Raw genomic sequence first — 57,671 nt, forward strand, 5'->3', positions numbered from 1 at the left:
GGCGGAACTGGAGAAGCGCCTGTGAGGGAAACCGTCAAGGAAACGCCCTTTGCCGCAGGTGCTTTCCGAGAGCGCGCGCTCAGCCAGCGCGGGCGGCCGCCGGAGCATGCCATACGCGATCACGGCGATCACAAGCTCAATCCCGACCTGTTCGCTTACTACGAGGACCTCGACATGCGCGCCGCCGCGGTGCTGGTGCCGGTGGTCGATTATGGCGATGAGGCGCGGGTGATCTTCACCCGGCGCACCACCAAGCTGCGCAAGCATTCCGGCCAGATCGCCTTTCCGGGCGGCTCGATCGATCCGGATGATCGCTCGCCGGAGGATGCAGCCTTGCGCGAAAGCGAGGAGGAAATCGGGCTCGCCCGCCATTTCGTCCAGCCGGTCGCGCGGCTGCCGGACTATCTTGCCGGCAGCGGTTTCCGGATCACGCCGGTGCTTTCGGTGGTGCGACCCGGTTTTTCGCTGAAGATCAATCCGGACGAAGTCGACGCGGTATTCGAGGTTCCGCTCGGCTTCATCATGGATCCCGCCAATCATGCTCGCGGCTCCGCCATGCTGGGCGGCAAGGTGCGGCAATATTACGAAATCAAGTTCGGCGATCACCGGATATGGGGCATCACCGCCGGCATCGTCAGGACAATTTACGAAAGGCTTTACGCTTGACCAAGCTCTGCGATCAGGACTGGTTCGAAGACGATCGACTGAAGAGAGTTCTTGAAATCCTGAACGGCGAGGGCGGCGAAACCCGCATCGTCGGCGGCGCGGTGCGCAATGCGCTGATGGGCCAGCCGGTCGGCGATATCGACCTTGCGACGACGCTTTTGCCCGACGCCGTCATGGCCCGGGCGAAGGGCGCCGGCATGAAGGCGATCCCGACCGGGATCGATCATGGCACTGTCACCGTGGTCTGCGATGGCAAGCCCTTCGAGACGACCACGCTGCGCGCCGATGTCGAGACCTTCGGTCGCCATGCGACCGTGCGCTTCGGCACCGACTGGGCCGAGGACGCCGCGCGGCGCGACTTCACCATCAACGCGCTTTATGCCGATGCCGATGGCACGATAGTCGACCCGGTCGGCGGGCTTGCCGATATCGAGACGAAGACGGTGCGGTTCATCGGCGAGGCGGAAACGCGGATACGTGAGGACTATCTCCGGATCTTGCGGTTCTTCCGGTTCTTCGCCTGGTATGGCGGGGGCAGGCCGGATGCGGAAGGGCTGCGCGCCTCTGTCCGCGCGCGCGACGGTCTCGCCTCGCTTTCGGCCGAGCGGGTCTGGGCGGAAACCAAGAAACTGCTTGCCGCCCGCGATCCCTCGCGCGCACTGTTGTGGATGCGCCAGACCGGCATTTTGACCGCCATCGTGCCGGAAAGCGAGAAATGGGGGATCGACGCCGTTCCCGCGCTGATCGATTGCGAAGCCGCGCTCGGCTGGCAGCCGGACCCTTATCTGCGCCTCGCCGCGATCATTCCGCCCTATGACGTCCGCGTCACGGAGCTTGCCGACCGGCTGAAGTTCTCCAATGCCGAGCGCGCGCTCTTCCTCGCCTTCGCGACCGCGCCCGCCATCAGCGGCGCGACCACCGCGCCGGCATTGCGCAAGCTGCTTTACCGCAATGGCAGGGGTGGCATTTTCATCAGGCTGAAACTGGCGCTGGCGGTCGCGCGCGGCAAGGCCGGCGCGGGTGATCTCGAGGCCGCAGGCGAGGCCGGCAAGCTCGGGCAGCTGGTTGATCTGGCGGAGAGATGGGAAAAGCCGCAAATGCCGTTTTCAGGCGGCGATATCGTGGCGGCCGGGGTGTCGGCGGGGCCGGCGGTCGGCGACTTCATGAAAAAGCTGGAAGACTGGTGGATCGAGGGCGACTTCAAGGCTGACCGGGCAGCGCTGGCCGCCCGGCTCGATGCGCTTCGAACAGGCAAGGCCTAGGCCTTTTCCTCGTCCTTGATGCGCGCCTTTATGTTTTCGACCATATTCTCGCGAATAAAGGTCTCGCCATGGGTCGTCCTCATATGCTCGACGGCGCGACGAACGACTTCCGCCTCCTCGTCCGCACTGGCATGAAAGGTGCAGCCGGGTACGAGTGAACCGCAATCAAAGCGTTTCATGGTTTCCTCCTTGTGGTTGGCCTCCCAGCCGGCAAGGACCGGGAGGTCTTTGCTGCGTGCCGCACGATCGCGACTGGCCCGATCGGAGCCGTCATTGACGGCTCCTCATGTCAATGCTGGGCCCAGGTTTCGAACACGGCCGAACCCTCGCAGGGCCGGCGATGCCCGTGGGCCACATGGCCCGGACGTGCATTCTCCTCAGGCGCCGTAACCTTGCGCGGTTTCGGCCTCTGGTCGTGCTGTTTATGCCTGTATTCCTTGATGTCGACTTTCTTCGTCATTGTTCAGCTCCTCCCGAACAAGCTTACAATCAAGTCTTATAGAAACGTGGTGCAACAGCCCCATGAATGCAAGGTGAACAAGGCGATTGTTTGATGAAAAATTAACTGTAACGATTTAGAACTAAGGCCATCTCGTGACGGGCGGCAGCGAGGACAGGATTGCCTCGATATTGCCGCCGGTTTTCAGCCCGAAAACCGTCCCGCGATCGTAGAGCAGGTTGAACTCCACATAGCGCCCGCGGCGGATCAACTGCTCGTCGCGATCCTGCGATGTCCATTCGTGATTGAAGTTGGAGCGCACGATCCGCGGATAGACCAGGTTGAATGCCCGGCCGATATCCTGAACGAAGGCGAAATCGGCCTCGAGCCCGCCCTTTTCATCCGCCGAATGCTGCCAGTCGAAGAAAACACCGCCGATGCCGCGCGCCTCCTTGCGGTGGGGCAGGTAGAAATACTCGTCGCACCATGTCTTCAGCTTCTTGTAGTCGATGACGGCCTGATGACGGTTGCAGGCGATCTCCATGGCCCGGTGAAACAGCATGCTGTCGGGGTCTTCCTGCTTGCGCCGGCGGGCAAGCACGGGCGTCAGGTCCGCGCCGCCGCCGAACCACCAGCTTTTGGTGACGATCATGCGGGTGTTCATGTGCACGGCCGGCACATGCGGGTTGACGGGATGGGCGATCAGCGAAATGCCGCTTGCCCAGTAGCGCGTCTCCTCATCGACGCCCGGCATATTGGCGGCCATCTCCGGCGAAAACGTGCCCTCGACGGTGGAGGTGTGGACCGCAGCCTTCTCGAACACGCGGCCATGCATGGTCGACATCCGGCCGCCGCCCTCACCGTTTTCGCGGGTCCAGTCCTTGACCTCGAAACGGCCGGGCTCGAGATCGCTCATCGGGCCGGTCAGTTCCCGCTCCAGCGCCTCGAAGCCGGCGCAGATCGTGTCCCGGAGGCTTTCGAACCAGGCTTTCGAGGCGGCTTTTTTCTCTTCGATGTCGTCCGGCAGACCCACGGGCAATTGCGGCCGTTCCATAGATGCACTCCACTCAAGACTGAAACGCCCGTTGGACCGGGCTTTTGATTTGACTCGCAAACTTCAGATGAAAACCTTATCTTCTTTGAAGAATGAAGGATAGCGTGATGGCCAATGTTCCAAAGCCGCCTTCAATGGCGGGGCTGAAAAAGCGCATCCGGGAGCACCGGGCGCAGGAAAAGAGCGACGGGTTCGTGCGCGAGCGCTATTGCCTTGCCCGCGAGGATGCCCGCGCCAAGGCGCGCGAGTGGTTCCAGAGCTATCCCAAGGCCGCCTACTGGACCGAGGTCGAAAGCTGGCGCGTGACGGGCGACGACCGGATCGAGTTCACCATGCGGCGGCTGTCTTCCGCCGATTGAGCGCGATCAGGAAAGCCTTGCAAACCCGCCGGTCTGGCGCATCGCCTCGGCCGTTACGATCCCTGCCGAGACCGCGAGATTGATCGAGCGCTGCCCGTCCGCCATCAGAATCCGTATCCGATGGTCGGCGGCCTCATGGACATGGTCCGGCACGCCGGCGCTCTCGCGGCCGAAGAGCAGGATGTCGTCCGGCCGATAGGCAAACTCGGTATGGCCAACGCTCGCCTTGGTCGAGGCCAGAACGAGCCGCCGGCCACTGTCGCGCCGGAAGGCCTCGAAAGCCTCCCAGTCGATATGCCGGGTCAGCACGGCGGCGGCGATGTAATCAAGGCCCGCCCGCTTCAGGTTCCTGTCGGACAGCGCGAACCCCGCCGGCTCGATGATATCGACGGCAAGGCCGAGGCAGGCGGCAAGCCTGAGGATCGTGCCGGTATTGCCGGCGATATCCGGCTGGTAAAGGGCAATGCGGAGGGTCATCAGCGTTGTCTACGTCGGAATGCCGGGTGTCTCAAGGCTCATATGACCCCGAGAAGTCTCCACCACAGGAAGTCGAGGGGAACCAGGATCAGCGCGGTGATCGCCGCCAGCGGTACGAGGATCTTCATCAGCTTGGCCACCGGCTGCTCGGTCACCTGCATGCCAACCATCAACGGCGCTGACTGGTAGGGAAACAGAATGGTCGAGAAGCCGATGACCTGCGTCATCAAAACCGCCATCACGCTGAAGCCGGTCAGTTCTGAGAGCTCGCCCGCCATCGGGGTCAGAACGGCCGGCACGCCGGGCAGGATCGAGATCACGCCGACCACGAAGGCGATCAGCGACAGCGACATGAAGTTCAGGAAATCGTGGCCAGGCTCGAGCGGCAGGACGCGCTCCATCCCATGGGCGATCACGATGCCGAGACCTGTGTAGTTGACGACCGCGCCCAGCGCCAGAAACCCGCCCATGAACAGCAGCACGCTGAAATTCACATGCTTGTCGAATTCGGCCGGCCCGACAGGCCCCACGCCCGGCCACAGCAAGGCGATCGAGGCGGCAATGCCGACCCAGGCCGGATTGATGCCGTGGAACGTATCGGTCATCCAGAAGGCAAGCGTGGTGACGAGAATGACGACGACATACCATTGCCGCCAGCCGAGCGGGCGCGATGCGGCCTTCGCATTGCCGCCGGCGCTTTTCTGCCGCGGCGTATCGGGAAAGATGCGCACGATCAGCACGACCATGATCAGGCTTTTCAAAAGCCCCAGGATCGGGAAATGCAGAGCCATGTAATAGGCATAGGTCAGGTCGATGCCATAGATCGTCTGCGCGGCGCCGGCCAGAACGAGATTGGGCACGTTGGACGGCAACAGCGCGAAGCCGGGAATATGGCAGGCGAAGGTAACCGCGATGGCAATCGCTGTTCGGCCGGTCGTTCCCTTCTCAAAGCCCAGGCCATCGGCAAGGGCGGCGGCAATCGGCCAGAGCAGGAAGAACCGTCCGAGCGATGAAGGCATCACGAAGGACAGCACGATCGCGATCGCGAATATGCCGGAGATCAGAAACGCGTAGCTACCTGAAAAGCGTCCGAGCAGGGCGGAGCCGATCCTTTCACTGAGGCCGGAGCTCTTGATCGCCGCAGCAATCAGAAGCCCTGAGAAGATCAGCCACATAGCTGCCGAATGGAACCCGGAAAACACCATTTCCGGCGGCGCGAGCTTCAGCACCAGCGCGATGACAAAGAACAGGAGGCTCGCCAGATAGGGCGGCACAAGGCCGGTTGCCCAGAGGCTGAGCGTCACCAGCACGAGACCCAGCGTGCGGCTCTGATTGGCGGTCATGAAGGAGACTGGAAACAAGGCGAGGATGATCGCCAGCGTCGCAATGCCCGCGACGAGAAGTTTCTTGTAGGACGGCATCGGTAAGCCTTTGGATTGTTCTTTCGGTCAGTGTATGAGATCGGAAAGAACTGCGGAACTGCTACATGATGCCAAACGATATCGCGTTTCCGACAATTTTCTTCGAGGACGACTTCTTCGAGGACGAGGCGCCGGGATCGGTTCTCGACCCCGAGCGTCCCGTCATGGCGCGGGTGCGGCGCTGGAAGGCGGGCGAGGTCGGCCGCGAACTGCATTCCCACCCGCGCGGCCAGCTTTTGTGGGCGGAGGAGGGGATATTGCGGGTGCGCTCCGGCGGCACGCACTGGCTCGCGCCCTCCAGCCACTGCGTCTGGATACCGGGCGGCGTCGTGCATGCGGTGGCGATGGAAACCGATGTTTCGGCCTGTTTCATCTATATCGATCCCTCCGTGACGCGCGTCGACAAGAGCGCCTGCGAGGTACTGCACATGACCGCGCTGCTGCGGCATCTGATTCTCAGGTTTCGCGCGCTTGCGCTGGAGGAAGCGGCCGACAGGAGCGAACGGCTTTCGCGGCTGTCGGAAGTCATCATCGATGAACTGGCGACCCTGCCGTCCGCGCCCCTCAGTCTTCCCGCCGGCAGCGATCCGCGTCTCAAGCGCGTCACCGGCCGCCTGCTTGAAAGCCCGGACGATCACGCCAGCCTCGAAGAGTTGGCGCGCTCCTCGGGCGCGGGCGTGCGCACGTTGGAGCGTCTGTTTCGCCGCGAGACCGGGTTCAGCTTTTCCGAATGGCGCAGCCGGCTCAGGCTGATGGAGGCGGTCAACGATCTCGGTCACGGAAGGAGCAGTACGGAGATTGCAGGACGACTTGGCTATCAGAGCGTAAGCGCCTTCGTTGCCGCCTTTCGCCGCCACTTCGGGGTTCCGCCGCAATCCTATATGAAGGATGGTCCGCTCTGAACGGCGAAACGATCAGGCTGAGGGAAGGTTGCGCAGATAGTCGGCAAGCCAGTCGATTTCGGCTTCCACGGCGGCGAAGCGGTCGGTTTTCTCGATGCGCGTTGGTTGCGGCACATGGGCTCTCAGGTCGGCCATTGCCTGTTCGGCGCACGTGATCCGTTCCGGATCCGGCGGCGGCTCGCCGCTTTTGCATCCGTCGGCATAGGCGGAAATCGCATCGCACAGCCGTTCCGCGCCAACGACGGCGGGAAACCACGAAGCAGCCTCGCGGCCCGCCGGCGGCGGTTCGGCGCTCAGTTTCTGAAGCTGGGTGCGCAGGTCGGAAAGCTTGCGATAAGCGGCAAACTCCTCTTCTCCGAGGTTTTTGCCAACGCTTTCCGCGCCACTGCCGGAGGCTGCGGCGAGAAAATCCGCGACGGCTTGGTTTGATGCCGCAAAGGAGCTCGCGATCCTGATGCCCTGGGAGCGAGGCCAGATCAGGTAGCCGAAAACGAGCACGATCGCCGCGCCGACCAAGGTGTCGTCAAGCCGCTGCAGGCCGTAATGAAACGGCGCGGCGGGAACCGCGATCTCGATCATGAGCAGCACCACCGGGGTAAGCAGCACGACCTTCGCAGCATAGCTGCGCAGTGCCGCAAATGGCTGGAGAGCGGCAAGCACGGCGATGGCGGTGACCAGCCCGAGCCGGTCGGGGATCAGCTTGATCAGCGCCATCCCGATCAACACGCCGATGACCGTGCCGATGCTGCGGTGGACGGCGCGCACGAACACCGATCCAAAATCGGGCTTCATGATGATGGCGACGGTGATCGGCACCCAATAGGCATGATCGCCGGGGATGTAGCCCCCGGCGATTTCCGCAATGCCGATGCAAAGCGCCAGCCGCAGCGCAGCGTCGACAACCTCGCGCCCGACCACCAGCTTGCGAAGACCGGTCTGCAACGCGGCGCGCGAGAGACGCAGCGCGTGGCGGCGGGTCACATCGCCAGGCCCGTATTCGGCGGTGTTCGTTCGCCAGAGCGTATCGGAAAGCTGGCGGCAAAGCCGCGCAAGTTCGCCATCGCCCTCCAGCGACGGTTGGCGCGCCTTAGCCTCGTGCGCGTCTGCCACGGCATCGAGCATGTTGGCTGCGGTCTGCCGATCCTCGCGGTCGCGGTGCGCGCCGATGATCGCCATGGTCAGCTGGTGGGCGAGCGACAGCATGTTGGCGCTCCGTTCCATGTCCCGCGTGCGGCCGGCGTCGTGGCTGCGCTTTTCGATCAGCATGTCATACGCGGCCTTGGTCTGGTCGGTCACGGCGCGGCGGGCGGTCTCGGCAGCGGCACGGTCCCTGGCGCGTGCCAGATCCGCCAGCGCGCGGATGAGGTTTGCGCGCAATATGCGTTCGGGTCTGTCGTGGTCGGCCAGCGCATCGATGGCGAGCATGGCCGTGACCAGGGCGGCGCCCGCGGCAAAACAGGCGCCGACCGCCCATGCGGGCATCGCGCCCGGCGTGCTGGCGTGAACGATGGCGAGCACCAGCATGTAAAGCGCGCCGGTGGAAAACGCGGCGCCATAGCTGCTGATGATGCCGGAGGCGAAGCCGACAAGCACAAGGACAATCAAGGTCACCAAGCCGTGACCGGCTATTGCCGGTCCGATCAGGCACCCGGTCGCGCCGATCGCGGTGGAGATCGCGATCATTCGGAACCGTTCGCGATAGGGGCCGAGCCGGGTCGTGACCTCGGTCAGGAACGCGCCGAGGGCGGCATAGAGAAACGGCGCGATGTTGCCGGAAAGAACGCCGGCAAGAAGCGGCAGGCCGGTGCCGAGAGAAATGCGCAGGCAATGATGCCACGGTTTGTAGGGCGCATAGGCCAAAAGCCCGAGCTTGTGGTGCCAATCGGTTTTCAAACCCTGCATGCAAGTCTTTCTTCGCAACGTGACGGTTCGGCGATTATTGCCGGGGTTCCGCTTATTTGGAACCGTAACTTTCAAGCGCCTGCCATTCACAACCAGAGCTGATAGGTGCGATCACCTGCGTTGCCCGGCGGCAACACTAGCGTGTAAACGATCTCTCGAACGCCGTTTGAGGCTGGTCAAATTCCTGTCGCGGGCGTATAAGCGGCTCCGTTTTCAACGCCGGCAGAGGAGCGACCGCATGATGAATATCTGCAGCACTGTGTTGCTCCGCGTTCCACCACGCCGGCTCGCGTGACCTTTTACACGCCTCTTATACTTCCTAGATAATCAATCCCAACTGTTGCGGCCGTTTCGTTTTGGCCGCTGTTCCAGTCTCTGTCTCGTCCCGTGTCTGTGCGCCCCTGTGCCGCCGTTTTGGGTTTGAGGAGACCTATTGGAGTCCGATCATGTTTCGCTGGTTTGAAACCCGCCTGAATCCGTATCCTGCGGAATTGCCCGATACGCCGCCCAAGGGACTGTTCCCGTTTCTGTGGCATTATTCCAAGCCGGCAGCGCCCTGGCTTATCCTGATGTCCGTGGTTGCGGCCACGATCGCCTTTGCCGAAGTCTATCTGTTCCAGTTCCTCGGCGATATCGTCAACTGGCTGTCGACGGCCGACCGCTCGACCTTTCTGGCGGATGAGGGGTGGCACCTGTTCTTCATGGGCGCTCTGGTGCTCGTGGGATTGCCCCTGCTCACGGCATTCGGTTCGCTGCTGATCCATCAGGCGCTGATGCCCAACCTGCCGATGATCGGCCGCTGGCAGATGCACCGTTACGTTCTGCGCCACTCGATGAACTTCTACGCCAACGAGTTTGCCGGGCGGGTTTCGCAGAAGGTGATGCAGACCTCGCTGGCCGTTCGCGAAACGGTGATGAAGACGCTCGACATGTTCGTCTATGTGGTGAGCTATTTTGGGTCGATGATTTTCGTCGTCGCGGCGGCCGACGGGCGTCTGGTGATCCCGCTTCTGGTCTGGCTGGTGATCTACGGCATATTGCTGTGGTACTTCATCCCCCGGCTGAGAAGGATCTCGGCCGAGCAGGCCGATGCCCGTTCGCTGATGACCGGCCGTGTGGTCGACAGCTACACCAATATCGCCACGGTAAAGCTGTTTTCCCATGCGGGCCGCGAGGAGCAGTTCTCGAAGGAAGGCATGGACGGGTTTCTGGATACCGTCTACCGGCAGATGCGCCGGGTGACCCAGTTCCAGATCCTCGTCTATATCAACAACGCGATCGCTCTGTTCTCCGTTGGCGCGCTTGCGATCCACTTCTGGATGCAGGACACGATCACCGTTGGCGCCATTGCCCTGACGCTCGGTCTGGTCATGCGCATCGGCGGCATGTCGCAGTGGATCATGTGGGAAGTGACCGGGCTTTTTGAAAATATCGGCACCGTCTATGACGGCATGCAAATGATGACCAAGAAGCACGAGCTGACCGATGTCGAGAACGCGCCGGCCCTGACCGTTACCAAAGGCGAGATCGTCTATGACGATATCTCCTTCCATTACGGCAAGAAGGGCGGGGTGATCGAAGGTCTGTCGCTGACCATCAAACCGGGCGAAAAGGTCGGTCTCGTCGGCCGCTCCGGCGCGGGCAAAACCACGATGATGAACCTGCTGCTGCGCTTCTTCGATCTGGAGAGCGGGCGGATTACCATCGATGGCCAGGATGTGTCGAAGGTGGCGCAGGACAGCCTCAGGGAGAATATCGGCGTCGTGACGCAGGATACCTCGCTGTTGCACCGCTCGATCCGCGACAACATCGCCTATAGCCGCCCCGGCGCGAGCGACGAGGCGGTGATTGCGGCGGCCAAGCGCGCCAATGCCTGGGACTTCATCCAGGGCTTGAGCGACATGCACGGCCGGATCGGTCTCGACGCCCATGTCGGCGAACGCGGCGTCAAGCTCTCCGGCGGCCAGCGTCAGCGCATCGCGATCGCGCGCGTGTTCCTGAAGGACGCGCCGATCCTGGTGCTCGACGAGGCGACCTCGGCGCTCGATTCGGAAGTCGAGGCCGCCATCCAGGAAAGCCTGTTCGGGCTGATGGAAGGCAAGACGGTGATCGCGATCGCCCACCGGCTGTCGACGCTCACCGAGATGGACCGTCTGGTCGTGCTCGACAAGGGCGAAATCGTCGAGATGGGCACTCACGAGGAACTCGCCAACGGCCACGGCATCTACGCCGATCTGTGGCGCCGCCAGTCCGGCGGCTTCCTCGGCGGTGACGAAGATCTCATTGCCGATACCGCCGCTGAGTAAGTTGCGCCGGGCCCGCTGAAAGGCGGGCCCGGTTTTTTGATGAGCCCGTGCCTGTCGCCTGGAAGAAAACGGTTATGCAGGCTGACAGCCACACATGTTTGATAAACGCACGTTTCCGCGCCGGCCCGAATCCGTGTATGGCTGCATCATGATTTTCCGTCGCATCGCCCGCATCTTCGAAAACTGGATCGATCCGCTCGCCGACCGGCCGGTGGAGCAGCCGCCGGGCACGCTGCTCGGCTTCATCTGGTTCTATCTGCGGCAGGCGAAATGGCCGTTCTTCGTCATGCTGGTGCTTGGCGGCGGCACCGCGCTGATGGAGACGGCGTCGTTCTGGTTCATGGGCGTGCTGATCAACATTCTCGACGAAACCTCGCGCGAGGCCGGCTGGTCGGGCCTGATGGCGGCTCATGGCTGGGCGCTGATCGGCATGGCGTTTACCATGGTCGTGGTACGCGTGACGTTGCTCTCGGCCTCCATGCTGGTGGAGGAACAGACGATCACGCCCGGCTTCCAGAACATGGTGCGCTGGCAGTCCTATCGCTATGTCGCGCGCCAGTCGCTGACCTTCTTCCAGAACGATTTCGCAGGCCGGATCGTCACCAAGGTCTCGGCCGCCGGCCAGTCGATCGGCGATTTGATGTCGTCGCTCCTCCAGGTGGTCTGGTTCATGGCGATCTACACGATCTCGACCATGGCGCTGGTGGCCTCGCTCGACTGGCGGCTGGCGGCGCTGATCGCGCTCTGGATCGCGATCTTTGCAGTGCTTGCCCGCTATTTCGTGCCGCGCATCCGTCACAACGCGAAGGAACTGGCCGAGGTCAACTCGATGATGTCCGGCCGGCTTGTCGATTCGTTTTCCAATATCCTGACGCTGAAACTGTTCGGCAGCGACGAGGGCAATGACACCTATATCCGCCAGGGTTTCCAGCGGTTGATCGCGCAGATCCAGAAGTTTACCCGACTGATCACCGGCGTGCGGGCCGCGCTCAACTTGTTGTCCGGCGTGATGATCACCGCGATTGCGGCGCTTTCGGTGCAGCTCTGGTTCACCAGCGACATTTCCTCCGGCGCGGTCGCCTTCACGCTCGGTCTCGCGCTCAGGCTCTCCATGCTGCTCGGACGGCTGATGATGCAGTTGAACGGCATCATGCGTGCTATCGGAACGGTGCAGAATTCGGCCGAGATGATCGCCCAGCCGATCGGGTTGACGGACAAGCCGGATGCAAAAGCGCTGACCGTCAGCCATCCCGAAATCCGCTTCGAGAATGTGGCCTTCGGTTATGATGGCGCCGGGCCTGTGATCCGCAATCTTTCGCTCGCGATCGGGGCGGGGGAGAAGGTCGGGATTGTCGGGCGCTCCGGGGCCGGCAAGTCGACGCTGGTGAACCTGTTGCTGCGGTTCTACGATGTCGATGGCGGCCGCATCCTTATCGATGGCCAGAACATTGCCGATGTCACCCAGGAAAGCCTGCGCGCCCAGATCGGCATGGTGACGCAGGATACCGGCCTTTTGCACCGCGCCATCCGTGACAATATCCGCTTCGGCCGCGAGGAGGCCGATGACGACAGGCTGTGGGAAGCGGCGGAGCGGGCCGAGGCGGACAGCTTCATCGCCGACCTTTCCGACCTGCGCGGCCGCAAGGGGCTGGACGCTCATGTCGGCGAGCGCGGGGTCAAGCTCTCCGGCGGCCAGCGCCAGCGGATCGCGATTTCGCGCGTGATGCTGAAGAACGCGCCGATCCTGGTGCTCGACGAGGCGACATCGGCGCTTGATTCGGAGGTGGAGGCGGCGATCCAGTCCAATCTGATGAAGCTGATGGAGGGTAAGACCGTGCTGGCGATCGCCCACCGGCTGTCGACGATCGCAGCGCTCGACCGGCTGATCGTGATGGACAAGGGGCGGATCGTGGAACAGGGTACGCATGGCGAACTGATCGAGAAGAAAGGGCTTTACGCCTCGCTGTGGGACCGGCAGTCCGGCGGCTTTCTGCCCTCGTTCGAAGCGGAAGAGTGACGCGCCGGGACGCGTATAACCCCTCTTCGCCGTTCGCATTTCAGGCCCTTGCACGGGCTTGTCCTTTTGCTTGTGATTGAAATCTGTCAAACACTGGACATCGTTGGTGAACATGCATAAAACTTGGCGGATCAAATGGACGCTGCCACGCGCCTTCGCTGGTAGACATGCGGAGGAAGGACGGTCCTCGGTGGCAGCGGCATCAGCTATGGAGGGACAGCGGTGCAAGACGAGATTGTTTCGACGGATCATTCCGGCGAACCGACCCGGCGCGATTTTCTTTATCTGACTACCGGAATGGCCGCAGCCGTCGGGGCCGCGGCGGTCGCCTGGCCGTTTATCGACCAGATGCGACCCGACGCGTCGACCCTTGCGCTATCGACCGTGGAAGTGGATGTTTCGAGCCTCGAACCCGGCATGTCGCTGACGGTTAAGTGGCGCGGCAAGCCGGTTTTCATCCGCAATCGCACGGAACAGGAAATCGAGGAGGCCAAGGCCGTCCCGCTTTCCGACCTGAAGGATCCGGAAGCGCGCAACGAGAACCTGCCCTCAGGCTCGCCCGCGACCGATGTCGATCGCTCGGCTGGAGAATCCAAGGAAAACTGGATCGTGATGATCGGTTCCTGCACCCATCTCGGCTGCATACCGCTCGGTCAGGCCGGTGATTTCGGCGGGTGGTTCTGTCCCTGTCATGGCTCGCATTACGATACGGCGGGCCGTATCCGTAAGGGGCCTGCGCCGCAGAACCTCGCCATTCCGCTATACGAATTTACGGCCGATACCGTGATCAGGATCGGTTGAGGGGGAGAGACTGTTTCATGAGTGGACACTCAAGCTATGTGCCGTCGAACGGCGTGTCGAAATGGGTGGATTCGCGTCTGCCGCTGCCCCGCATGCTTTACGACAGCTTCGTTTCCTATCCGGTACCGCGTAATCTGAACTACGCTTACACATTCGGCGCCATGCTGTCGGTGATGCTGATCGTTCAGATCGCCACCGGCGTCGTGCTGGCCATGCATTATACCGCCTCCACCGGCGCCGCCTTCCTCTCGGTCGAGAAGATCATGCGCGACGTCAATTATGGCTGGCTGCTGCGCTACATGCACGCCAATGGCGCGTCGTTCTTCTTCATCGCCGTCTACCTGCACATTGCGCGCGGGCTTTACTACGGCTCCTACAAGGCGCCGCGTGAAATCCTCTGGATGCTCGGCGTGGTGATCTATCTGCTGATGATGGCCACCGGCTTCATGGGTTACGTTCTACCCTGGGGGCAGATGTCGTTCTGGGGCGCCACCGTCATCACCGGCTTCTTCACCGCCTTCCCGTTGATCGGCGACTGGGTGCAGCAGCTCCTCCTCGGCGGCTTTGCCGTTGGCGAGCCGACGTTGCAGCGTTTCTTCGCGCTGCACTACCTGCTGCCGTTCATGATCGCCGGCGTCGTGATCCTGCATATCTGGGCGCTGCACGTGACCGGGCAGACCAACCCGACCGGGATCGAGGTCAAGCAGAAGAGCGACACCGTCGCCTTCACGCCCTATGCGACCGTCAAGGATGCGCTCGGCGTGACCGTGTTCCTGATCGTCTACGCCTGGTTCATCTTCTACATGCCGAACTTCCTCGGTCATCCGGACAACTACATTCCGGCCGATTCGATGAAGACCCCGTCGCATATCGTTCCGGAATGGTATTACCTGCCGTTCTACGCGATGCTGCGCGCGATCACCTTCAATATCGGCCCGATCGACTCCAAGCTCGGCGGCGTGCTGGTGATGTTCGGCTCGATCCTGATCCTGTTCTTCCTGCCCTGGCTGGATACGTCCAAGGTGCGTTCGGCCGCCTACCGCCCCTGGTACAAGCTGTTCTTCTGGGTGTTCGTCGCCAATGCGATCATGCTTGGCTGGCTCGGCTCGCAGGCTGCCGAAGGCATTTTCGTGGTGCTTTCGCAGCTCGGCACGCTCTACTATTTCGGGTTCTTCCTCGTCATCATGCCGGTTCTGGGGCTTATCGAGAAGCCGACAAGGATACCGAATTCCATCACCGAGGCGGTGCTTGAAAAGGAAGCCGCCCGGAAAAAGCCAGCCGGTTCCGGCGTGTGAAGGGCGGGGGAAATATCATGAAGAAACTTGTTACCCGCATCCTGTTCGTCGCGCTGATGTCGCCCGTCTGTCTGACGGGCGCCATGGCGGCCGAGGAAGAGGGACACGAAGGCGGCACGCCGCATTATCCGCTGAAGCATCCGCACAACATGGAGTGGAGCTTCTCCGGCCCGCTTGGCAATTATGATCGCGCCCAGCTTCAGCGCGGCCTGAAGGTCTACAAGGAAGTCTGTTCGGCCTGCCACTCGCTGGATCTCGTGGCCTTCCGCACGCTGACCGATCTCGGCTATTCCGAGGATCAGGTAAAGACCTTCGCCGCCGATTACGAGATCGAGGCCGGTCCGGACAATGACGGCAACATGTATATGCGGCCGGGCATCCCGTCGGATTATTTCCCGGCGCCGTTTGAGAATGCCGAACAGGCTGCCGCCTCCAACAATGGTGCTGCCCCGCCCGATCTTTCGCTGATGGCGAAGGCGCGCGGCATCACCCGCGGCTTCCCGACCTTCGTGTTCGACATGTTCACGCAGTATCAGGAAGGCGGACCGGATTACATCTATTCGCTCCTGACTGGCTACGAGGAACCGCCGGAAGGCATGGAAATTCCGGCGGGCGGCCATTACAACCCGTACTTCGCAAATGCTGCGGCGCTTGCGATGGCCCCGCCGCTGTCCGACGGGATCGTCACCTATGATGACGGCGCGCCGGAAACGCTCGATCAGTACGCCAAGGATATATCGGCATTCCTGATGTGGACGGCGGAGCCGAAACTTGAGGCGCGCAAGCAGACCGGCCTGACTGTCATGGTCTTTCTTGTGATCCTGACGGTTCTGGTCTACCTGACGAAGAAATCGATCTACGCGCGCAAGCCGCATTGATTTCTTGATGGTTTGCATAAGCAGGAAAAGGCGGCGGCAGCCGCCTTTTTAATGTGTTCGGTCTGGCACGACGAAAGGACCCCTGAAAATGAAATCGAATCCCGAACTGGCCGCCGCCATCCGTTCGATCCCGGACTATCCCAAGCCCGGCATCATCTTCCGCGATATCACGACGTTGCTGGGCGATGCCCGCGCCTTTCGCCGTGCCGTGGATGAACTGGTGCAGCCCTATGTCGGGATGAAGATCGACAAGATCGCCGGCATCGAGGCCCGCGGCTTCATTCTCGGCGGCGCGCTGGCGCACCAGCTTTCAGCCGGTTTCGTGCCGATCCGCAAGAAGGGCAAGCTGCCCGACAAGACCGTCTCCATGGCCTACCAGCTCGAATATGGCGAGGACACGATGGAGATGCATGTCGACGCCATCAAGCCCGGCGAGAAGGTGATCCTGTGCGACGACCTGATCGCCACCGGCGGCACCGCCGAAGGCGCGGTCAAGCTGCTGCGCCAGATGGGCGCCGAAATCGTCTCCGCCTGCTTCATCATCGACCTGAAGGACCTTCCGGGCCGCAAGAAGCTCGAAGCGATGGACGTCGAAGTGCGCTCGCTCGTGGAGTATGAGGGGCACTGAGACCGGTTTAAGCCGGCTGTGTTCGCGAATGCTCATTTCACGGCTGGTACCATCCTTGGGCTTGACCCAAGGGGCCAGGAAGCATTTTCCGTTTCGCCTGGATGCTCGGGTCAAGCCCGAGCATGACTCAGTAGAAAACAGAGACTCGGCAGACAAAAGGAGCCGGACTCAGATCGCCTTCGCCAGCGCGTCGTTGATATCGTCCTGGAGATCCTCTGGCTTCTCCGTCGGGGCATAGCGCTTGATCGGCTCGCCGTCGCGGCCGATCAGGAATTTGGTGAAATTCCATTTGATCATGCCGGAGCCGAGGAAGCCCGGCCGTTCCTTCTTCAGATATTTGAACAGCGGATGGGCATCGTCGCCATTGACGTCGACCTTGGCGAACATCGGGAAGTCGATGTCGAACTGGGTCTTGCAGAACTCCGCGATCTCGCTTTCCGCGCCGGGTTCCTGTCCGCCGAACTGGTTGCAGGGAAAGCCGAGAACGGCGAAGGCCTGTTCCCTGTACTTCCTGTGCAGCATCTCCAGCCCCTCATATTGCGGCGTGAAGCCGCATTTGCTGGCGGTGTTGACGATCAGCAGCACATGGCCCCTGAAATCGGCAAGGCTCACGTCCTCGCCGGTTATGCTCTTGGCCGTGAAATCATAAACGCTCATACCCGTCCCCCGGATGCTGTCTGGATGACAGCAATGTGGCGCAGGGGAGGGGCGAGTTCAAGCGGGTCTGAGGGGACGTGCGGCCTCAGGTATTAAACCGGAAGTGGATCACGTCGCCGTCGGCGACGATGTATTCCTTGCCTTCGTCACGGGCCTTGCCGGCTTCCTTGGCGCCGGTTTCGCCGTTGAAGGCGATGTAGTCGTCATAGGCGATGGTGTGGGCGCGGATGAAGCCGCGTTCGAAATCGGTGTGGATCACGCCGGCCGCCGCAGGCGCCTTGGTGCCGCGGCGGATGGTCCAGGCGCGGGTTTCCTTGGGGCCGACGGTGAAATAGGTGATCAGGTCGAGCAGCTTGTAGCCGGCGCGGATCAGCCGGTCGAGACCGGGCTCCTCGAGGCCCATTTCCGAGAGGAACATTTCGGCTTCCTCCGCCTCGAGCTGGGCGACCTCGGCCTCGATCGCCGCCGAGATGATAACGGTTTCCGCCGCCTGGCCGGCCGCCATTTCGGCAACGGCCTTGGTGTGCTCGTTACCGTTCGCGGCGTCGCCCTCGGCGACATTGCAGACGTAGAGCACCGGTTTGGAGGTCAGAAGGTTGAGCGCCTTCAGGATCTTCAGCTCTTCCGGATCGAGGGTGGCAAGCAGCCCGCGCACCGGCTTGCCGTCCTGCAAAAGCTTCAGCGAGGCCTCCATCACGGGAAGCACGGCCAGCGCCTCCTTGTCCTTGCCGGTGGCGCGCTTGCGGGTCTGGTCGGCGCGGCGTTCGAGGCTCTCGAGGTCGGCGAGCATCAGTTCGGTTTCGATGGTCTCGGCATCGGCCACCGGGTTGATCCTGCCTTCGACATGGGTGATGTCGTCATCCTCGAAACAGCGCAGCACGTGGACCACGGCGTCAACCTCGCGGATATTGGCGAGGAACTGGTTGCCGAGCCCTTCGCCCTTCGACGCGCCGCGCACGAGGCCCGCGATGTCCACGAAGGAGATGCGGGTCGGGATGATTTCCTTCGAGCCGGCGATCTTCGCAAGCGCGACCATGCGCTCATCGGGGACGGCGACTTCGCCGGTATTGGGCTCGATCGTGCAGAACGGATAATTGGCGGCCTGCGCCGCAGCGGTCTTCGTCAGCGCGTTGAAAAGGGTCGATTTGCCGACATTGGGCAGGCCGACAATTCCGCATTTGAAACCCATGGAAATATCCTGTTTCGTGAATTCGCTTCTGGCCTGTGGCTATGGGCGATTAAACCCGCCAAGGTCAAGGCTCGATCGACGAAACCGGGCTTTTCTCGCCCCGGCCCTTGCGAAAATGCCGTCGGGAGCGCAAAATGGCCTCATCGTCGGGCGCCGTAGTGACTGGCTGGCGCCGACACACAATCCTCATCAGACACGAAATCAGAGAGCAAGCGCGTGAGCGATACGGGCGCCGATACCAAACGCAAGACCAAAACCGTCCCGAAGGTTGAAAAGCCGCGGCTCTATAAGGTCATTCTCGTCAATGACGACTATACGCCGCGCGAATTCGTGCTGGTGGTGCTGAAGGCGGTTTTCCGCATGAGCGAGGATCAGGGCTACAAGGTCATGATCACCGCCCACCAGAAGGGCAGTTGCGTCGTCGCCGTCTACACCCGCGACATCGCCGAGACCAAGGCGAAGGAGGCGATCGATCTGGCCAAGGAGATCGGCTTTCCGCTGATGTTCAAAACGGAGCCGGAAGAGTAAGGCGGTTCAGTCCTTCTTCGGCCCGAACATTTTTTTCAGCATATCGGCCATCGGGCCGCGTTCGGGCACGGTCTGCTGGCCGCGCTGACGGGCCTTGTGGATGTGCGACTGACCCTTGCGGGCGGGCGCGGCCTTCGGTTCCGGCTTTGCGGGCGCAGTACCCCCGGATAGGGCGAGCTTGTTCATCAGCGTCGAATCCTCGCCGCGCACCAGAAGGTCGGCATTGTCGGCGAGTGCTGAAAGCAGCGGCTCCAGCCATTCGGAATCCGCCTTGGCGAAATCGCCCAGCACATGGCCGTGGACGCGCTCCTTGCTGCCGGGGTGGCCAATGCCAAGCCGCAGTCGGCGGTAGTCATTGCCGCAATGCGCGTCGATCGACTTGATGCCGTTATGGCCGCCGGAGCCGCCTCCGGTCTTGATCCGCGCCTTGCCGGGCATCAGATCCAGCTCGTCATAGATCACGATCAGATCGGCCGGCGTCAGCTTGTAGAAGCGCATCGCCTCGCCAACGCTTTCGCCGGATAGGTTCATGAAGGTCTGGGGCTTGATGATCAGCACCTTTTCGCCGGCAAGGCTGCCCTCGGCGATCAGCCCCTTGAATTTCTTCGACCAGGGCGAGAAGCCGTTCTTTTCCGCGATCGCGTCGGCGGCCATGAAGCCGATATTGTGGCGATTGCCTTCATATTGGCCGCCCGGATTGCCGAGGCCCGCGATGATAAGCATGGAACTGTCCTGTCGTGAAAACCGGTTCTCAACAACCGGTTTTCGTCGCCGGTGTCAACTGCCGGAAAGTCTTGCGATGGTATCGGCAAGCGAGAGCGGCCGGGAATAAAGGTATCCCTGGCCATATTGGGCGCCGATGGCGTGGACCTGGCGCGCCTGTTCCGCGTTCTCGACGCCTTCCGCCACCATCTGACAGCCCATATTGAGCGAGATGGCGGCGATCCCCTCGATCAGGCGGCGGGATCGGTTGGCCACCGCGGCGTCGGGATCGGTGAGGTTTCGGGTGAACGACTGGTCGATCTTGATCACATCCACCTGCAGGCGCGAGAGATAGGAGAGCGACGAGTAGCCGGTGCCGAAATCGTCGAGCGCCAACCGGCAGCCCATCAGCCGCAGCTTCTGCAGGCTCGCGCGGATCCGGTCGCTGTCTTCCAGAAACACCGCCTCGGTGATCTCGACGGTCAGGCGCGCCGGATCTATGCCGAAGGCGTCGAGTTTCTCGGCCATGAAATCGATCATGTCGGGGGTGAGTTGCACCGGCGACAGGTTGACGGCGAGATAGAGCGCGTCATTGCACAGTTCTCTGCCGATCTGCCGGAAACCCGCAAGCGTTTTTGCAAAGAACTGGCGTCCGGCCGGAACGATCTGCTCCGTTTCCTCGGCGATCGCGATGAATTCGCCGGGCATGATCACGCCTTTTTCGGGGTGGTTGATCCTGATCAGCGCCTCGAAACCGATCGTCTGTCCGCCGCCGAAGCTGACGATGGGCTGGAAGTGCGGCTCGAACAGGTTCTCCTCGATGCCCCTTTGCAGATGCGCCTCGGTTTCCGCGCGCCTTCTGGTGTTGGCGAACATCTCCGGCTCGAACCACAGCGTTCCATGGCGGCCGGCATTTTTCTGAACCGAAACCGCGATTGTAGCAAGCCGCAGCAGATCCGTGCCATCGGTGGCGTGGTCCGGCGCGCAGGCGATGCCGATGCTGACATTGGTCGTGATCGAAGCCGTCTTCACGATGAAGGGCAGATAGATTGCATCCTGGATGGCGCTGGCGAGCGCCTCGGCCCGCGCCTTCGCATCGGGACCGGCGAGCACGAAAGCGAACTCATCGCCCCCAAGGCGCGCGGCGGCGGTCATTTCATCCAGCGCCGGGGTCAGCCGCTTGATAAAACCGCGCAAGACCTCTTCTCCGGTGCGAAAGCCGTGGTGGTCGACAATGGTCTTGAAGCGGTCGAAATCGACAAGAACACAGATCACGTCCCGGTCGGGGTTTGCCAGAAGGCGATCCAGAGCCCGCTCGAACCCCATCCTGTTCAAGAGTCCGGTCAGGGGATCGGTGAGAAGCGGCGCGTGCGCTTCCGCGCTGCCCGATATCTCGGGAAGCTCCCGGATGACGGCCAGTATGAAATTATCGCCATCGGGTGTGGAGACGGGAACGGCGGAAAACCAGATATCGATGCTGCTGCCATCGGCGCGCAGATATTTCAGCGTGCCCGCCTGCGAAAGTCCCGAAGATCGCATCCGCTCCAGCCGGTCGGCCACCATGCGGCGGTCGGGATCGGCGATGAACTCGGTCATGTGGACGTTCACGACCTTCTCGCGGCGGTATCCGCCCGCCGTCAGCCAGCCATGACTGGCGTCTACGATCTGACCGGTGATCGAAATCAGAACGACCATCTCGCTGTCGCTTTCGAACAACTCGCCGAAAGCTGCGGTGGCCGGCAGCGACTTTTGTTCCGACAGGGCGAAACTGCGCGAGAACCTGTTCAGCTTCGCCCTCCGGCGACGCATCCTGCCTTCGATCAGTTCGCGCTTGAAGGCGCTATCCGCAAGGGCCGGCGGCGCCCGCCAGATCAGAAGGCCTAGCGCCACTGCGGCGAATGCGCACATGCCGCGCAATAGCCAGGTGCTCCAGAATGTGGGGTCGGCAAAATAGAACGATACCTGCCCTGTTCCGCCCGACGGGCCCGCGAAGACGACCGGCTCGGTGTGGGCAAGGAGGCTCCGCTCGTGACTTCCCGTCAGGTCCTGATCCCTCACTATCAGCTCGAGCAGGCCGGACCGGCTGCTGATCTCAAGTTTTTCGATGGCGGCCGTATTCACGATCGCAGCGGCGATTTCGCCAATGGATTTGATACTGGCAGCTCCAAGCGCCGGCGTTAAGGAGCCTGCCAGATCGGCGATGTGATCCTTGGCCTCGAGCCGCCGTTTCTCCGCCACCCATAGTCCGAGAAGCGCGGTTAGCAACATCGTGCAGGAAAGCGCTATTCCGCATGAAAGCGCTACCATGTTTGTTCTGCTCAACTTACGGCGTGCCACCGAACGCTCCTGCCTGACGCAATATTTGCCAATTCCGAGGGGTGTGTGCGGAAATCTATGGTCTCAAACGTGTTTGCCCGGCCGGACAAGGCGCATAAGACAGTCGTAAAACCATGATATTAAATGCTTGGGCAACATCGTTGGCAAGCGTATTTTAGTCAGAGCTTACAATAAAAAACCGCGAGCTCACGCCCGCGGTCCTTATCTGCAGATCGTGGACGGGATCAATCTTCGTCGGAATTATCGTCGTCAGACTGTGCAGTCGCTTCGACTTCGTCTGCCTCGACCGTATCTTCTTCTTCGTCGGACTTGAGGCCGGCGGGCGCTGCGATCGTGGCAATCGTGAAGTCGCGGTCGGTGATGACCGGCGTCACATTCTTCGGCAGGTCGACCGACGAAATGTGGATGCTGTCGCCGAGCTGGGCCGAACCGAGATCGACCGTGATGCTGTCGGGGATCGCGTTCGCCGGGCAGTGGAATTCGACTTCGTGACGGACGATGTTGAGAACGCCGCCCTTCTTGATGCCGGGGCAGGTTTCATCATTGATGAAGTGAACCGGAACGGCGACGGTCACGATGCTCTTTTCCGAAATGCGCAGGAAATCGACATGCATGACGAAATCGCGGACGGGATCGAGCTGATAGTCCTTCGGCAGGACCATGTACTTGTCCTTGCCGACTTCGACGTTGAAGGTGGTCGTCATGAATCCACCGCCGAAGATCAGCTTCGTGATCTCGTTGCGCGAGATCGAGATGGAAACCGGGGGCTGTTTGTCGCCGTAGATCACGGCGGGGACCATGCCATTGCGACGCAGTTCGCGGGCGGACCCCTTACCAACCCGTTCGCGCGCTTCGGCTGTGAGCACAGAAGTGGTGCTGCTCATAGCAATTCCTTTCGGTTGTGTGCGGAGCGTTTTGCGGCAATACCAAAGAGCCGCAAAGCGGAGCGCCGTTGCCGGCCCTCATTCGCGCTGCCTCCAAGGGTGTCTGCGCGAACGCTGTGCCTATATCCGACGCGGTGTCAAAAGGCAAGCGCCGTGCCGCTATGCGCTACCGCCGGCCGCGCGGTCTGCCGCCGCGCATCGGGCGACCGCGCTTGGACTTGTGGAAAGAGCGGGTTGCAGCCGGTAGTTTCTTGCCGGAACTCAGCATCTCGAAGCGCAGCGCGCCGGCAAGCGGGATGGCCTCGACAAGCTGGACCTCGACATCGTCGCCGAGCTGGTAGCCGAGGCCGGACTTTTCGCCGACCAGCGCCTGGCGCACCTCGTCATGGACGAAATAGTCGCTGCCAAGCGTGGAGACCGGGATGAAGCCGTCGGCGCCATATTCCGGCAGGGCGATGAACAGGCCGGAACGGGTGACACCCGCGACCCGGCCATCGAAACTCTCTCCGATGCGGCCCGCTAGGTGATGCGCGATCAGCCGGTCGACGGTCTCGCGTTCGGCGGCCATGGCGCGGCGCTCGAAGGTCGAAATCTCGGCGGCGATATCGTCGAGCTGCGCTTCCTCCTCGGCCGTCAGCCCGCCTTCGCCGAGATGGAGCGCGGCGACCAGCGCGCGGTGGACGATCAGGTCGGCATAACGGCGGATCGGCGAGGTGAAATGGGCATATTTCATCAGGTTCAGGCCGAAATGCCCGATATTTTCCGGCGAGTAGACCGCCTGGCTCTGCGAGCGCAGCACCATCTGGTTGACGATGTCCTTGTGCGGGCTGTCCTCGGCCTTCGACAGGATGCCGTTGAACGAGTTGGCGCGCAGATTTCCGCCCTTCGCCAGCGGGATTGAGAGCGTTGCCAGAAATTCGCGCAGCGTCTCCTGCTTGGCGAGCGACGGAGCGTCATGGGTGCGGTAGATCAGCGCCTGGCGCTTCTGCTCCAGCGTTTCGGCGGCGGCGACATTCGCCTGGATCATCATCTCCTCGATCAGCTTGTGCGCATCGAGGCGGGGCGGAACAACCACCCTGTCAACCGTGCCGTCATCCTTCAGCAGGATGCGGCGCTCCGGCATGTCGAGTTCCAGCGGCTGACGACGGTCGCGGCCGATCGTCATCGTTTTGTAGGCGGCCCAGAGCGGCTTCAGCACTGGCTCCAGAAGCGGGCCGGTCTTGTCGTCGGTGGTGCCGTCAATCGCGGCCTGAGCCTGCTGGTAGGAGAGTTTTGCCGCACTCTTCATCATGATCCGGTGGAAGGTGTGGGAGGCCTTGCGACCTTCCTTCGAGAACACCATGCGCACGGCAAGCGCCGGGCGATCCTCGCCTTCGCGCAGCGAGCAGAGATCGTTGGAAATCCGCTCGGGCAGCATCGGCACGACGCGGTCCGGGAAATAGACGGAGTTGCCGCGCTTCAGCGCTTCGCGGTCGAGCGTGGATTTCGGGCGGACGTAGTATGAGACATCGGCAATCGCGACGGTGACGATCACGCCGCCCTCGTTTTCCGGTCGCGTGTCCGGCTCGGCGAAGACCGCGTCGTCATGGTCCTTGGCGTCGGCCGGGTCGATGGTGACGAGCGGCACATCGCGCCAGTCCTCGCGGTGCGACATGGTGGCGGGCTTTGCCGCATCGGCCGCGTCGAGCACCTCTTTTGGGAAGATGTGCGGAATGCCGTGGGCATGGATCGCGATCATCGACACCGCCTTTTCCGAGGCGAGCGAGCCGACCACGGAAAGCACGGAACCGCGCGCAAGACCAAAACGGCCGGAGCGCTGGACATCGACTTCCACAAGGTCGCCATCCTTCGCGCCGGCAAGGTTGGCGATCTCGACTTCGTCGTCGCGCCGGTCGATCGGCATCAGCCGGGCCGAGCCGTCATCCAGAATGCGGACCACGCCGAGCGCCGCGGTGCGGCGCTTGTCGATGACCTTGATGACACGGGCGGTATAGGCCGGCCCGGTTTCGGATTTCGACGGGAAGATCTTGGCGAGCACGCGGTCGCCGATGCCGGCGCTTGCCGGCTTGCGCTTGCCGTTCTTGCCGCCGCCTTGCTGGCGGATCAGCACGGCCGGCGCAGCACCTTCCTCGACCGGCCATTCGGCCGGACGGCCGATCAGTTCGCCATCCTTGTCGCGGGTGGTGATGTCGAGCACGGTGACCGGGGGCAGGGCGCCCGGCCGCATCAGGCTCTTGCGCTTCTTCTGCAAGAGGCCCTCGTCTTCAAGCTCGCGCAGCATCGCCTTCAGCACGACGCGATCGTCGCCCTTGATCCCGAACGCCTTGGCGATCTCGCGCTTGGAGGCGCGGTCGGGATTGTCGGCGATGAACTTCAACAGAACATCGCGCGGCGGCACTTCGCCGTGAATGATCTCATCCGGCTTGCGGGACCGGGAGGCGGTTGGTTTTGCGCTCAACTGTCGCTCTTTTCAGCCTCGGCCGTCTTCTTCTTCGAACTGGCCGTTTTCTTTGTCGCCGTCTTGGATTTCGCGGTCGTCTTCTTCGCCGCGGTCTTCTTGGCGGGCTTCTTTATACCTGCTTTTTCCGCGCGCGCGGCCAGAAGCGGGATCGCCTCTTCCATGGTGATCGCTTGTGGGTCCGTGCCCTTGGGGATGGTCGCGTTGATCTTGCCCCATTTGACATAAGGCCCGTAGCGCCCGTCATTGACGGTGACTTCGCCGCCATCGGGATGGTCGCCCAGCGATTTCAGCGCCGCCGGGGCCGAACGCCTGCGTCCGCCATTGGCGCGCTTGTCGGCAATCGCCGAAACGGCGCGGTTGACGCCGACTTCGAACACCTCGTCGATGCTTTCGAGATTGGCATAGGTGCCGTCATGCAGCACGAAAGGTCCGTAACGGCCAAGGCCCGCAGTAATCATCTTGCCGTCTTCGGGATGCGGCCCGACATCGCGCGGCAGCGCCAGCAGCCGGAGCGCCTTTTCAAGGTCGATATCTTCGGGCTTCCAGCCCTTCGGCAGCGAGGAGCGCTTGGCCTCCTTGCCGTCGCCGCGCTGGACATAGGGGCCGAACCGGCCGGAGCGCAGGGTGACGATCTCGCCTGTTTCCGGATCGGCACCAAGCTCGTTGGGCTCGTTCGGGTTGATACCGCCATTGGCGGCCTCGGCATCGCCGGAAAGCTGGCGGGTGAAGTTGCAGTCCGGATAGTTCGAGCAGCCGACGAAAGCGCCGTATTTGCCGAGCTTCAGCGAAAGCTGGCCGGTGCCGCAGGCCTGGCACTGGCGCGGATCGCCGCCGTCCTCGCGCTTGGGAAACACCAGCGGCGCCAGCGCTTCGTTCAGCGCATCCAGAACATTGGTGACGCGCAGTTCCTTGGTGCCCTCGACCTGGGCATAAAAGTCTTTCCAGAAATCGCGCAGCACCTGCTTCCATTCGAGCGAGCCGTCGGAAATCTTGTCGAGCTTTTCCTCAAGCTCGGCCGTGAAATCATATTCGACATAGCGGTTGAAAAAGTTTTCGAGGAAAGCCGTCACCAGCCGGCCCTTGGGCTCGGGCGTCAGCTTGCGGCCCTCGATCGTGACATATTCACGGTCGCGCAGGGTGGCCAGCGTCGAGGCATAGGTCGAAGGGCGGCCGATGCCGAGCTCTTCCAGCTTCTTGATCAGCGAGGCTTCCGAATAGCGCGGCGGCGGCTCGGTGAAATGCTGGGTCGCGCGGATCTTGTCCTTGTCGACGTTTTCGCCCTGGTTGATCTCGGGCAGACGGCCGTCGTCCTCATCCTCGTCAGACGGCGTCTTCTCCTCGCGATTGTCGGCATAGGCGGCCAGGAAGCCGTCGAATTTCACGACCGTGCCGACGGCGCGCAAGCCCGCGCTCTCGCCGCCCTTGGCGGCGGTAATCTCGGCGGTGGTGCGCTCCATCTCGGCCGACGCCATCTGGCTCGCGATGCCACGTTTCCAGATAAGGTCGTAGAGCCGGAACTGGTCGGAATCGAGGTATTTTTTCACCGATTGCGGCGTGCGGGTGAAGTCGGTGGGACGGATCGCCTCATGGGCCTCCTGCGCATTCTTCGCCTTCACCGAATAATGCCGGGCGCTCTCGGGCAAATAGCGGGCGCCGAACTGGTCGCCGATCGCGTCCCGCGCCGCTGTCACGGCTTCCGGGGCCATGGAGACGCCGTCGGTACGCATATAGGTGATGAGACCCGCCGTCTCGCCGCCAACCGCGATGCCTTCGTAAAGCCGCTGCGCCACCTGCATGGTGCGCGAGGCGGAAAAGCCGAGGCGGGACGAGGCGGCCTGCTGCAGGGTCGAGGTTGTGAAGGGCGGGCCGGGATTGCGGCGGACGGGCTTTGCCTCGACGCTCGCCACCGAATAGGTCGCACCCTCGAGCAGGTCGCGGATGCGGAAGGCCTGCTCCTGGTTCTTCACCGAATTCTTCTGGACGCGCTTGCCGTCGGCCTGCACCAGGCGGGCCTCGAAGGCATCGCCGCGCACGGTCTTCAGATCGGCGACGATGTTCCAGTATTCTTCCGGGACGAAGCGTTCGATCTCGTTCTCACGGTCGCAGACGAGACGCAGCGCCACGGATTGCACGCGGCCGGCAGACCGCGCGCCGGGCAGTTTGCGCCAGAGCACCGGCGACAGGTTGAAGCCGACCAGATAATCGAGCGCGCGGCGGGCGAGATAGGCGTTCACCAGCGCTTCGTCGATGTCGCGCGGGTGGGCCATCGCGTCTAACACCGCCTTCTTGGTGATGGCGTTGAAGACGACGCGCTTGACCGGCTTGTCCTTCAGCAGCTTCTTCTTGTTCAGGAGGTCGAGAACGTGCCAGGAAATGGCTTCGCCTTCCCTGTCCGGGTCGGTTGCGAGAATCAGGCCGTCGGCACTCTTGACCGCATCGGCGATATCCTTGACCCGCTTGGTCGAGGCAGTATCGACCTTCCACGACATTGCGAAATCATCATCGGGCAGGACCGATCCATCCTTGGCGGGCAGGTCGCGGACATGGCCAAAGGAGGCGAGAACCTTGTAGTCCTTGCCGAGATATTTGTTGATCGTCTTGGCCTTTGCGGGCGACTCTACAACAACAACGTCCATGTAATCCGTATCCTGGGTCTGCATCGAAATTTCGTTCGACGCCCGCATCTTCGCGGCAAATTATCGCTCGCGCGCTCGGCCGTGCCCGCCGGCTTGGCGGCCGTAAGGCGCATCCAGGCAGATGGCGGATATGACGGGGCGTCCCGCTTGTCGGAGAACGCTACCGAGGCGTTCGCCTGATGGCAACCGTCGTCTCCGCTTCTACCAATTTCGCCGGGAGATCAAGCAGAATAGACATTTTTGGGCTGTTTCAAGCTGCATTTACTGTTCCGGCCGGTCGCCCACGAGATGGACAGAGATGGCGGCCGGGTCAAGCCCTGGGAGCTATTTTTGCATGTCTACACGCTAATACAACCTAAGGAGAATACTAATTGTAATTGCAATCCTGACCTTTGGCGGTATTGTTTGGCCGGATGAGTAAAGTGCGGTTCGGATTCGATCCGTAGCCGAAAAATAGGTGTTTGTATGTCGTCCTTTCCAGCCGAACGCGAAGGTTCTCAAAAATTGACCGAGGAGGAAATCATTTATATCCGGCAGATATTGGGCCAATTGCGTCGGCTTTCAAACAAGGATGGCGCGGAAATGCTCTGCTACCTGATCGACATGGCCTATATCGAGGCCGGGGATTTGCAGACGCAGGTGCTCGCCTCGTCGGTCGGCAAGGGCTGAATTCGGTTCTGACCGAATACCTTTGGTGCAGTTCTGTTAGCGCTATCATTTTTTGGCTGGAGCACTCGTGCCTCAGATCAGTGAAACTTTGCCGCCGGGATGGCGGGCCAGCCGGCCGGCGAGATCCAGCTCCAGCAAGATCAGCTGAACGGCGGCGGGGCTCACGCCGGTGAAGCGTATCAGGTCATCGATCTCGCACGGGCTGGGGCCCAGCGCCTCGGCGACGCGTGCGCGGTCGTCATCATCGGGGGCGGCGGGCGGCAGGTCTTCGGTCTCCTCCTCGTCGGCTCCGCCCCGGATCGGCAGTTCCATCTGGGACAGCGGCGCCAGCGCCTCCAGCACGTCCTCCGGGCTGCACACGATCATTGCGCCCTCCTTGATCAGACCGTTGGTCCCCTGCGCGCGCGGGTCAAGCGGCGAGCCCGGCACGGCGAGCACCAGCCGGCCGCATTCATTGGCAAGCCGGGCGGTGATCAGCGAGCCGGAGCGGTTTGCCGCCTCGATCACCACGACGGCGAGCGAGCAGCCGGCGATCAGCCGGTTGCGACGGGGAAAGTCGCGGGCGCGCGGCTCCCAGCCATAGGGCATCTCACTGATGGCGACGCCGCCATCCTCGCAGATGGCGCGATAGAGCTCGATGTTCTCGGGCGGGTAGGGGCGGTCGAGGCCGCCGGCAAGCGCGGCCAGCGTTCCGTGGGCAAGGCTCGCGCGGTGGGCGGCGGCGTCGATCCCGCGCGCAAGGCCAGAGACCACGGTGTAGCCGGCGCCGGCCGCCGCACTGGCGATCATGGCGGTGAATTTCGCGCCGGCGACCGAGGCGTTGCGCGCGCCGACAATGCCGAGTGCGGGCCGGGTCGCGACATCGCCGCTGCCGGACATCGCCAGAAGCGGCGGCGCGCCGTCGATCGCGCGCAGCGCCGGCGGATAGTCCGGCTCGCCGATCGCGACGAAACGTCCCTTGTGGCGGGCGGCGGTTTCCAGCTCGGCTTCGGCCTCGGCAACGCTTGCCACCCGAAATCGCTTCTGCGCGCCGCCGCGCACGGCAAGCTCCGGTAAACGCTCCAGCGCCGCCTCGGCGCTGCCGTAATGATTGATAAGTTCGCGAAACGTGACGGGGCCGACATTGTCGCTGCGGATGAGGCGAAGCCAGGCGATGCGCTGGCTTTCCGACAGGGCGATGCCGGACCGGGGTGTCAAAGGGGCGTTTCCGTGGATGGAGACCGTTCGGCCCCGATGCGGAAAATCCCCCTTACTGTCACCCCTTGTCTCCGATCCTGCTCTCGGTGCCCGAAATCAGGCGCTCGATATTGGTCTTGTGCCGCCACCATGAGATCACCGTCAAAACGGCCATCACCAGTGAAACCTGCGGTAGGCCCATTATCCACAGGGCAACCGGGATGGCAAGCGTCGCAATCAGCGCGGAGAGCGAGGAATAGCGCGAAAGCCGGGCAATCAGCAGCCAGACGAAGGCGAAGATCAGCACCGCCGCCGGCGCGACGCCGAGCAGCACGCCGATATAGGTCGCAACCCCCTTGCCGCCCTTGAAGCCGAGCCAGACCGGAAACAGATGGCCGATAAAGGCGGCCGCGCCCGCCAGAAGCCCGGCATCGCTGCCGTAAAGCGCGGTCGCCAGGATCACCGCGAAGGTCGCTTTCAGCGCATCGAGCACCAGGGTAAGGGCTGCCAGATGCCGCTTGCCGGTGCGCAGCACATTGGTGGCGCCGATATTGCCGGAGCCGATGCCGCGGATATCGCCGAGGCCAGCGGCCTTCGTGATCAGATAGCCGAACGGGATCGAGCCCAGAAGGTAACCGCCGGCAAGCGCAATCGCGGCCTGCGTCGCGGTCAGATCGAATGAAAAAAATGCCGGCACGTCGTCCCCTTCCGGTCAATCCGCCTGATGGATCTTGATACCGCCAACATATGTCGCGACGGCCCGTCCCGAAAAGCGGGCATTTTCGAATGTCGTGTTTTTCGAGCGCGAAACCAGCCGGTCGGGCGTCACCACCCAGGGCTCGTCGAGATCGATCAGGGTTATATCGGCCTTCGCGCCCGTGCGAAGCGAGCCGGCATCGAGATCGAACAGTTTGGCCGGTCGCGTCGACATCGCATCGATCAGCCGCATCAGCGGCACGTCGCCGCTGTGGTGGAGGCGAAGCGCGGCGGCAAGCATGGTCTCAAGCCCGATCGCGCCGTCCTCGGCGTCCGAAAACGGCAGGCGCTTGGTGTCGACGTCCTGCGGATCATGCGAGGAAACGATGATGTCGATCAGCCCGTCCTTCAGCGCCTCGACCATCTTCTGCCGATCCTCTTCCTGGCGCAGCGGCGGCGACAGCTTGAAGAAGGTGCGGTATTCGCCGATGTCGTTTTCGTTCAGCGTCAGATGGTTGATCGAGATGCCGCTGGAAACCGAAGCGCCGCGATCGCGCGCCACGCCGACGGCCTCGACCGATTCCGGTACCGAGATCAGGGCTGCGTGGTAGCGGGCCTTGGTAAGGGTCGCCAGCCGCAGGTCGCGCTCCAGCGGGATTACCTCGGCTTCACGCGGCGTTCCGGAAAGGCCGAGCCAGCTTGCGAACAGGCCTTCGTTCATGACGCCGGTTTCGGAGAGATAGCGGTCGCGCGGCTCCAGCGCCACCACCGCGTCGAAGGAGCGGGCATAGGTCATGGCGCGCCGCAGCACCCGGTTGTCGGAAAGCGAATAGCGGCCATTGGCAAATGCCACCGCGCCGCCCGCCTTCAGCATGCCGATCTCGGTCATCTCGTCGCCCTTGAGGGCCTTGGTCAGGGCCGCGGCGGGGTAGACGTTGACGACGGCATTGTCGCGCGCGGTCTTCAGCACGAATTCCAGCAGTGCGATATCGTCGATCGGCGGCTGCGTGTCCGGCATCATCACGAAGGAGGTGATGCCGCCTGCCGCCGCCGCTTGGCTTGCCGAGCGGATGGTTTCGGTATGCTCCGCCCCGGGTTCGCCGACGAAGACATGGGCGTCGACGAGGCCGGGCGTGGCGACAAGGCCATTGCAATCGACGACCTCCGCGCCCTCCGGTGTGCCTTGGTTCATGGCATCGGCCCCGGCGGCGGCAATGCGACCGTCCTCGACGATGACCGTGCCGGTTTCATCGAGATCACGCGAGGGGTCGATGATGCGGGCGTTTTTCAGAACGAGCGGCTTCATTAGCGCGGCCCTCCGTTTTCCGAAAGCATCAGCGTTTCCATCACCGCCATGCGCACGGCGACCCCTATTTCAACCTGTCGTTCGATCACGCTCTGCGGACCATCGGCGACATCGGAGGCGATTTCGACGCCGCGGTTCATCGGTCCGGGATGCATCACCAGCGCATCCTCCTTGGCCGCCTTCAGCTTTTTGCGGTCGAGCCCCCAGAAGTGGAAATATTCGCGCACCGATGGCACAAACGCGCCGGACATGCGCTCGCGCTGGAGGCGGAGCATCATCACCACATCGGCGCCCTTCAGCCCTTCCTCCATCGTCTCGCAGACCTCGACGCTCATGTCGCGGATGCCGGAGGGCAGCAGCGTCGCGGGGCCCACGACCCGCACCCTGGCACCCATCGTGTTGAGCAGGATGATGTTGGAGCGGGCGACGCGCGAATGCAGTATATCGCCGCAGATCGCCACCACGATATTGTCGAGCCGGCCCTTGGCCTGGCGGATCGTCAGCGCATCGAGCAGCGCCTGGGTCGGGTGTTCATGCGCGCCATCGCCGGCATTGATCACGGAGCAGGCGACCTTCTGGGAGAGCAGTTCGGCGGCGCCCGCCGAGGAATGGCGGATCACCAGCACATCCGGGTGCATGGCGTTCAGCGTCATCGCCGTGTCGATCAGGGTTTCGCCCTTCTTGACCGAGGAATTGCCGACCGACATGTTCATCACATCCGCGCCGAGCCGCTTGCCGGCGAGCTCGAACGAGGCCTGGGTCCGGGTCGAGGCCTCGAAAAACAGGTTGATCTGGGTCAGCCCGCGCAGCACGGAATTTTTCTTCTCGCGCGACCGGTTGAAGGCGATTGCCTCTTCGGCCTTGTCGAGAAGGGTGTTGATATCGATGGGAGAAAGCCCCTTGATGCCGATCAGATGTCGGTGGGGAAAGAAGACCATGAAGCTTTCCTCCATATGAGGTCGGGCGGTCCGTCGGGAGAAGTCCTGGCGTCTATAATGGCTCGCCGGCCTCGCCGCAAGCTTTGACAGATGATATCGAAGCATGCCAACTGCGGATAAGCTGAAAATGGAACCATGTGTGCGCCGATGGCAGACACCGACATTTACAAGACCCTGAACCAGCCGCGACCGTGGAGCAACCTCAACGCGTTCCAGTCTGACCCGCTGCTTGGCGATCTGACGCGCTCCCTCGGTAAACCGCTGCGCGAGGAGTTCGATGCGATCGGACGCTACGTCACCTCGCCGGATGCGCAGGAACTGGCGCAGATGGCCAATACCAGCCTGCCGCAGCTCAAGACCCACGGGCCGGCGGGCGAGCGGCTCGATATCGTCTCCTTCCATCCCGCCTGGCACGCGCTGATGCGCCGGTCGATGGCGTCCGGCCTGCATTCCCTGCTATGGGAGCCGCCGCGTGATGCCGATTCCAAATCCAAGGCGCACAAGCTGCGCGCCGTCCGGCTCTTCCTCTCCGCCCAGCTCGAATGCGGCCATCTTGAGCCGATGTCATCGACCTCCGCCTCGCTCGCCGTTCTCGCCGCAGCCCCGCAACTGCGCGATGAATGGGCGCCGAAAATCCTGTCGCGCAAATATGATTCGACCAATCGCGCCCAGAACCAGAAGGCGTCCGCCACAATCGGGCTTGCCATCGCCGAGAAGCAGGCCGGCAGCGACATGCGCGCGCTTGCCACCAAGGCGCACCGGGTCAGCGAAGGGGTCTATCGGCTCTCCGGCCACAAATGGTTCGTCTCCGCGCCGATGAGCGACGCCTTCATCATGCTCGCCGATGTCGACGGCAAGCCCGGCTGCTTCCTTGTGCCGCGGCTTCTGGACGAGGGCAGGGGCAATGCGCTGCGCTATCAGCGCCTCAAGGACAAGCTGGGGCTTCGTTCCAACGCCGCCGCCGAGGTGGAATTCTCAGATTCCTTCGGCTTCCTGCTCGGCGCGCCGGATGGCGGGCTGAGGACAATCCTCGACATGCTGACGCTGATGCGGCTCGACAGCGCCGTGATCGCCTCGGGGATGATGCGGGCGGCCGTCGCCGAGGCGACCCATGCCGCGCGGGGGCGCAAGGTGGCCGGGCGCACGCTGGTGGTCCAGCCGCTGATGATGCGGGTACTCGCCGATCTCGCGCTCGATGTCGCCGCCGCAGGCGCGCTGTCGTTCCGGCTTGCCGAAAGCTTCGACCGCGCCCGCGACAGCGCCGAGGAGGCCGCCTACGCCCGGGTCATGACCCCGGTCACCAAATACTGGACGACGAAGATTGCGCCCGCCGTGGTGGCCGAGGCGATGGAGGCGATGGGCGGCAATGGCTTCGTCGAGGACCGGCCGATTGCCCGCCACTATCGCGATGCGCCGGGCCTTGCGATGCATGACGGCGGCGGCAACCTGATGGCGCTTGACCTGCGCCGGGTCGTGGAACATGGCGGTGAACTGTTCGAGGCCGTGTTCCAGGTCATCGCGCGCGACCTGGGCGCCTCGGGGGGCAAGATCGTGGAACTGCTGCGCGCCGCGATGGCGCTTTGCAAGAGCGATGAAAGTGCTGCCCGTATCTTCATCGAACAACTGGCGCTCGCCGCGGGCGCCGCGGAACTCTACCGGCTTGGGGCCGGGCGGATTGCCGATGCCTTCCTTGAGACCCGCCTCGCCGCCGGCTGGCGCTCGACCTATGGCATGCTCGATACCCGCTTCGACCCGAGCTACATCGTCGAATTGCTGTTTCCCGAAGTCGACTGAGCTAACGCGAACTACAAACAGAAAAGGCCACCCCAGAGGGGGCGGCCTTTCAAAACGACATTGCGCCTGCGAGCAAGCTCAAGCAGGCGCAATATTCAACGGTTAAGCGCTAAAGCAGATTAGAGGCGCGTGCGGCCAGGCCGTTTGTCGGTCAGTTCGGCGCGGGATTTGCCGATCTCATTGAGCGACACGTCGTCAAGGCGCAGCAGAGCGCCGGCGACGAAACGGTCTGCCTGACGCTGGCGGGCCTCGGTAAGGTTCTTGTAGGCGGTGCGGAAAAAGCCCATTTCGGTAACTCCCTGTCTTGATGATCGGAATGCGGTGTCAGCCGCCGATCCACTCGGCCCTGCCGCTTGCAAACCGGAATTCCGGTTCGGCGCGAGGCCTTCATCGATCAACTGTGCCCAATATAGATGCATGCCCGGCGTTGAGGCAGGTGGGCTGGGTCATGGGAGCCATGCGCCTCTTGCATGCTTGGCGCGGCAATGCATCCGCGGAAAAATACGGCGGAAAGCGATTCCGATCCGGTCCGCGATCGGCTATCGTCGCGCCGACAATTATCCGGTGGTACCCATTCATGTTTCAGTCCTTCGACGTATCCTCCCGCCCCGAACAGGCCGCACCCCGCATCGCCGCCCTGCGCGCGCTGTTTCCAGCGCTGGGCATCAACGCCTTTCTGGTGCCGCGCACCGACGAGTATCAGGGCGAATATGTGCCGCCATCGGCCGAGCGGCTGGCCTGGCTGACAGGCTTTACCGGCTCTGCGGGCGTCGCTCTGGTGATGGAGGAGCAGGCCGTGGTGTTCGTCGATGGCCGCTACACCACCCAGCTTGCCGCCCAGACCGATGCCGACCTCATCACCGCCGGCGATCTCGTCGGCTGCCCGCCGCCCGCATGGCTTGGCGCGCACGAGCCGAAAGGGTTGAAGCTCGGCATCGATCCCTGGCTGCATACGCCGGCGGAAGTGGAGAAGCTGCAATCCGCGCTGGCCGATATCGGCGGCGAACTGGTGCTGCTTTCCGAGAACCCGATCGATGGCATCTGGGACGATCGTCCGGCCGCGCCCTCAGCCCCCGTCACGGTCCAGAGCGGAGATCTGGCCGGACAGCCGGCCGAAGACAAGATCGCCGCCATTGCCGCAATGCTGCAGGAGAAGAAAGCCGACGCCGTGCTGATCGCCGATTCGACCTCGGTTGCCTGGCTCTTCAACATCCGCGGCAATGACGTGGCCCATACGCCGGCCCCCTTGTCGCGCGCGATCGTGAAGGCGGACGGTTCGGCGATGCTGTTCGTGATGCCGGAAAAAGTAGCCGGCGAGACCGCCGCCCACCTTCAGCCGCTCGCCGCCCTGCTGCCGCCCGAAGCCGTGTCCGACGCGCTTGCAGCGATCGCGGCGGCGGGGGAAACACTGCTTATCGATCGCGCGGCGGTGCCCTACGCCGTGTTGCAGATCGTAGAGGCGGCCGGCGGCAAATGGCAGAACGCGCCCGATCCGGTTGCGCCCGCCCGCGCGGTCAAGAACCCGGCGGAACAGGCGGGCACCCGCGCCGCCCATCTGCAGGACGGCGCGGTCATGGTGTCGTTTCTCTCATGGCTCGACGGCCAGACGCCCGGCACGGTCAGCGAGATCGATGCGGCAAGCGCGCTAGAGGCGGCCCGCGCCGAGACCGGGATGCGGATGCAGAACCCGCTGCGCGACATATCATTCGATACGATCTCGGGCGCGGGCCCGAACGCCGCGATCATCCATTATCGCGTGACGACCGAGACCAGCCGCATGCTCCAGCCCGGAGAGATGTATCTGGTGGATTCCGGGGCGCAATACCAGAACGGCACGACCGACATCACCCGTACGATTGCGGTCGGCGAAGTGGATGAAGCGCAGAAGAAATTCTTCACGCTGGTGCTGAAAGGCATGATCGCGATTTCGCGGGCGCGCTTTCCGGCGGGCACGCGCGGCATGGATCTCGATCCATTCGCCCGCGCCGCGCTGTGGCAGGCTGGCGTCGACTATGCCCACGGAACCGGCCATGGCGTCGGCTCCTATCTCTCGGTGCATGAGGGGCCGCAACGGATTTCGCGGCTGGGTTCGGCCGAGCTCAAGCCCGGCATGATCTTGTCCAACGAGCCCGGCTATTATCGCCCCGGCGCCTTCGGCATACGGATCGAGAATCTGGTTCTGGTGAAAGAGGCCGAACCGATCGAGGGCGGCGAAATCCCGATGCTCGGCTTCGAGACGCTGACATGGTGCCCGATCGACCTCAGGCTGATTCTGCCCGCATTGCTGAGCCCTGAAGAGACCGCATGGCTCGATGCCTATCATGGCGAGGTGCGCGAAAAACTTGCGCCGCTTGCGGCAAGCGAGGCCGAGCGGCGCTGGCTGGAGGCGGCCACAAGGCCGCTCAGGCGATGACGAAATAGCGCGCGATCATCACCACCGCCCAGCCGACGGCGATCATCGGCAGCGGCGAGGTGTAGCGTAACCCGACCAGCAGCGCGGCGGCCATGGCGAGTTTCGTCTCCCATCCGCCGGCATAGAAGGCGGGCGCCACCAGCGTCGTCAGCACCGCGGCGGGTATGGCGTTGAGCGCCGCTTCGACCCGCGGCGGAATGCGCGAGACCACCGACAGCAGAAGATAGCCTCCGATACGCGTCAGATAGGTAACGACGGCGGCGGCCAGAATGATCAGAATGATATGCTCTTCGGTAAAATTGCTCACGGCTTTTCCGCCTCGCCGGCAGGCTGCGTCGGGAGCGCCGCGGCCAGCAGAATGCCCGCAATGGCCCCGACGCTGACATGCCAGGGCGAGCCAATGGTCAGGAAGGCGACCACGGAGCAGACGGCGCTGACCGCCACCACAGGCAGATAATTGGCCCTGCGCCTGAACCCGATCACGAGGCTCAGGAAATAGATCGGCAGCAGAACGTCGAGCCCGAGCGCTTCCGGGTTGTCGATGAAACCGCCAAGCGTGGCGCCGATCAGCGTCATGACGTTCCAGGAGGTATAGAAGCATGTGGCGACACCGATATACCAGGCGAAGGTCGCCGGCGTGCCCGCGTCTTCCCGCTTCAGCGTTTCGGCGAATTGCGGGTCGGTCAGGAAGAAGAAGGCGAGCAACCGCTCGACCCGCGAAAACCGCGACATGATCGGCGTTATCGCCGCCGAATAGAGCACGTGACGGAAATTGACCGCCAGGATAGAGGCCACGATGATCCAGGCCGCGGCGCGCTGGCCGAAGAGTTCGACGCCCACCAGCTGGCTCGCGCCGGCAAACAGCGTCAGGCTCATCAGCGCGGCCTCGGCCACGCTTTGGCCTTGCGCCACGGCGACAGCGCCGAACAGCACGCCGAAGGGTGCTGCCGAAAGTGTCGGCACCAGCCCGGCGCGAATGCCGGTCAGGAATTCGGAGGTGTCAGACATAACGGGAACCTTCGGTCGGCGGGCAAACAAGAAGCAGGCATCTGGCGGTAAGCTGGGATCAAGGCATTGAGGGTCATTCTCACCGCTTAGCCGGTTGAGGCCGGCAACACAAATCAGTTCGGTTGATGGATGGATTAAGGAATTCTCAGCCGGCGATGGCGGCATTGCTGTCGATGATCTCGACGCCCGCCTCGCGCATCTCGCGGATCGCATCGCTGACGCCCTCGGCATCGATCCCGCGGCACCCGTCCTCGATCAGACGAACCCTGACGCCCGGCAGCATGGCAACGGCATCGAGCGCCGAGAACCGGACGCAGTAATCCGTTGCCAGGCCGAGAATATCGAGCGTTCCGACCGATTTGTGCCGCAGATAGGCGTCGAGCCCGGTCACGGCGTTGCGATCATTGTCGCGGAAGGCGGAATAGGAATCGACGTTCGGATCCTCGCCCTTGCGCTGGACATGGTCGATCGCGGCAACGTTCAGGTCGGGGTGGAAGTCGGCGTCGGGCGTGTTCTGGACGCAGTGATCGGGCCACATCACCTGCGGCTTGCCGGAAAGCTCCCCCATCTCGAAGGGCTGCTTGCCGGGATGGGAGGAGGCGAACGATCCGTGGCCGGGCGGATGCCAGTCCTGCGAGGCGACGATCAGGCCGTAGCCGCCATTTTCGATCAGCCGGTTGGCGACCGGCACCACGGCATCGCCATCGGCGACGGCAAGATTGCCGCCCGGGCAGAAGCCGTTCTGAATATCGACCAGCAGCAGCGCTTTCATCACTCACCTCATCCGTAGCGCGTCCAGTGGACGCCGGTTTTCCCTCCGGCCGCGCGGACCAAAAGAACTCTACCGCCAGCCTGCCACGGAATGGCGGTCAATGGAAAGATGGCAGATAGTGCTTGATCGGCTGCGGCCGGCTGAACAGGTAGCCCTGCAGGCTTTCGCAGCCATGTCTGCGCAGCCATTCCTCCTGTTCGGGCGTTTCCACGCCTTCCGCTACGATTACGAGGCCGAGGTGGTGCGCCGTGGTGATGATCAGCTCGACCAGCGATGTGTCGTTGCTGTCATGCGGTACGCCGGAGATGAAGGACTGGTCGATCTTCAGCTCGTCGAGCGGCAGTTGCTTGAGGTAAAGCAGGGCAGAGTAGCCGGTCCCGAAATCGTCGATAGACAGGCGTATCTTCAGATCGCGAATCGCCATCAACTGGGACAGGGTGAGCTCGAAATTGGCGATCATCAGGCTTTCGGTCATCTCCAGCGTGAGATGGTTCGGCGCGAAATCATAGCGCTCCAGCAGTGCGTGTAATTGCTCGACGAAATCCTCCTGGAGGAACTGCTGCACAGAGACGTTGACCGACAGATGCAGGTCTGGATATTCGCTGAGCAGCTTGCAGGCCTCCTCCAGAACCCAGGCGCCGATGGGCACGATAAGGCCGGTGCTCTCGGCCACATCGATGAAATCGCCCGGGCTGATGACGCCGCGCTCGGGATGGTCGAGCCGCAACAGCGCCTCGAAGTGACGGCCCGAGGCCTTGCGATTGATGATCGGCTGCAGATAGATGCTGAAACCGTTGGTCTGCAGCGCCCGTTCCAGCGCGGTTTCCAGGTCGAAACGCGATACCAGCTGGTCGACCATGTCGTCATGGAACCAGCTTATGCTGCCGCGTCCCTTCGCCTTGGCGTTGTGCATGGCAAGGTCGGCGCGGCGCAACTCGTCATTGGCGCTTTCGGCGTCCGGACCCACAAGCACGGCGCCGACGCAGGTGCTGGGCGTAATGTGGTGGCTGTTGACGAAGGCCTTCTGGGAGAGCTTCTCGTGCAGCCTGTCGATCCGTTCCTGCGCGGTCTGCAGCGCCGTCGTCCGGTCATCGCCCAGTTCCGTCAGCAGCACCAGAAATTCGTCGCTCGAAAGCCGCGCGGCAAAGCTGCCGGCCTCGATCGTGTTGCTCAGCCGCCGCCCGGTCGCCCTGAGCAGCGCATCGCCGATATTGTGTCCGAAGATCGAGTTCACCGCGGCGAAATTGTCGAGGTCGAAGATTGCAAGCGCCATATGCTGCTTGGACTGTCTGTGGGTCGCGAGAAGATCCAGCAAGACCTCCTGCGCCCTGGCGCGATTGGCAAGCTTGGTCAGCGGGTCATAGAAGGCGAGCGCCTCGATCCGCTCCTCATTGCGCCGCCGGTCCGTGATGTCGCGCCAGATGCTGACGGTGCCGAAGGGCTTGCCGCTGGGATCAATCACGGGCGCGCGGAACATTTCAAGCGTGTGTTTCTTGCCCGTCGGGCTTGTGACCTCGCCCTGGACGACGTGATTGTCGCGCTCATCGATCGCGCCGAAGACCTGTTGCCGCAACAGGCTGTCCTCACTCTCGCCGAACAATTCCCGGTCGCTCTTGCCGACGATCATTTCCACCGGCATGCCGAGAAATTCGGCGGCCGCCTGGTTGCAGGCCACGATCTGGCGGTCGGGACGCCTGAAATAGATCTGATCCGGTATCGCATCCATCATCACGCGCAAAAGCAGATGCTGTCGGCCAAGCTCCCGCACCAGCCTGCGACGCCGGAATATGATGAACACCAGCAGCAGAACCGTCGCCCCGAGAATGCACAGCACGGCGATGAAGGCGAGGTTCAGCCGGTTGAAGTCGATGACGGCGTAGGTCCGGCCGGCGTCCCGGCTTTCAAGCACCACCGACATCAGCAGCGTTTCGCCCTGTTCGGTAATCGGCCAGCTGAACATGCTGATTTCGCGCAGTTCGCCATCCTTCAGGCGTTGGCTGAACTCGAAAAAGTTTTTCTGCAACTGCACGGCCTGGTCGAGGTCGTCGGAAACCTTCGACTGCTGCATCTGGTTCAGGTCGGAAACGGAAAGCGCCTGGAACTCTTCCCGCGACCAGCCGTAAAGCGCCTGCGCCGCCCGGTTGGAGGCGAGAAACGCGCCGGTGGCAGGGTCGACCACGAACATCGCCATCGGGCTCTCATCAATGGCGGGCGGGAACGCGAAAGGGAGGGGTCTGGCATGGAGAGGGGAGGCAAATAACACAAAAGCGAGCAATGCCAGCCGAGCGAAGCCGCGAACGCACGTCCGTTGTCTGCATGCGGAATATATGACAGCCTCCTTCGCAACGAACCGATTTATTGAAATTGCTTTGGTGAGAACAACCTGAACGGAACGGCACTATGAGGCGAAACTAATTTAAAATTGATAAATGGCGCGGTCGCGGAATATGCGTTTGAATACGATTCAACGCACACGCGCAGGCTGGCTCAGGACACGAAACTGGTGCCGGAACCCCGAGAAAGACGGTGGAACGTCTTCTTGTGATAGGTATGCGCCGCCGTGAAAACGGCCCGGTCTAGTCGAACAGGCTCGAGACCGATGATTCGTGGCTGGTGCGGTTGATCGCTTCGCCGATCAGCGCCGCGGTCGAAATCACGCGGACCTTGGAGGAGGCGACCATGTCGCCGCGCGGCTGGATCGAATCGGTGATCACCAGCTCCTCGAGGCTCGAAGCGGTGATCCGGTCGACGGCGGTGCCGGACAGCACGCCGTGGGTGATATAAGCGGTGACCGAAAGGGCGCCATTGGCAAGGAGCGCGCTTGCCGCATTGACCAGCGTGCCGCCCGAATCGATGATGTCGTCGATCAGGATGCACTCCTTGCCCTCGACATCGCCGATGATGTTCATCACCTCCGACTCGCCGGGCCGTTCGCGACGCTTGTCGACGATGGCGAGCAGACAGTCGAGCCGCTTGGCTAGCGCGCGGGCGCGCACCACGCCGCCGACATCTGGCGATACGACCATGACATTGTCGAGGTTGCGCCGCGCCTTGATGTCGCGCGCAAGGATGGGCAACGCATAGAGGTTGTCGGTCGGAATATCGAAGAAGCCCTGGATCTGACCGGCGTGAAGATCGAGCGTCAGCACCCTGTTGGCGCCGGCCTGGGTGATCAGATTGGCGACCAGCTTGGCCGAGATCGGGGTGCGCGGGCCGGGCTTGCGGTCCTGGCGGGCATAGCCGAAATAGGGAAGAACCGCGGTGATCCGGCGCGCCGACGACCGGCGGAACGCATCGATCATGATCAAGAGTTCCATCAGGTGGTCATTGGTCGGAAACGAGGTCGACTGGACGACGAAAACGTCCTCGCCGCGCACATTTTCCTGAATTTCAACGAAGATTTCCTGATCGGCGAAGCGTCTGACGCTGGCCTTGCCCAGGGGCACATTGAGATAATTGCAAATCGCTTCGGCAAGTTGTCGGTTGGAATTGCCCGCGAAAACTTTCATATCATCTCGCCCGTTCAGTCTGACTGTCGCTTTTTAACGCGGATCAACGCGAAAGCAAGTCCGCAGTCAACCTGTCTCTGGGCTTTTCCGAATTTTTTATGACACGCCGCACGCCGAGCAGAGCCTCAGCCCTGCGTATCGAGCCATGCCAGAAGCGAGCCGATCGATTTCTGGCCGATCGCCGCCATCATGTCGGCGCTGACGCCGGCCCAGGGATCGGAGCCGGAAAAGCCGCCGGTCGCGGCCGCCTGCCGGTCCTGGATGCGGTGCAAGCGCACGCCATTTTCGCCGATTACGTCCCAGACATAGATCACCGAGACCACGCCCTCCTGATCGACGGCGGAGAAATAGCCCTTGAGGCTGAGATCGGCGGCCGCGTCGTCCATGGCGACGATCGAAAGGCCGGCCGCGCGCGCGCTCTCGCCGAGGCGGGCGGAAAGCGGCTGCAGCTTGTCGGACGGCGCGCCGATGATCGGCAGGAAACGGAGCGTTTCGGCTGCGGCGATCGAAGCGCGCGGCGCGGCTGCTGTCTGCGCGGGCGCGCTTGCCGCCGAAGGCTGAACGGCCGGCGCGGGCTGGGCCTGCGCGACGGCGGTCGTCTGCGGCGCGAGGGCCGCCGCAGTCTGTTGCGGCGGCGGGGTATAGGCGGGCTGGGCCGGGGCGAGGTTTGCCGCCTGCGCGCCGAATGTGCTGGGCGGGCGCCCCACGCCGGGCGTTGCGTCATAGCGCGGCGCGCTGGAAGCGGTGGCCGGATAGCTCGGTTGCGGCGGGGCGCTATAGGTCTGCTGCGCGCCGCTCGACGGCGGCGCGAGGCTCTGGCGGGCAACGTTTTCCGCCGGCGCGGCGGCCACGGGGGGCGCATTATACTGGGCGGCAGGCGCGTTTCCGACGGTCTCGGGGGGCGTCGCGTCCACCGTCAGCACGTCGGCCGTCGAGCAGGCCGCAAGCAGGCCGGTGATGAGTAGAAGGCTCGCCGCACGCGCCATATGCCTTGCCCTTCCCGGAAAACGCCGGTGGCGTCCGGAAAACCGGTCCGGAGGCCAGAGAAATCAGAAGATTGCGCATTTCCGGGTCGCGGAGGAAGCGGAAATGCGGTCACGATTGTCCGAAGCGAAGGGGGCAATGTCAAACGCGGGCGGCGATCATCCTTTATTTTGTGTAAAGGTCGAGGCCGAGGCGCGACAGCGGACGGGGATCCTCCTCGCCGGTCAGATAGGTGCGCCCCAGCGTCATCGCCGTGCCGCTGTCGGAATCCATGATGATGATGTGCACGAACAGCGACATCGACGGCAGTATCGGGTGCGGGTTGCCGGTGTGGAACATCTGGTGCTCCATCCAGGACGGCGCGAACCGCGCGCCGAGCGAATAGCCGCAGGCGTTGAGCCGGTGGCGCGACAGCCCGCGCGCGTCCATGATCTCGGCATGCTTGTCGAAAATCTCGCCGAAGGTGTGGCCGGGCCTGAGGATTTCCTCGATGGCCGAAAGGGTCGCCGTCGCCGCGCGAAACAGCGACTGGTGACGCTCCGTCGGTTCGCCGATCACCACGGTGCGCATGGCAGCCACATGGTAATGCGACCAGACGCCGGCCCATTCGAGCGTCAGCTGGTCGTTCGCATCCAGCTTGCGACGGCCGGATTTGGAGCGGCACAGAAGCGCACTTTCGCCGGAGCCGATGATGAAGTTGTTGGCGGGATAATCGCCGCCGCCCGATAGCACCGCGCCCTGCATGGCGGCGAGTATTTCGGCCTCATCGGCACTCGGTCTGATCAGCGGCAGGGCGGCATCGAAGGCGTCGTCGCACAGCGTCGCGGCCTTCTCGATGCAGGCGATTTCCGCCGGCGACTTGATGAGCCGGAGGTTGCTGACGAGGTAGGAGGCGTCCTGCAATTGGCCGAAGGAGCTAAGCTGGCCATCAAGGAAATGGGCCGAACGGCCTGTCATGCCATGGGTATCATATTCGACGCCGATCCGGCAGCCGAGCAGGTCCATGTCGGAGAGCATCTCCTTCAGGTCGCGGCTCGGGTCGGTCTGGCCGCGATCGACCCAGATGCGGATCTCGGAAATATTGGAGGTCTGGCGGGCCTGGCGCACATCGGCCGAGCGCGTCAGAAGCGCCGTGCGGCCATCTGCGGTCACCACGAGGCACTGGAAAAACACGAAGCCGAACGTGTCGTAGCCGGTCAGCCAGTACATGCTCTCCTGCGCGAACAGCAGCACGGCGTCGAGTTTCTTCTCGGCCATCGCGGCTTTCAGCCGCGACAATCGCTCGGCATATTCTTCAGGTTCAAAAGCAAGCGCCATGTCGGTCTCCCCAAGCGTGCGCACACGCATTGATATGTAAGATGCTCAAACAATGGAAATGGCCGAAATCTGGCGGCCATAATCCTTCGCACCCCGATGGGTGCCGCGACGATAGGAATAAAAACCTTCCTCGTCCTGATAGGTGCAATGCCTGATGATGTCGTGCTCGATATCCGCCTGGTCAAGCCTGAGGCCGATAAAGGAAGGCAGGTCGAAAAAGGCATGGCCATCTGCGGGCGATGGGCGGAACAGGGCGCGATGGCCCGGGTCGGCGCTCGCGAAACGCTCGACGAATTCCGGTCCAACCTCGTAATTTTCCGGTCCGATCGTGGGGCCGAGCGCTGCAATGATCGAGCGCCGGCGCGCGCCGAGCGAAACCATTTTCTCGATGGTTGCCTCGATGATGCCGGTGAACGCGCCGCGCCAGCCGGCATGGGCGGCGGCGATGATTTCGTTTTCGGGATCGGCAAACAGCAGCGGCCCGCAATCGGCGGTCAGCACGCCGAGCACGAGGCCGGGCGTGGCACTTGCCATGCCGTCGGCATGCGGGCGTTCGCCTTCTGGCGGTTCGGCGAGCGCAATGGCGTCGGCGGAATGGCACTGGTAGAGCGTCGTCAGCCGGTCGGCCTCAGCGCCGAACCATCCGGCGACCCGGGCGCGATTTTCGGCAACATCCTCCGGGCGGTCATCGGAGCCGATGCCGCAATTGAGGCTGTCATAGAGCCCCGTGGAGACGCCGCCGCGGCGGGTGAAGAAGCCGTGGCGGATATCCGTGCCGGCCAGCCGCTCCTCGAAGAGCGGGCTTTGCAGCGGCGAGAGCGCATCGCGAATGGCGGTGTCCATGGAGCGTTTCCGGTGTTTCGTTTTGCAAATGTTGGGGCGGGGGACGCGGGTTTGTCAATCCGCGCCATTGAAGGGAGCGATCTGAACGGGGCCGGACGATATCGCCAAAACCTTGAACAGATCGCCCATGTCATCGGGGCCATCGCCTGCAAGCCGCTGTGCGGCGGCGACGATATCGCCTTGGGTTTTCGCGTCCTTGCCGCGGCCGAGCGCGGAAGCGCGGGGGCCGAGCCCGAGGGCTGCCAGAAAATCGCCCTGCGTCATTGGCGGATGGATATGCGCGCCTTCCGCGCGGGCGGCTGCGGCCAGCGCCGCGAAATCCACATGGCTTGTCAGATCCGCCTCGCCGGGATGGGCGAGCGGCGGATCGAAACGATGATCGCGCAACGCCTGAAGCGTATCGCCGAAGCCGCTTTCAAGGTGGCCGTAATCGACGATCAGCGCGCTGCCGCCGTGCTTGGTCAGACGGGCCGCGACCTCCGCCATCAGCGCCTCGCGGGCGGGCGCATATTCGAAGATCGCGCCTTCCTTCGCGGCTTGCCAGCCTTGCGGAAGGCTGGCCGGTTCAAGCCGGGCCGGAGAGAGTGAAAAGGCCAGCGCGCCATTATCATCCAGCGTCACGACGCGCTCGAAAAAGTGCCCGTTGGATTTGATGAATTGCCGGGTCGGCAGCGCGTCGAACAGCTCGTTGGCGACGAACAGGGTGAAGCCGCCTTCGGCATCGGCCAACTGGTCCACCCAGGAAAGCCGTTCGGCATGGAGCGCTAGCGTCTGTTTCTGCCGGGCGCGCAGCGCCGGGCTGGTTTCCAGCAGCGTCACCGCAAGGCCGCCATACATCGCAGGCGCGAGGGCGGCGACGGTCTTCAGGATATCTGCCATCATCGTGCCGCGTCCGGGGCCGCCCTCGATCAGGCGGGTTTCGGCCGGGCTGCCATGGGCCTGCCAGGCGGAAATCAGAAAAATGCCGACCAGTTCGCCGAAGAGCTGGGAGATTTCCGGCGCGGTGGTGAAATCGCCCTTCGCGCCAAGCGGGTCGCGGGTGCGGTAATAGCCGTGCTCGGGATCGGCGAGGCAGAGCGAGAAATAGGTCGAAACCGGCATCGGCCCGTCGGCTTCGATCATCGCCCGGATTTTCGGCAGCAGCGGCGTCGTCACGGGGCCGCATTCCGTTTCGCCATGCGGCCGGAATACCATATGCCCCAGAGCCCCACCGCCAGCATCGGCAGCGACAGCACCATGCCCATGGTTACAAAGCCGCCGTAGAGATAGCCGAGTTGCGGATCGGGCTCGCGGAAGAACTCCACGAAGATGCGCGACAGCGCGTAGAGGCAGATGAAGACGCTGCCGGTCAGCCCGGGGCGCTTCAGCGCACCGAAGAACCGGCTGATGACGAACAGCACGATGAGGGTGACGAGCCCCTCCAGTCCCGCCTCGTAAAGCTGGCTCGGATGGCGCGGCATATCGCCCGCGCCCGGAAACACCATCGCCCACGGCACATCGGAGGGCCGGCCCCACAATTCGGCATTGATGAAATTGGCGATTCGGCCGAAGAACAGCCCGATCGGCGCAACCGTCGCCATCAGGTCCAGCAGCGACCAGACGCGGATGCCGTGCCGCCGTGAAAAGATGATCATCACCACTATCATGCCGATAAGCCCGCCGTGAAACGACATCCCGCCGTCCCAGATCTTGAAGACGGTGAGCGGATTGGCGAGGAACGCGCCGGGCGCGTAGAACAACATGTAGCCGAGCCGCCCGCCGACGACGATGCCGATCACCGACCAGGTGATGAAATCATCGAGCCGCGCCACCGCCATCGGCGGCTGGTTCGCCGGCCACAGCCGCTCCTTCTTCAGCAGCCAGCGGGCATAGAGCCAGCCGAGCAGGATGCCGGCGACATAGGCAAGTCCGTACCAGTGGATCTGCAGCGGACCGAGCTGGAGCGCGACCGGGTCTATGGCGGGGAAGGGGATGGCGGCAAGCCTGATGTTGTCTGGCAGCAAGGCGCGGTTTCCTTTATGATCGGGCGGGAAGATGGCGGCATAATGCGGCCCGGTCAAGACAGCCCGGTCGCCCATGAGACGCCGGCGGGGCGCAGATAATCAGGCAGCGGCCTTGCGGCCTTGGCGATCCGGCATTACTTCAAGGCAAAGAGCAGCCGGCAGAGCGCCCGGCCCGACCAAGGAGACAGCGACATGAGTTCCGGCACCACCCGCATTCTTGACGATCTGGCAAAGCTGATGACCGATGCGGCAGGCTCGGTGCAGAGCGCCGGCAAGGACCTGGAAACAGGGGTCAAGGCCCAGGTCGAGCGCTGGCTGAACAGCATGGATGTCGTCAAGCGCGAGGAGTTCGACGCCGTGCGCGACATGGCGATCAAGGCCCGTGACGAAAACGACGCGCTGCGCGCCCGCATCGACGCGCTCGAGGCGAAGCTCAACAAAAAGGCGGGCGAATAGCCTGCCTCCGGCGCAGCCGGAAATCTGGATTTTGAAAGCGGGTCGGCGCAGGCGGCCCGCTTTTTTCGTTTCCGCGCACCAAAACAGTCACCCCAAACAGGCTCAAGCGCGGATTTCACCAAAAAAAAATCAGGCCTGTGGACATGGTGAAAAAATGCAGGTCGCAGAGTCGGTTAGGTGGTCGCCCTGAATCATTTTCAGAGCCTCAAAAGGACTCCGATCGCGAAAGCCCGCCGCTGGGGGCTGGTGTTGATGAAATCGCGTTATACACTGATTTTAATAGATGATTCGAAATTGAGGCAGGAGGCCCCGTTGTCGATCCGCACTGACGGAGGACCGGCGGCCCCGCGCTGAGAAGGTGGTTTATGAGCCTGGGTTTGCTGGAAATCGAACGACTGAACAATCCGGTCGACATGATCGAATTCGTGGCCGCCACGAATGAATGGACGTTCGAACGTTCCGGCGAGGATGAGATCGCCATGACGGTCGGCGGCCGCTGGGCGGATTACCATGTCTCGTTTTCCTGGATGAGTCATTACGAAGCGCTGCATCTGGCCTGCGCCTTCGATCTGCGCGTGCCCGAGCACCGGGTCAACGAGGTCGTCAAGCTCTTGTCGCGGGTGAATTCCCAGGTGTTGATGGGTCATTTCGATTTCTGGGCCCATGAGAATGTCGTGGTCTATCGCCAGTCGCTGCTTCTGGCCGGCGGCGCGGAGCCCACCAACCAGCAGGTTGAAGTCACGCTTTCCAGCGGGCTCGATGCCTGCGAGAATTACTTTCAGGCCTTCCAGTTCGTCGTCTGGTCCGGCATGTCCGCAGATGACGCCATGAAGGCGGTATTGTTCGAGACTGTCGGAGAGGCCTGACATGACGGAACTTGCAGACATCGACGGCGTGGTGCTGGTCGGCGCCGGCAATATGGGCGGCGCGATGTTGTCCGGCTGGGTCGCCGGAGGGCTGAAGCGTGAGGCGATCACCGTCATCGATCCGAACCCCTCCAACAATATCAAGAGCCTGCTCGACAGAAGCGGCATCCGCCACGCGGTCGCGGCTTCCGACACGATCAAGGCGAAGATCCTCGTGCTCGCGGTCAAGCCGCAGGTGATGTATGCCGTGCTCGATACGGTCAAGCCGATGATCGATCACGATACGCTGGTGATCTCGGTCGCCGCCGGCAAGACGCTCGGCTATTTCGAGGAACGCCTCGGCGCGCTGCCGATCGTCCGCACCATTCCCAACACCCCGGCGATGATCGGTCGCGGCATGATCGGCGCCTTCGGCAATGACAAGGTCGACGCGGCGGGCAGGGCGGTCGCCGATACGCTGCTTGCCGCCGTTGGCAAGGTCGAATGGGTGGAGAAGGAAGCCGATATCGACGCCGTCACCGCGGTGTCGGGCAGCGGTCCGGCCTATGCCTTCTATCTGGTCGAATGCATGGCCGAAGCCGGGCGCAAGCTGGGGCTCGATCCCGATCTCGCCATGCGGCTTGCCCGCGGCACGGTGACCGGCGCGGGCGCATTGCTGGATGCCTCTGAAGACGATGCGGGCACGCTGCGCAAGAACGTCACCTCGCCGGGCGGCACTACGGCGGCGGCGCTGGAGCAGCTCATGGCGGAAGATGGCCTGCAGCCGGTGTTCGACCGCGCGCTGGAGGCCGCTCGCAAGCGCTCGCAGGAACTGGCCGGCTGATCGGAGGGCACCCAATGAGCGACGAGATTGCTTTCGACGATTTCCTGAAAGTCGATATCCGCGTCGGCACCATTGTCGAGGCCGAAGACTTTCCCGAGGCGCGCAAGCCCGCCTACAAGCTGAAGATCGATTTCGGTCCGGAGATCGGCGTGAAGAAGTCCTCCGCGCAGATCACCGTTCACTACACGCTGGAAACACTGGTCGGCCGTCAGATCATGGCCGTCGTCAACTTCCCGCCGCGCCAGATCGGCCCGGTGCGCTCCGAAGTGCTGACGCTGGGCTTTGCCGATGACGCCGGCGCGGTTGTGCTCGCAGGCGTCGACAAGCCGGTTGCGAACGGCGTCCGGTTGCACTGAACGCTTTCGCGTCCCCTCTAAACATCAGGCCTACTGTTCAAACCGGCTTCACGAACCCGTCCAGCACGCGCTTGCGTCCGGCCTTGTCGAAATCGATGGTCAGCTTGTTGCCCTCGATTGAGGCGATGTTGCCATTGCCGAACTTCATGTGAAAGACGCGGTCGCCGACGGCATAGGCGGAAGACTCCTCGCCGGTGGAGCGCGCCACAAGCTCGCCCTCGATGGTGCGCCCGCGCGGCCCGCTTTCGCCGTAGCCGATCCGCTCCACCGCGTGGCCGGAGCGTGAGCCCCAGTTGTCGCGTGTGGCATCGGAGCGGTTGCCCTGGGCGCGTTTCCAGCCGGGCGTGGCATAGGTGTTGGAAAACGGCTCTGCCCTGTCGAAGCGCGACTGGCCGTAGCCGCCATAGGAAACCTCGGTCTCGCCAACTTCGACATGAGCCTCCGGCAGCTCATCGAGAAAGCGCGATGGCATTGTCGATTGCCAGAGCCCGTGAATGCGGCGGTTGGACACGAACCAGATATGGCAGTGGCGCTTGGCGCGGGTGATGCCGACATAGGCGAGCCGGCGCTCTTCCTCCAGCCCGGCGCGGCCGCTTTCATCCAGCGCGCGCTGATGCGGAAACAGACCTTCCTCCCAGCCCGGCAGGAACACGGTCTTGAACTCCAGTCCCTTGGCCGAATGCAGCGTCATGATCGAGACGGCGTCGAGATCCTCGTTGTTGTCGGCGTCCATCACGAGCGAGACGTGTTCGAGGAAGCCGCGCATGCTCTCGAAGCCCTCCATGGAGCGGATCAGCTCCTTGAGGTTTTCGAGCCGGCCCGGCGCTTCCGCCGACCGGTCGTTCTGCCACATCTCGGTATAGCCGCTTTCATCGAGAATCTGCTCGGCAAGCTCGGTATGGGGCGTCGTCTCCAACAGGTCCTGCCAGCGATCGAACTGGGTGACGACGTCAAACAGCGCCTTGCGCGGTTTCGGCTTCAGCTCGTCGGTGTCGATCAGCTCGCGCGCGGCCGCCAGCATCGGAATGTTGCGGGCGCGGGCATAGTCGTGGACCTTGCGTACGCTGGCATCGCCAAGGCCGCGCTTCGGCGTGTTGATGATTCGCTCCAGCGCCAGATCATCGGCCGGCTGGCAGGTCAGGCGGAAAAACGCCATGGCGTCGCGGATTTCGAGGCGCTCGTAAAAGCGCGGGCCGCCGATGACGCGGTAGTTGAGCCCCAGCGTGACAAACCGGTCCTCGAATTCGCGCATCTGAAACGATGCGCGCACCAGGATCGCCATGTCGTTCAGCGCTTCGCCCTTCTTCTGGTACTGCTCGATCTCCTCGCCGACCGCGCGGGCTTCCTCCTCGGAATCCCAGGCGGCATGGACCTGCACCTTGCTGTCGTCGGGATCGGTGCGCTCGGTGAACAGCGTCTTGCCGAGACGGCCTTCGTTGTGGGCGATCAGATTGCCTGCGGCGCCCAGAATATGCGCGGTCGAGCGGTAATTGCGCTCCAGCCGGATCACCTTGGCGCCCCGGAAATCCTTTTCGAAGCGCAGGATATTGTCGACTTCCGCCCCGCGCCAGCCATAGATCGACTGGTCGTCATCGCCCACGCAGCAGATATTGATCGGGCCTTCGTCTCCGCTCGGGCGCTGGGCGAGCAGCCGCAGCCACATATATTGCGCGGTGTTGGTGTCCTGGTACTCGTCCACCAGAATGTAGCGAAAGCGGCGGTGGTATTCCTTGAGAATATCCGGGTGCTGACGGAACAGCTCGATCGGGTGCAGCAGAAGATCGCCGAAATCGCAGGCGTTGAGCGTCTTCAGCCGGTCCTGATAGGCCTGATAGAGCTCGCGGCCGCGGCCATTGGCAAAGGCGCGGGCATCGCCTTCCGCGATTGCTTTTGGCGTCAGGCCCTTGTTCTTCCAGTTGTCGATCATGCCGGCGAACTGGCGCGCCGGCCAGCGCTTGTCGTCCAGCCCCTCGGCCTGGATCAACTGCTTGAGCAGCCTGAGCACGTCGTCGGTATCGAGAATGGTGAAGTCCGATCTCAGCCCCGCAAGCTCGGCGTGGCGGCGCAGGAGCTTGACGCCGATCGAGTGAAACGTGCCGAGCCAGGGCATGCCCTCGACCGCGCCGCCCACCAGCGCGCCGATCCGTTCCTTCATCTCGCGCGCGGCCTTGTTGGTGAAGGTGACGGCGAGGATCTGGCTGGGATAGGCCTTGCCCGAGGCCAGGATATGGGCGATGCGGGTGGTCAGAACCCGGGTCTTTCCGGTGCCGGCCCCGGCAAGCACCAGAAGCGGTCCCTCCGTGGTTTCCACGGCATCGCGCTGCTCGGGGTTCAGTCCTGAAAGATAATCGGGCGCATCCGGCGCGCGGCGCGCGGCCATCGCCCTTGCGGCAAGGCCGGAGCGGGCGGGCGCTGCGGGCTGCGGCGCGTCGTCTTCGTCGAAAAACGGAATATTGTCGTCACCTTGAGTCATGAGGCCAATCTAGTGGCTTGCATGCCAAAGGTGAAGGCGGCGCGGGAAATGAGAACAAAAAAAGCACATCCCCGGCAATGCCGGCCACCGATTACGCGCCGCCGGGCGGAGGTAACATTACAATTTGGTGAGGTTTGATCTGGCGACTTGCGGAGGCGGAAACGATAACGATACTTCGGTGACAGGAATCCCGCCCCAGTTGCCAGTCCGAGGTCATGAATGCGTCTTTATCAACAGCTTGCCGTCAGTCTCGGCGTTCTGGCAGTCGGGGCCGCGGCCTGGCTCTATTTCGCGCCGGACGGCCGCGCGCTTCTAGCCTCGGTTGGAATTGTCGGAAATCAGGACGCAGCCACACCCCCGTCCGGCGGACGGGGCGGCGGTTTCGGCGGCGCCGTTCAGGTTGTCACCGCGCCGGTCACGATCGGCACGGTCAACGACCAGCTCACGGCGATCGGCAGCGGTGCGGCGATCCAGTCGGTGACGCTGCTGCCGGAACAGGCCGGCACGATCACCGAGATCAGCATATCCTCCGGCGACAGGGTGGAGAAGGGCGACGTCATCGTCCAGCTCGATGACCGCGAGCAGGTTCTGGCGCGCAATCTTGCCGAGGTCGCGCTTGAAAGCGCCGCCCGGCAGGCCGAGATCAACCGCAAGATCAGCTCTTCCATTTCCAATCTCGAAGTCTACAACGCCGAGATCGCCGAAAAATCCGCAAAGCTCGATCTCGAGACAGCTGAACTCGACCTCGCTCGCCGGCAGATCGTCGCGCCGATTTCGGGCGTCGCCGGGATCGTCGGCGTCAATGTCGGCGACTATGTCACCACCTCCTCGGAGATCGTCACCATTGACGACCGCTCGGCGATCCTCGTCGATTTCGACGTTCCGGAGCGCTTCGCCACCGCCGTGACGCCCGGCGCGCCGGTCGAGGCAAGTCTGGTCGCAGCGCCCCAGAAGCGCTTTGACGGCGTGGTCGAGGCGGTCGACAACCGGATCGATCCCGCAAGCCGCACCTTCACCGTGCGCGCGCGCCTCGATAATGACAATGATGCGCTCAGGGCCGGCATGTCCTTCGACGTGACGATGCGGTTTCCCGGCGATGAATATCCGGGCGTCGATCCGCTCGCCATCCAGTGGGACTCTGAAGGGTCCTATGTCTGGCGCATTGCCGACGGCGCATCGCACAAGGTCCGCGTCCGGGTGATCCAGCGCGATCCCGATCTGGTGCTGGTCGATGCCGCGCTGGAAGAGGGCGATCCCGTCATCATCGAGGGCATCCAGCGCCTGCGCGAGGGCGGGGCGGTGCGTGAGGCGAACGCGGAGGCGTCGTCATGAGCGAGGAGGTCCCACCCGGCGACAAGCACGACGAGGCTCAGGAGACAGGCGTAGACCATGCCACCGAGCATGGCTTCACCGCGCTCTTCGTGCGCCGGCCGATCATGGCGCTGGTGTTCAACGCGCTGATCGTGGTCGCCGGCCTTGCCGCCTATTTCGGCGTCGAGGTGCGCGAACTGCCGGATGTCGACCAGCCGGTGATATCCGTGCGCACCACGTTTTCCGGCGCATCGCCCGAAACGGTGGACCGCGAGGTCACCGACGTCATCGAAGGGGCAGTTGCGCGCGTTTCCGGGCTGAAGTCGATGTCCTCGCAATCGCAGACGGGTTCCAGCCGGGTGACGCTCGAATTCAGCAAGGATACCGATATCAATGTCGCCTCGATGGACGTGCGCGATGCCGTCGGCCGGGTCGAGGGGCAGTTGCCGGATGACGCCGACGAGCCGCGCATCGTCAAGGCGGATTCGGATGCGCAGCCGATCCTGCGGCTGGCGGTCACCTCATCCACGCTCGATATCGATGACCTGACCAAATATGTCGAAGACAATATCGAGGACAGGCTTGCCGCCGTGCAGGGCGTCGCCGATGTCGCGGTCTATGGCGACCGCGAAAAGATCTTCCGCATCGATATCAATCAGGCAGCGCTTGCCAGCCGCGGTCTGACGGTTGCCGATCTCGCCAATGCGCTTTCCGACATGTCGTGGGACGTGCCGGCCGGTTCGCTCACCAGCACCACCCAGGCGCTTGGCGTGCGCGCGACAGCCGACCTCACCACGCCGGAACAGTTCGCCGATCTGAAGGTCGCCGACAATGTCCGCCTCGGCGATGTGGCGACCGTCGTCTTCGGTCCGGATACGGCGGCGACCGCGCTGCGCTACAACGGCCAGCCGGGCATCGGTCTCGGCATCGTGCGTCAGGCCAAATCCAACACGCTGGAGATATCGGAGGGCGTGCACAGGGTCGTCGACGAACTCCGGCCGAACCTGCCGGAAGGCACCACGATCCGGGTTTCGAGCGACGACGCGGTGTTCATCTCCGGATCGATCGAGGAGGTGGTCCGCTCGCTGACGCTTGCCGCGCTGATCGTGGTGGCGATCATCTTCCTGTTCCTGCGCGACTGGCGGGCGACGATCATTCCGGCGATCACGCTGCCGGTGGCGCTGGTCGGCACGCTCGCCGCGATCTATCTCGCCGGCTTCTCGGTCAATATCCTGACCCTGCTCGCGATCGTGCTCGCCACCGGCATGGTGGTGGATGACGCAATCGTGGTGCTGGAAAACATCGTGCGCCTGCGCGCGCTCGGCATGGGCCCGCGCGCGGCCGCCGTGCTCGGCACCCGCCAGGTCTTCTTCGCGGTTATCACCACCACGGCAACCCTTGCCGCCGTGTTCGTGCCGCTTTCCTTCCTGCCGGGGCAGGCGGGCGGCCTGTTCCGCGAATTCGGCTTCGTGCTCGCCTTCGCGGTGATGCTGTCGTCCTTCGTGGCGCTGACGCTCTGCCCGATGCTGGCTTCGCGCATCCTGGTCCAGCATTCCGAGACCCGACCCGGGCTTGCTACCCGGTTCGGCAATGGTTTCAACCGCTTATACGCGCATTCGCTGCGCTTTGCGCTGTCCGCCCCGCTGGTGGTGCTCTCCTTCGGCGCGTTGCTGATGTTCGGCGCCTATCTCGCTTATACCAACATTACCAACGAACTTCTGCCGCGCGAGGACCGCTCGATGCTGCTGATGCGGGTCTCGGCGCCCCAAGGCGTCAGCCTCGATTATACCCGCGACCGCATCCAGCAGGTCGAGGAGCGCCTGCAGCCGCTGCTCGACAGCGGCGAGATCGAAAGCGTGTTCTCGATCTCCGGCTTCGGCAGCAACACCAATAGCGGCTTCATGGTGATGACGCTGGCCCCCTGGGGCGAGCGCGAGCGGGTGCAGAGCGCGATCGCCGGCGATGTCAACATGGCCGCCGGCCAGATACCGGCCGTGCGCGCCTTCGCCTTCCAACCCAATTCGCTGAATATCCGGGGCGGCGGCAACGGGCTCAGCGTCGCGTTGGTGGGTTCCACGCATGAGAAGCTCGCGGTCGCCGCGTCCGAAATCGTGGCCGCGATGGAAGCCGACCCGATGTTTTCCGCCCCGCGTCTCAGCAACGACGCCTCGCAGGCACAGCTTGCGCTGACGCTCGACCGCCGCAGGGCCGACGATCTCGGCATCGATATCGCCGGATTGTCGCAGGCGCTCCGGGCGCTGCTCGACGGACGCTCGGTCGGCGAGGTGTTCATCGATGGCGAATCCTATGACGTGCAGCTTCGCTCCGACACCCGCAAGGTCGATGACCCGACCGATCTCAGGAACATATTCCTGAAGGCAGGCGACGGCCGGATCGTGCCGCTGTCCACCATCGCCACGCTGGAGGAAAAATCGATCGCGCCGACGCTGGAGCGCGAAAACCAGCAGCCTTCGGTTTCACTGTCATCCAGCCTCGGGGAGGGCGTCGCGTTGGGCGAGGCCTATCAGCGGCTGGTCGAGATCGCGGAACCGCTTCTGCCGCCCGGCGCCCATGTCGAGGCACAGGCGGAAGCCGCCGCGCTCGATGAGAACGCCTCGGGCATGACAATGGTGTTCGGCTTCGCGATCATCATCGTGTTCCTGGTGCTGTCGGCCCAGTTCGAAAGCGTGTGGAGCGCGCTGATCATTCTGGCGACCGTGCCGTTCGGCATTGGCTGCGCGGTGATCGCGATGCTTCTGACCGGCACCAGCCTCAACATCTATTCCCAGATCGGGCTGGTGCTCCTGATCGGGGTGATGGCCAAGAACGGCATTCTGATCGTCGAGTTCGCCAACCAGCTCCGAGACCGGGGCGAGGGTGTGCGCGACGCGATCGAGCATGCGACGCTTCTGCGTCTGAGGCCAGTGATGATGACGATGATCTCGACAGTGCTCGGCGGCATTCCGCTGGTGCTGGCGTCGGGTGCGGGTGCGGAAGCGCGGATCGCGCTCGGCTGGGTGATCGTCGGCGGGCTCGGCTTTGCGACCATCGTGACGCTCTATATCACGCCGGTGGCCTATCTGATCCTTGCCCGGTTCTCGAAACCGAAGGTCGATGAGGAGCGCCGTCTGAACGCGGAGATGCACGACGCGACATTGCTCGGCCACCATTAGCATCGGCCGGAAATCGTCATGCGCTGCTTGCGGAATCATCCGCCATGCTGTTGTTATGGGGACCGGCCGGGTGCACCGGCATTTCGAGAACAGAGGGGAACACCATGATCAGGACCATCGCTATTGCTCTTTCGGGCACGCTGCTGCTTGCCGGATGTGCGTCGACAGGCGGCGAGGACGTCGCGCCGCAGGAAGTGTCGGTGACGAATATTTCCGTCTCCGATCCGGGCGCCTACATGGACAGCCAGGAGCAGGCGTTCCGCGACCAGCTCAAGGATACCGGCGTGACGATCATCCGGACGCCGAAATATATCGCGCTGATCTTCCCGTCCTCGATCACCTTCGAGACCGACAAATACGATATCGTTCCCGAGTTCATTCCCGCGCTCGATACCGCGGCCGCGCTGCTGCGCAAATACAGCGCCACCGATATCGACGTGAACGGCTATACCGATTCCACCGGCTCGGATGCCTATAATCTGAAACTGTCGCAGCAGCGCGCCAATGCTGTCGCCGGCGCGTTCATCCAGCGCGGTATCAGCCCCCAGCGCATTCTTCCCGTGGGTTACGGCAAGGCCGATCCGGTGGCGAGCAACGACACCGCCGATGGCCGCGCCAAGAACCGCCGCGTCGAAGTACGGATCGCGCCGCCGGCAGCAGCGGGCGCCACGGCCGCCGCGCCGGTCACCGCGGCGCCTATGGCCAATTGAGGCGGCTGCGCTATCTTGACAACATGTGCGGCTGATTGTGGGATTGCCTGCGAGAAGCCGCACATTAGCGCCATATGATTGCCGCAAAGAAACGGCTTCAACGTTGGCGAAGCTTTCAACTCTGAGGGACACCATGCTGAAGAAAATCACCATCGCAGCCGTAGGCCTTGCCTTCCTTGCCGGCTGCACGACGACTGACCCGTATTCGGGCCAGACCGTCAACAACAACACCGGAACCGGCGCGCTCGCCGGCGGCGCGCTTGGCGCGCTGGCA

Annotated in this window: 52 protein-coding genes (2 of these 52 only partly in view); 23 read left to right on the forward strand and 29 right to left on the reverse strand. The window is 63.1% G+C overall.

Features of this window, described 5'->3' with window-relative positions:
• The 3 genes in view from V6765_RS06485 to V6765_RS06495 are tightly spaced (each overlapping or abutting the next) and all read left to right on the forward strand, a layout consistent with a single transcriptional unit that may run on beyond the window.
• On the forward strand, positions 1–25 hold the final stretch of the coding sequence (locus V6765_RS06485) for a DUF1285 domain-containing protein (RefSeq protein WP_448427322.1). It extends 584 nt beyond the left edge of the window; the window shows 25 of its 609 coding nt (coding positions 585–609); the start codon falls outside the window, past its left edge; the stop codon is at positions 23–25.
• Positions 22–666, forward strand: coding sequence for an NUDIX hydrolase (locus V6765_RS06490; protein ID WP_448427323.1), 645 nt, complete (start codon positions 22–24; stop codon positions 664–666). Before V6765_RS06485 ends, V6765_RS06490 begins: the two co-directional genes overlap by 4 nt.
• Positions 663–1,928 carry a CCA tRNA nucleotidyltransferase gene (locus V6765_RS06495; RefSeq protein ID WP_448427324.1) on the forward strand — a complete coding sequence of 422 codons (1,266 nt, stop codon included), beginning with the start codon at positions 663–665 and terminating at the stop codon, positions 1,926–1,928. The genes V6765_RS06490 and V6765_RS06495 overlap by 4 nt, the downstream gene beginning before the upstream one ends.
• Here V6765_RS06495 and V6765_RS06500 read toward each other — a convergent pair.
• The 3 genes from V6765_RS06500 to hemF form a co-directional block, all read right to left on the reverse strand.
• Positions 1,925–2,107, reverse strand: coding sequence for a DUF1059 domain-containing protein (locus V6765_RS06500; protein ID WP_448427325.1), 183 nt, complete (start codon positions 2,105–2,107; stop codon positions 1,925–1,927). The genes V6765_RS06495 and V6765_RS06500 overlap by 4 nt on opposite strands.
• A 110-nt stretch (positions 2,108–2,217) precedes the next feature.
• Complete coding sequence (locus V6765_RS06505) at positions 2,218–2,388, reverse strand: hypothetical protein (RefSeq protein ID WP_448427326.1); 171 nt, start codon at positions 2,386–2,388, stop codon at positions 2,218–2,220.
• A gap of 121 nt (positions 2,389–2,509) precedes the next feature.
• On the reverse strand, positions 2,510–3,421 hold the full coding sequence (gene hemF / locus V6765_RS06510) for an oxygen-dependent coproporphyrinogen oxidase (protein WP_448427327.1): 912 nt from the start codon (positions 3,419–3,421) through the stop codon (positions 2,510–2,512).
• 107 nt (positions 3,422–3,528) lie between these two features.
• Between hemF and V6765_RS06515 the strand changes: the two genes are divergently transcribed.
• Positions 3,529–3,780, forward strand: coding sequence for a hypothetical protein (locus V6765_RS06515; RefSeq protein ID WP_230722005.1), 252 nt, complete (start codon positions 3,529–3,531; stop codon positions 3,778–3,780).
• Between the two features lie 6 nt (positions 3,781–3,786).
• Here the strand turns inward: V6765_RS06515 and V6765_RS06520 are convergent, their stop codons facing one another.
• Both V6765_RS06520 and V6765_RS06525 read right to left on the reverse strand, forming a co-directional pair.
• A complete protein-coding gene (locus V6765_RS06520; protein WP_448427585.1) occupies positions 3,787–4,260 on the reverse strand; it encodes a tRNA (cytidine(34)-2'-O)-methyltransferase in 474 nt (157 codons plus the stop codon).
• Between the two features lie 35 nt (positions 4,261–4,295).
• The gene (locus tag V6765_RS06525; protein WP_448427328.1) at positions 4,296–5,678 is read right to left on the reverse strand and encodes an SLC13 family permease; all 1,383 of its coding nucleotides are present in this window, start codon (positions 5,676–5,678) and stop codon (positions 4,296–4,298) included.
• A gap of 65 nt (positions 5,679–5,743) precedes the next feature.
• Here V6765_RS06525 and V6765_RS06530 point away from each other — a divergent pair, with 65 nt between their 5' ends.
• Positions 5,744–6,580 carry an AraC family transcriptional regulator gene (locus tag V6765_RS06530; RefSeq protein WP_448427329.1) on the forward strand — a complete coding sequence of 279 codons (837 nt, stop codon included), beginning with the start codon at positions 5,744–5,746 and terminating at the stop codon, positions 6,578–6,580.
• Between the two features lie 12 nt (positions 6,581–6,592).
• Here the strand turns inward: V6765_RS06530 and V6765_RS06535 are convergent, their stop codons facing one another.
• On the reverse strand, positions 6,593–8,482 hold the full coding sequence (locus tag V6765_RS06535) for an FUSC family protein (protein WP_448427330.1): 1,890 nt from the start codon (positions 8,480–8,482) through the stop codon (positions 6,593–6,595).
• A 446-nt stretch (positions 8,483–8,928) separates the two neighbouring features.
• Here V6765_RS06535 and V6765_RS06540 point away from each other — a divergent pair, with 446 nt between their 5' ends.
• The 6 genes from V6765_RS06540 to V6765_RS06565 all read left to right on the forward strand — a co-directional run bounded on the left by V6765_RS06540 (position 8,929) and on the right by V6765_RS06565 (position 16,407).
• Positions 8,929–10,788, forward strand: a complete 1,860-nt coding sequence (locus V6765_RS06540; RefSeq protein ID WP_448427331.1) for an ABC transporter ATP-binding protein — start codon at positions 8,929–8,931, stop codon at positions 10,786–10,788.
• Between the two features lie 94 nt (positions 10,789–10,882).
• Positions 10,883–12,805 carry an ABC transporter ATP-binding protein gene (locus V6765_RS06545; RefSeq protein ID WP_448427332.1) on the forward strand — a complete coding sequence of 641 codons (1,923 nt, stop codon included), beginning with the start codon at positions 10,883–10,885 and terminating at the stop codon, positions 12,803–12,805.
• Positions 12,806–13,027: 222 nt separating this feature from the next.
• Positions 13,028–13,606 carry a ubiquinol-cytochrome c reductase iron-sulfur subunit gene (gene petA, locus V6765_RS06550; RefSeq protein ID WP_448427333.1) on the forward strand — a complete coding sequence of 193 codons (579 nt, stop codon included), beginning with the start codon at positions 13,028–13,030 and terminating at the stop codon, positions 13,604–13,606.
• Between the two features lie 17 nt (positions 13,607–13,623).
• Entirely contained in the window at positions 13,624–14,901 is a 1,278-nt protein-coding gene (locus tag V6765_RS06555) for a cytochrome b (protein ID WP_448427334.1), read from the forward strand.
• 56 nt (positions 14,902–14,957) lie between these two features.
• On the forward strand, positions 14,958–15,779 hold the full coding sequence (locus V6765_RS06560) for a cytochrome c1 (RefSeq protein WP_448427586.1): 822 nt from the start codon (positions 14,958–14,960) through the stop codon (positions 15,777–15,779).
• A gap of 88 nt (positions 15,780–15,867) precedes the next feature.
• A complete protein-coding gene (locus V6765_RS06565) occupies positions 15,868–16,407 on the forward strand; it encodes an adenine phosphoribosyltransferase (RefSeq protein WP_448427335.1) in 540 nt (179 codons plus the stop codon).
• Between the two features lie 168 nt (positions 16,408–16,575).
• On the opposite strand, the gene V6765_RS06570 is transcribed toward V6765_RS06565, so the two are convergent.
• The gene (locus tag V6765_RS06570) at positions 16,576–17,064 is read right to left on the reverse strand and encodes a glutathione peroxidase (RefSeq protein ID WP_448427336.1); all 489 of its coding nucleotides are present in this window, start codon (positions 17,062–17,064) and stop codon (positions 16,576–16,578) included.
• 85 nt (positions 17,065–17,149) lie between these two features.
• Complete coding sequence (gene ychF / locus V6765_RS06575; RefSeq protein ID WP_448427337.1) at positions 17,150–18,253, reverse strand: redox-regulated ATPase YchF; 1,104 nt, start codon at positions 18,251–18,253, stop codon at positions 17,150–17,152.
• Between the two features lie 216 nt (positions 18,254–18,469).
• On the opposite strand from ychF, the gene clpS reads away from it, so the two are divergent.
• Positions 18,470–18,781, forward strand: coding sequence for an ATP-dependent Clp protease adapter ClpS (gene clpS / locus V6765_RS06580; protein ID WP_448427338.1), 312 nt, complete (start codon positions 18,470–18,472; stop codon positions 18,779–18,781).
• Positions 18,782–18,787: 6 nt separating this feature from the next.
• Here the strand turns inward: clpS and pth are convergent, their stop codons facing one another.
• The 5 genes from pth to topA all read right to left on the reverse strand — a co-directional run bounded on the left by pth (position 18,788) and on the right by topA (position 27,801).
• Positions 18,788–19,504, reverse strand: a complete 717-nt coding sequence (pth, locus tag V6765_RS06585; RefSeq protein ID WP_448427339.1) for an aminoacyl-tRNA hydrolase — start codon at positions 19,502–19,504, stop codon at positions 18,788–18,790.
• Between the two features lie 54 nt (positions 19,505–19,558).
• A complete protein-coding gene (locus V6765_RS06590; RefSeq protein WP_448427340.1) occupies positions 19,559–21,790 on the reverse strand; it encodes a putative bifunctional diguanylate cyclase/phosphodiesterase in 2,232 nt (743 codons plus the stop codon).
• Between the two features lie 254 nt (positions 21,791–22,044).
• Positions 22,045–22,704: a 50S ribosomal protein L25/general stress protein Ctc gene (locus tag V6765_RS06595; RefSeq protein ID WP_448427341.1), complete on the reverse strand. Its 660-nt coding sequence runs from the start codon at positions 22,702–22,704 to the stop codon at positions 22,045–22,047.
• A gap of 166 nt (positions 22,705–22,870) precedes the next feature.
• Positions 22,871–25,162, reverse strand: coding sequence for a ribonuclease R (rnr, locus tag V6765_RS06600; protein ID WP_448427342.1), 2,292 nt, complete (start codon positions 25,160–25,162; stop codon positions 22,871–22,873).
• Positions 25,159–27,801, reverse strand: coding sequence for a type I DNA topoisomerase (gene topA, locus V6765_RS06605; protein WP_448427343.1), 2,643 nt, complete (start codon positions 27,799–27,801; stop codon positions 25,159–25,161). Before topA ends, rnr begins: the two co-directional genes overlap by 4 nt.
• Positions 27,802–28,305: 504 nt before the next feature.
• Between topA and V6765_RS06610 the strand changes: the two genes are divergently transcribed.
• On the forward strand, positions 28,306–28,470 hold the full coding sequence (locus V6765_RS06610; protein ID WP_448427344.1) for a hypothetical protein: 165 nt from the start codon (positions 28,306–28,308) through the stop codon (positions 28,468–28,470).
• Between the two features lie 72 nt (positions 28,471–28,542).
• On the opposite strand, the gene dprA is transcribed toward V6765_RS06610, so the two are convergent.
• The 4 genes from dprA to V6765_RS06630 are packed head-to-tail and all read right to left on the reverse strand — an operon-like array spanning position 28,543 to position 32,586.
• A complete protein-coding gene (dprA, locus tag V6765_RS06615; RefSeq protein ID WP_448427345.1) occupies positions 28,543–29,667 on the reverse strand; it encodes a DNA-processing protein DprA in 1,125 nt (374 codons plus the stop codon).
• Positions 29,668–29,725: 58 nt separating this feature from the next.
• Positions 29,726–30,343, reverse strand: coding sequence for a glycerol-3-phosphate 1-O-acyltransferase PlsY (gene plsY, locus V6765_RS06620; RefSeq protein WP_448427346.1), 618 nt, complete (start codon positions 30,341–30,343; stop codon positions 29,726–29,728).
• A gap of 15 nt (positions 30,344–30,358) precedes the next feature.
• Complete coding sequence (locus V6765_RS06625) at positions 30,359–31,648, reverse strand: dihydroorotase (RefSeq protein WP_448427347.1); 1,290 nt, start codon at positions 31,646–31,648, stop codon at positions 30,359–30,361.
• Positions 31,648–32,586 carry an aspartate carbamoyltransferase catalytic subunit gene (locus V6765_RS06630; protein ID WP_448427348.1) on the reverse strand — a complete coding sequence of 313 codons (939 nt, stop codon included), beginning with the start codon at positions 32,584–32,586 and terminating at the stop codon, positions 31,648–31,650. The genes V6765_RS06625 and V6765_RS06630 overlap by 1 nt, the downstream gene beginning before the upstream one ends.
• 147 nt (positions 32,587–32,733) lie before the next feature.
• On the opposite strand from V6765_RS06630, the gene V6765_RS06635 reads away from it, so the two are divergent.
• On the forward strand, positions 32,734–34,380 hold the full coding sequence (locus V6765_RS06635; protein WP_448427349.1) for an acyl-CoA dehydrogenase family protein: 1,647 nt from the start codon (positions 32,734–32,736) through the stop codon (positions 34,378–34,380).
• A gap of 119 nt (positions 34,381–34,499) precedes the next feature.
• On the opposite strand, the gene V6765_RS06640 is transcribed toward V6765_RS06635, so the two are convergent.
• Positions 34,500–34,667, reverse strand: a complete 168-nt coding sequence (locus V6765_RS06640; protein ID WP_347442671.1) for a hypothetical protein — start codon at positions 34,665–34,667, stop codon at positions 34,500–34,502.
• A gap of 290 nt (positions 34,668–34,957) precedes the next feature.
• Here V6765_RS06640 and V6765_RS06645 point away from each other — a divergent pair, with 290 nt between their 5' ends.
• Entirely contained in the window at positions 34,958–36,793 is a 1,836-nt protein-coding gene (locus tag V6765_RS06645) for an aminopeptidase P family protein (protein WP_448427350.1), read from the forward strand.
• Here the strand turns inward: V6765_RS06645 and V6765_RS06650 are convergent.
• From V6765_RS06650 to lgt, 10 genes are all read right to left on the reverse strand, one after another.
• Positions 36,783–37,100, reverse strand: coding sequence for an AzlD family protein (locus tag V6765_RS06650; RefSeq protein ID WP_448427351.1), 318 nt, complete (start codon positions 37,098–37,100; stop codon positions 36,783–36,785). The two genes, V6765_RS06645 and V6765_RS06650, sit on opposite strands and share 11 nt — an antisense overlap.
• The gene (locus V6765_RS06655; protein ID WP_448427352.1) at positions 37,097–37,801 is read right to left on the reverse strand and encodes an AzlC family ABC transporter permease; all 705 of its coding nucleotides are present in this window, start codon (positions 37,799–37,801) and stop codon (positions 37,097–37,099) included. Before V6765_RS06655 ends, V6765_RS06650 begins: the two co-directional genes overlap by 4 nt.
• Before the next feature lie 145 nt (positions 37,802–37,946).
• A complete protein-coding gene (pncA, locus tag V6765_RS06660) occupies positions 37,947–38,573 on the reverse strand; it encodes a bifunctional nicotinamidase/pyrazinamidase (protein ID WP_448427353.1) in 627 nt (208 codons plus the stop codon).
• 97 nt (positions 38,574–38,670) lie between these two features.
• Positions 38,671–40,836, reverse strand: coding sequence for a sensor domain-containing protein (locus V6765_RS06665; protein ID WP_448427354.1), 2,166 nt, complete (start codon positions 40,834–40,836; stop codon positions 38,671–38,673).
• 313 nt (positions 40,837–41,149) lie between these two features.
• On the reverse strand, positions 41,150–42,082 hold the full coding sequence (locus V6765_RS06670) for a ribose-phosphate pyrophosphokinase (RefSeq protein ID WP_230722653.1): 933 nt from the start codon (positions 42,080–42,082) through the stop codon (positions 41,150–41,152).
• A 125-nt stretch (positions 42,083–42,207) separates the two neighbouring features.
• A complete protein-coding gene (locus V6765_RS06675) occupies positions 42,208–43,068 on the reverse strand; it encodes a hypothetical protein (RefSeq protein ID WP_448427355.1) in 861 nt (286 codons plus the stop codon).
• A 163-nt stretch (positions 43,069–43,231) separates the two neighbouring features.
• Entirely contained in the window at positions 43,232–44,383 is a 1,152-nt protein-coding gene (locus V6765_RS06680) for a M24 family metallopeptidase (RefSeq protein ID WP_448427356.1), read from the reverse strand.
• A 45-nt stretch (positions 44,384–44,428) separates the two neighbouring features.
• Complete coding sequence (gene pgeF / locus V6765_RS06685; protein WP_448427357.1) at positions 44,429–45,226, reverse strand: peptidoglycan editing factor PgeF; 798 nt, start codon at positions 45,224–45,226, stop codon at positions 44,429–44,431.
• 54 nt (positions 45,227–45,280) lie between these two features.
• Complete coding sequence (locus tag V6765_RS06690; RefSeq protein ID WP_448427358.1) at positions 45,281–46,381, reverse strand: class I SAM-dependent methyltransferase; 1,101 nt, start codon at positions 46,379–46,381, stop codon at positions 45,281–45,283.
• Complete coding sequence (gene lgt / locus V6765_RS06695) at positions 46,378–47,229, reverse strand: prolipoprotein diacylglyceryl transferase (RefSeq protein ID WP_448427359.1); 852 nt, start codon at positions 47,227–47,229, stop codon at positions 46,378–46,380. The genes V6765_RS06690 and lgt overlap by 4 nt, the downstream gene beginning before the upstream one ends.
• A gap of 192 nt (positions 47,230–47,421) precedes the next feature.
• Here lgt and V6765_RS06700 point away from each other — a divergent pair, with 192 nt between their 5' ends.
• The 4 genes from V6765_RS06700 to V6765_RS06715 all read left to right on the forward strand — a co-directional run bounded on the left by V6765_RS06700 (position 47,422) and on the right by V6765_RS06715 (position 49,730).
• A complete protein-coding gene (locus tag V6765_RS06700) occupies positions 47,422–47,685 on the forward strand; it encodes an accessory factor UbiK family protein (protein WP_448427360.1) in 264 nt (87 codons plus the stop codon).
• 365 nt (positions 47,686–48,050) lie between these two features.
• Positions 48,051–48,551, forward strand: a complete 501-nt coding sequence (locus V6765_RS06705) for a type III secretion system chaperone family protein (protein WP_018067762.1) — start codon at positions 48,051–48,053, stop codon at positions 48,549–48,551.
• 1 nt (position 48,552) lies between these two features.
• Positions 48,553–49,374, forward strand: a complete 822-nt coding sequence (gene proC, locus V6765_RS06710; RefSeq protein WP_448427361.1) for a pyrroline-5-carboxylate reductase — start codon at positions 48,553–48,555, stop codon at positions 49,372–49,374.
• Positions 49,375–49,388: 14 nt separating this feature from the next.
• The gene (locus V6765_RS06715; protein WP_448427362.1) at positions 49,389–49,730 is read left to right on the forward strand and encodes a tRNA-binding protein; all 342 of its coding nucleotides are present in this window, start codon (positions 49,389–49,391) and stop codon (positions 49,728–49,730) included.
• 37 nt (positions 49,731–49,767) lie between these two features.
• Here the strand turns inward: V6765_RS06715 and V6765_RS06720 are convergent, their stop codons facing one another.
• The gene (locus tag V6765_RS06720) at positions 49,768–52,203 is read right to left on the reverse strand and encodes an ATP-dependent helicase (protein WP_448427363.1); all 2,436 of its coding nucleotides are present in this window, start codon (positions 52,201–52,203) and stop codon (positions 49,768–49,770) included.
• A gap of 219 nt (positions 52,204–52,422) precedes the next feature.
• Here V6765_RS06720 and V6765_RS06725 point away from each other — a divergent pair, with 219 nt between their 5' ends.
• The 4 genes from V6765_RS06725 to V6765_RS06740 all read left to right on the forward strand — a co-directional run.
• Positions 52,423–53,535, forward strand: a complete 1,113-nt coding sequence (locus V6765_RS06725; RefSeq protein WP_448427364.1) for an efflux RND transporter periplasmic adaptor subunit — start codon at positions 52,423–52,425, stop codon at positions 53,533–53,535.
• Positions 53,532–56,687 (forward strand): efflux RND transporter permease subunit, encoded by a 3,156-nt coding sequence (locus V6765_RS06730; protein WP_448427365.1) that lies wholly within the window; start codon positions 53,532–53,534, stop codon positions 56,685–56,687. Before V6765_RS06725 ends, V6765_RS06730 begins: the two co-directional genes overlap by 4 nt.
• A gap of 104 nt (positions 56,688–56,791) precedes the next feature.
• Complete coding sequence (locus V6765_RS06735) at positions 56,792–57,397, forward strand: OmpA family protein (RefSeq protein ID WP_448427366.1); 606 nt, start codon at positions 56,792–56,794, stop codon at positions 57,395–57,397.
• Positions 57,398–57,530: 133 nt separating this feature from the next.
• Positions 57,531–57,671 carry the 5' portion of an OmpA family protein gene (locus V6765_RS06740; protein WP_448427367.1) on the forward strand. Its footprint extends 510 nt past the window's final position, so only the first 141 of its 651 coding nucleotides appear in the window; it begins with the start codon at positions 57,531–57,533; the stop codon falls past the right edge of the window.

It is taken from the genome of Martelella sp. FOR1707, from assembly GCF_053484265.1.

What these genes read in the sequence shown, in the direction of transcription:
- V6765_RS06500 (WP_448427325.1), bottom strand. Translation starts at nt 2,107, where the DNA reads ATGAAACGCTTTGATTGCGGTTCACTCGTACCCGGCTGCACCTTTCAT.
- V6765_RS06505 (WP_448427326.1), bottom strand. Translation starts at nt 2,388, where the DNA reads ATGACGAAGAAAGTCGACATCAAGGAATACAGGCATAAACAGCACGAC.
- hemF (WP_448427327.1), bottom strand. Translation starts at nt 3,421, where the DNA reads ATGGAACGGCCGCAATTGCCCGTGGGTCTGCCGGACGACATCGAAGAG.
- V6765_RS06515 (WP_230722005.1), top strand. Translation starts at nt 3,529, where the DNA reads ATGGCCAATGTTCCAAAGCCGCCTTCAATGGCGGGGCTGAAAAAGCGC.
- V6765_RS06525 (WP_448427328.1), bottom strand. Translation starts at nt 5,678, where the DNA reads ATGCCGTCCTACAAGAAACTTCTCGTCGCGGGCATTGCGACGCTGGCG.
- V6765_RS06530 (WP_448427329.1), top strand. Translation starts at nt 5,744, where the DNA reads ATGATGCCAAACGATATCGCGTTTCCGACAATTTTCTTCGAGGACGAC.
- V6765_RS06535 (WP_448427330.1), bottom strand. Translation starts at nt 8,482, where the DNA reads ATGCAGGGTTTGAAAACCGATTGGCACCACAAGCTCGGGCTTTTGGCC.
- V6765_RS06540 (WP_448427331.1), top strand. Translation starts at nt 8,929, where the DNA reads ATGTTTCGCTGGTTTGAAACCCGCCTGAATCCGTATCCTGCGGAATTG.
- V6765_RS06545 (WP_448427332.1), top strand. Translation starts at nt 10,883, where the DNA reads ATGTTTGATAAACGCACGTTTCCGCGCCGGCCCGAATCCGTGTATGGC.
- V6765_RS06555 (WP_448427334.1), top strand. Translation starts at nt 13,624, where the DNA reads ATGAGTGGACACTCAAGCTATGTGCCGTCGAACGGCGTGTCGAAATGG.
- V6765_RS06560 (WP_448427586.1), top strand. Translation starts at nt 14,958, where the DNA reads ATGTCGCCCGTCTGTCTGACGGGCGCCATGGCGGCCGAGGAAGAGGGA.
- V6765_RS06565 (WP_448427335.1), top strand. Translation starts at nt 15,868, where the DNA reads ATGAAATCGAATCCCGAACTGGCCGCCGCCATCCGTTCGATCCCGGAC.
- V6765_RS06570 (WP_448427336.1), bottom strand. Translation starts at nt 17,064, where the DNA reads ATGAGCGTTTATGATTTCACGGCCAAGAGCATAACCGGCGAGGACGTG.
- ychF (WP_448427337.1), bottom strand. Translation starts at nt 18,253, where the DNA reads ATGGGTTTCAAATGCGGAATTGTCGGCCTGCCCAATGTCGGCAAATCG.
- pth (WP_448427339.1), bottom strand. Translation starts at nt 19,504, where the DNA reads ATGCTTATCATCGCGGGCCTCGGCAATCCGGGCGGCCAATATGAAGGC.
- V6765_RS06590 (WP_448427340.1), bottom strand. Translation starts at nt 21,790, where the DNA reads ATGGTAGCGCTTTCATGCGGAATAGCGCTTTCCTGCACGATGTTGCTA.
- V6765_RS06595 (WP_448427341.1), bottom strand. Translation starts at nt 22,704, where the DNA reads ATGAGCAGCACCACTTCTGTGCTCACAGCCGAAGCGCGCGAACGGGTT.
- topA (WP_448427343.1), bottom strand. Translation starts at nt 27,801, where the DNA reads ATGGACGTTGTTGTTGTAGAGTCGCCCGCAAAGGCCAAGACGATCAAC.
- V6765_RS06625 (WP_448427347.1), bottom strand. Translation starts at nt 31,648, where the DNA reads ATGAAGCCGCTCGTTCTGAAAAACGCCCGCATCATCGACCCCTCGCGT.
- V6765_RS06630 (WP_448427348.1), bottom strand. Translation starts at nt 32,586, where the DNA reads ATGGTCTTCTTTCCCCACCGACATCTGATCGGCATCAAGGGGCTTTCT.
- V6765_RS06635 (WP_448427349.1), top strand. Translation starts at nt 32,734, where the DNA reads ATGGCAGACACCGACATTTACAAGACCCTGAACCAGCCGCGACCGTGG.
- V6765_RS06640 (WP_347442671.1), bottom strand. Translation starts at nt 34,667, where the DNA reads ATGGGCTTTTTCCGCACCGCCTACAAGAACCTTACCGAGGCCCGCCAG.
- V6765_RS06645 (WP_448427350.1), top strand. Translation starts at nt 34,958, where the DNA reads ATGTTTCAGTCCTTCGACGTATCCTCCCGCCCCGAACAGGCCGCACCC.
- V6765_RS06655 (WP_448427352.1), bottom strand. Translation starts at nt 37,801, where the DNA reads ATGTCTGACACCTCCGAATTCCTGACCGGCATTCGCGCCGGGCTGGTG.
- pncA (WP_448427353.1), bottom strand. Translation starts at nt 38,573, where the DNA reads ATGAAAGCGCTGCTGCTGGTCGATATTCAGAACGGCTTCTGCCCGGGC.
- V6765_RS06670 (WP_230722653.1), bottom strand. Translation starts at nt 42,082, where the DNA reads ATGAAAGTTTTCGCGGGCAATTCCAACCGACAACTTGCCGAAGCGATT.
- V6765_RS06675 (WP_448427355.1), bottom strand. Translation starts at nt 43,068, where the DNA reads ATGGCGCGTGCGGCGAGCCTTCTACTCATCACCGGCCTGCTTGCGGCC.
- V6765_RS06680 (WP_448427356.1), bottom strand. Translation starts at nt 44,383, where the DNA reads ATGGCGCTTGCTTTTGAACCTGAAGAATATGCCGAGCGATTGTCGCGG.
- pgeF (WP_448427357.1), bottom strand. Translation starts at nt 45,226, where the DNA reads ATGGACACCGCCATTCGCGATGCGCTCTCGCCGCTGCAAAGCCCGCTC.
- V6765_RS06700 (WP_448427360.1), top strand. Translation starts at nt 47,422, where the DNA reads ATGAGTTCCGGCACCACCCGCATTCTTGACGATCTGGCAAAGCTGATG.
- V6765_RS06705 (WP_018067762.1), top strand. Translation starts at nt 48,051, where the DNA reads ATGAGCCTGGGTTTGCTGGAAATCGAACGACTGAACAATCCGGTCGAC.
- proC (WP_448427361.1), top strand. Translation starts at nt 48,553, where the DNA reads ATGACGGAACTTGCAGACATCGACGGCGTGGTGCTGGTCGGCGCCGGC.
- V6765_RS06715 (WP_448427362.1), top strand. Translation starts at nt 49,389, where the DNA reads ATGAGCGACGAGATTGCTTTCGACGATTTCCTGAAAGTCGATATCCGC.
- V6765_RS06720 (WP_448427363.1), bottom strand. Translation starts at nt 52,203, where the DNA reads ATGACTCAAGGTGACGACAATATTCCGTTTTTCGACGAAGACGACGCG.
- V6765_RS06725 (WP_448427364.1), top strand. Translation starts at nt 52,423, where the DNA reads ATGCGTCTTTATCAACAGCTTGCCGTCAGTCTCGGCGTTCTGGCAGTC.
- V6765_RS06730 (WP_448427365.1), top strand. Translation starts at nt 53,532, where the DNA reads ATGAGCGAGGAGGTCCCACCCGGCGACAAGCACGACGAGGCTCAGGAG.
- V6765_RS06735 (WP_448427366.1), top strand. Translation starts at nt 56,792, where the DNA reads ATGATCAGGACCATCGCTATTGCTCTTTCGGGCACGCTGCTGCTTGCC.